At 63.3% G+C, this 57,671-nt stretch carries 49 protein-coding genes, 1 tRNA gene and 1 pseudogene (2 of these 51 cut by a window edge); 29 read left to right on the forward strand and 22 right to left on the reverse strand.

Annotated features, from left to right (window positions below; all coding sequences use genetic code 11):
• A protein-coding gene (locus DRB17_RS04055) for an MFS transporter (protein ID WP_114580909.1) crosses the window boundary here: on the forward strand, positions 1–225 show its 3' portion. 1,107 nt of this gene lie to the left of the window's left edge; 225 of the gene's 1,332 nt are visible here — the last part of the coding sequence; its start codon lies off the left edge, out of view; its stop codon occupies positions 223–225.
• Between the two features lie 11 nt (positions 226–236).
• Here the strand turns inward: DRB17_RS04055 and DRB17_RS04060 are convergent, their stop codons facing one another.
• On the reverse strand, positions 237–791 hold the full coding sequence (locus DRB17_RS04060) for a YdcF family protein (protein ID WP_114580910.1): 555 nt from the start codon (positions 789–791) through the stop codon (positions 237–239).
• A 23-nt stretch (positions 792–814) separates the two neighbouring features.
• A complete protein-coding gene (locus DRB17_RS04065) occupies positions 815–1,951 on the reverse strand; it encodes a site-2 protease family protein (RefSeq protein WP_114580911.1) in 1,137 nt (378 codons plus the stop codon).
• Positions 1,952–2,124: 173 nt separating this feature from the next.
• On the opposite strand from DRB17_RS04065, the gene DRB17_RS04070 reads away from it, so the two are divergent.
• Entirely contained in the window at positions 2,125–2,628 is a 504-nt protein-coding gene (locus DRB17_RS04070) for a GNAT family N-acetyltransferase (RefSeq protein ID WP_161958690.1), read from the forward strand.
• Between the two features lie 45 nt (positions 2,629–2,673).
• On the opposite strand, the gene DRB17_RS04075 is transcribed toward DRB17_RS04070, so the two are convergent.
• Together DRB17_RS04075 and DRB17_RS04080 are read right to left on the reverse strand one after the other, a co-directional pair.
• Positions 2,674–3,573 carry a DMT family transporter gene (locus tag DRB17_RS04075; RefSeq protein WP_161958691.1) on the reverse strand — a complete coding sequence of 300 codons (900 nt, stop codon included), beginning with the start codon at positions 3,571–3,573 and terminating at the stop codon, positions 2,674–2,676.
• The gene (locus DRB17_RS04080) at positions 3,570–4,496 is read right to left on the reverse strand and encodes an L-histidine N(alpha)-methyltransferase (RefSeq protein ID WP_161958692.1); all 927 of its coding nucleotides are present in this window, start codon (positions 4,494–4,496) and stop codon (positions 3,570–3,572) included. Before DRB17_RS04080 ends, DRB17_RS04075 begins: the two co-directional genes overlap by 4 nt.
• Before the next feature lie 412 nt (positions 4,497–4,908).
• Between DRB17_RS04080 and DRB17_RS04085 the strand changes: the two genes are divergently transcribed.
• Entirely contained in the window at positions 4,909–5,844 is a 936-nt protein-coding gene (locus DRB17_RS04085) for a LysR substrate-binding domain-containing protein (RefSeq protein ID WP_114580915.1), read from the forward strand.
• Between the two features lie 8 nt (positions 5,845–5,852).
• Here DRB17_RS04085 and DRB17_RS04090 read toward each other — a convergent pair whose 3' ends face one another.
• Positions 5,853–6,812, reverse strand: coding sequence for a LysR family transcriptional regulator (locus tag DRB17_RS04090; RefSeq protein ID WP_114580916.1), 960 nt, complete (start codon positions 6,810–6,812; stop codon positions 5,853–5,855).
• A gap of 184 nt (positions 6,813–6,996) precedes the next feature.
• Between DRB17_RS04090 and DRB17_RS04095 the strand changes: the two genes are divergently transcribed.
• From DRB17_RS04095 to DRB17_RS04175, 16 genes are all read left to right on the forward strand, one after another.
• Positions 6,997–7,872, forward strand: a complete 876-nt coding sequence (locus DRB17_RS04095) for an ABC transporter permease (RefSeq protein WP_114580917.1) — start codon at positions 6,997–6,999, stop codon at positions 7,870–7,872.
• 10 nt (positions 7,873–7,882) lie between these two features.
• Positions 7,883–8,674 carry an ABC transporter permease gene (locus DRB17_RS04100; RefSeq protein WP_114580918.1) on the forward strand — a complete coding sequence of 264 codons (792 nt, stop codon included), beginning with the start codon at positions 7,883–7,885 and terminating at the stop codon, positions 8,672–8,674.
• Between the two features lie 54 nt (positions 8,675–8,728).
• Positions 8,729–9,883, forward strand: a complete 1,155-nt coding sequence (locus tag DRB17_RS04105; RefSeq protein WP_114581158.1) for an ABC transporter substrate-binding protein — start codon at positions 8,729–8,731, stop codon at positions 9,881–9,883.
• A gap of 93 nt (positions 9,884–9,976) precedes the next feature.
• Positions 9,977–11,098, forward strand: a complete 1,122-nt coding sequence (locus tag DRB17_RS04110) for an ABC transporter ATP-binding protein (protein WP_206607775.1) — start codon at positions 9,977–9,979, stop codon at positions 11,096–11,098.
• On the forward strand, positions 11,095–12,468 hold the full coding sequence (locus tag DRB17_RS04115) for an aminotransferase family protein (protein WP_114580919.1): 1,374 nt from the start codon (positions 11,095–11,097) through the stop codon (positions 12,466–12,468). The genes DRB17_RS04110 and DRB17_RS04115 overlap by 4 nt, the downstream gene beginning before the upstream one ends.
• Before the next feature lie 118 nt (positions 12,469–12,586).
• Positions 12,587–13,459, forward strand: coding sequence for a 3,5-dioxohexanoate:acetyl-CoA acetone transferase (gene kce / locus DRB17_RS04120; RefSeq protein ID WP_241503748.1), 873 nt, complete (start codon positions 12,587–12,589; stop codon positions 13,457–13,459).
• 31 nt (positions 13,460–13,490) lie between these two features.
• Positions 13,491–14,528 carry a histone deacetylase family protein gene (locus tag DRB17_RS04125; protein WP_114580921.1) on the forward strand — a complete coding sequence of 346 codons (1,038 nt, stop codon included), beginning with the start codon at positions 13,491–13,493 and terminating at the stop codon, positions 14,526–14,528.
• 34 nt (positions 14,529–14,562) lie between these two features.
• Complete coding sequence (locus tag DRB17_RS04130) at positions 14,563–15,597, forward strand: histone deacetylase family protein (protein WP_114580922.1); 1,035 nt, start codon at positions 14,563–14,565, stop codon at positions 15,595–15,597.
• Positions 15,598–15,748: 151 nt separating this feature from the next.
• On the forward strand, positions 15,749–16,363 hold the full coding sequence (locus DRB17_RS04135) for a DUF1326 domain-containing protein (RefSeq protein WP_114580923.1): 615 nt from the start codon (positions 15,749–15,751) through the stop codon (positions 16,361–16,363).
• A gap of 27 nt (positions 16,364–16,390) precedes the next feature.
• Positions 16,391–17,158 (forward strand): DUF2182 domain-containing protein, encoded by a 768-nt coding sequence (locus DRB17_RS04140; RefSeq protein ID WP_114580924.1) that lies wholly within the window; start codon positions 16,391–16,393, stop codon positions 17,156–17,158.
• Positions 17,159–17,589: 431 nt separating this feature from the next.
• On the forward strand, positions 17,590–18,417 hold the full coding sequence (locus tag DRB17_RS04150; protein ID WP_114580926.1) for a phosphate ABC transporter substrate-binding protein: 828 nt from the start codon (positions 17,590–17,592) through the stop codon (positions 18,415–18,417).
• The gene (pstC, locus tag DRB17_RS04155; protein ID WP_114580927.1) at positions 18,395–19,279 is read left to right on the forward strand and encodes a phosphate ABC transporter permease subunit PstC; all 885 of its coding nucleotides are present in this window, start codon (positions 18,395–18,397) and stop codon (positions 19,277–19,279) included. Before DRB17_RS04150 ends, pstC begins: the two co-directional genes overlap by 23 nt.
• Positions 19,272–20,162 (forward strand): phosphate ABC transporter permease PstA, encoded by an 891-nt coding sequence (gene pstA / locus DRB17_RS04160; RefSeq protein ID WP_114580928.1) that lies wholly within the window; start codon positions 19,272–19,274, stop codon positions 20,160–20,162. The genes pstC and pstA overlap by 8 nt, the downstream gene beginning before the upstream one ends.
• Positions 20,105–21,001, forward strand: coding sequence for a phosphate ABC transporter ATP-binding protein (locus DRB17_RS04165; protein ID WP_206607776.1), 897 nt, complete (start codon positions 20,105–20,107; stop codon positions 20,999–21,001). The genes pstA and DRB17_RS04165 overlap by 58 nt, the downstream gene beginning before the upstream one ends.
• Positions 21,002–21,465: 464 nt before the next feature.
• Positions 21,466–22,815: a sigma-54 interaction domain-containing protein gene (locus DRB17_RS04170; RefSeq protein WP_114580929.1), complete on the forward strand. Its 1,350-nt coding sequence runs from the start codon at positions 21,466–21,468 to the stop codon at positions 22,813–22,815.
• 37 nt (positions 22,816–22,852) lie between these two features.
• Positions 22,853–24,226 carry a transporter gene (locus DRB17_RS04175; protein ID WP_114580930.1) on the forward strand — a complete coding sequence of 458 codons (1,374 nt, stop codon included), beginning with the start codon at positions 22,853–22,855 and terminating at the stop codon, positions 24,224–24,226.
• A gap of 60 nt (positions 24,227–24,286) precedes the next feature.
• On the opposite strand, the gene DRB17_RS04180 is transcribed toward DRB17_RS04175, so the two are convergent.
• The 6 genes from DRB17_RS04180 to DRB17_RS04205 form a co-directional block, all read right to left on the reverse strand.
• Complete coding sequence (locus tag DRB17_RS04180) at positions 24,287–24,610, reverse strand: hypothetical protein (RefSeq protein ID WP_114580931.1); 324 nt, start codon at positions 24,608–24,610, stop codon at positions 24,287–24,289.
• Complete coding sequence (locus DRB17_RS04185; protein ID WP_114580932.1) at positions 24,611–25,372, reverse strand: hypothetical protein; 762 nt, start codon at positions 25,370–25,372, stop codon at positions 24,611–24,613.
• Between the two features lie 13 nt (positions 25,373–25,385).
• Positions 25,386–26,090 carry a C39 family peptidase gene (locus tag DRB17_RS04190; protein WP_114580933.1) on the reverse strand — a complete coding sequence of 235 codons (705 nt, stop codon included), beginning with the start codon at positions 26,088–26,090 and terminating at the stop codon, positions 25,386–25,388.
• Positions 26,091–26,101: 11 nt separating this feature from the next.
• Positions 26,102–26,428 (reverse strand): hypothetical protein, encoded by a 327-nt coding sequence (locus tag DRB17_RS04195; protein WP_114580934.1) that lies wholly within the window; start codon positions 26,426–26,428, stop codon positions 26,102–26,104.
• A gap of 123 nt (positions 26,429–26,551) precedes the next feature.
• Positions 26,552–27,805 carry a hypothetical protein gene (locus DRB17_RS04200; protein ID WP_114580935.1) on the reverse strand — a complete coding sequence of 418 codons (1,254 nt, stop codon included), beginning with the start codon at positions 27,803–27,805 and terminating at the stop codon, positions 26,552–26,554.
• Positions 27,806–28,153: 348 nt separating this feature from the next.
• A complete protein-coding gene (locus tag DRB17_RS04205; RefSeq protein ID WP_147274798.1) occupies positions 28,154–28,486 on the reverse strand; it encodes a hypothetical protein in 333 nt (110 codons plus the stop codon).
• A gap of 203 nt (positions 28,487–28,689) precedes the next feature.
• Here DRB17_RS04205 and hisS point away from each other — a divergent pair, with 203 nt between their 5' ends.
• Entirely contained in the window at positions 28,690–30,048 is a 1,359-nt protein-coding gene (hisS, locus tag DRB17_RS04210; protein WP_114580937.1) for a histidine--tRNA ligase, read from the forward strand.
• A 15-nt stretch (positions 30,049–30,063) separates the two neighbouring features.
• On the opposite strand, the gene DRB17_RS04215 is transcribed toward hisS, so the two are convergent.
• The 4 genes from DRB17_RS04215 to DRB17_RS04230 form a co-directional block, all read right to left on the reverse strand.
• Positions 30,064–32,076, reverse strand: coding sequence for a hydantoinase/oxoprolinase N-terminal domain-containing protein (locus DRB17_RS04215; RefSeq protein ID WP_114580938.1), 2,013 nt, complete (start codon positions 32,074–32,076; stop codon positions 30,064–30,066).
• Positions 32,077–32,481: 405 nt separating this feature from the next.
• Complete coding sequence (locus tag DRB17_RS04220) at positions 32,482–34,110, reverse strand: trimethylamine N-oxide permease (RefSeq protein WP_114580939.1); 1,629 nt, start codon at positions 34,108–34,110, stop codon at positions 32,482–32,484.
• A 261-nt stretch (positions 34,111–34,371) separates the two neighbouring features.
• Complete coding sequence (locus DRB17_RS04225) at positions 34,372–35,409, reverse strand: alpha/beta fold hydrolase (RefSeq protein ID WP_206607777.1); 1,038 nt, start codon at positions 35,407–35,409, stop codon at positions 34,372–34,374.
• Between the two features lie 32 nt (positions 35,410–35,441).
• Complete coding sequence (locus DRB17_RS04230) at positions 35,442–36,428, reverse strand: glutaminase (RefSeq protein ID WP_161958693.1); 987 nt, start codon at positions 36,426–36,428, stop codon at positions 35,442–35,444.
• Positions 36,429–36,798: 370 nt separating this feature from the next.
• Here DRB17_RS04230 and DRB17_RS04235 point away from each other — a divergent pair, with 370 nt between their 5' ends.
• Positions 36,799–37,455 (forward strand): TetR/AcrR family transcriptional regulator, encoded by a 657-nt coding sequence (locus DRB17_RS04235; protein ID WP_114580942.1) that lies wholly within the window; start codon positions 36,799–36,801, stop codon positions 37,453–37,455.
• A 69-nt stretch (positions 37,456–37,524) separates the two neighbouring features.
• Here DRB17_RS04235 and glnT read toward each other — a convergent pair whose 3' ends face one another.
• On the reverse strand, positions 37,525–38,895 hold the full coding sequence (gene glnT, locus DRB17_RS04240) for a type III glutamate--ammonia ligase (protein ID WP_114580943.1): 1,371 nt from the start codon (positions 38,893–38,895) through the stop codon (positions 37,525–37,527).
• A 346-nt stretch (positions 38,896–39,241) separates the two neighbouring features.
• Here glnT and DRB17_RS04245 point away from each other — a divergent pair, with 346 nt between their 5' ends.
• The 4 genes from DRB17_RS04245 (at position 39,242) to DRB17_RS04260 (ending at position 43,240) form a co-directional block, all read left to right on the forward strand.
• The gene (locus DRB17_RS04245) at positions 39,242–40,072 is read left to right on the forward strand and encodes a hypothetical protein (RefSeq protein ID WP_114580944.1); all 831 of its coding nucleotides are present in this window, start codon (positions 39,242–39,244) and stop codon (positions 40,070–40,072) included.
• A gap of 10 nt (positions 40,073–40,082) precedes the next feature.
• Complete coding sequence (locus DRB17_RS04250) at positions 40,083–41,399, forward strand: trimethylamine methyltransferase family protein (RefSeq protein ID WP_114580945.1); 1,317 nt, start codon at positions 40,083–40,085, stop codon at positions 41,397–41,399.
• A 204-nt stretch (positions 41,400–41,603) separates the two neighbouring features.
• A tRNA-Leu gene (locus tag DRB17_RS04255) sits at positions 41,604–41,675 on the forward strand.
• Positions 41,676–42,091: 416 nt separating this feature from the next.
• Complete coding sequence (locus tag DRB17_RS04260; RefSeq protein ID WP_114580946.1) at positions 42,092–43,240, forward strand: MFS transporter; 1,149 nt, start codon at positions 42,092–42,094, stop codon at positions 43,238–43,240.
• 107 nt (positions 43,241–43,347) lie between these two features.
• Here the strand turns inward: DRB17_RS04260 and DRB17_RS04265 are convergent, their stop codons facing one another.
• From DRB17_RS04265 to DRB17_RS04290, 6 genes are read right to left on the reverse strand one after another with little or no spacing between them, the layout of a single operon-like run.
• Positions 43,348–44,658, reverse strand: a complete 1,311-nt coding sequence (locus DRB17_RS04265; protein WP_114580947.1) for a pyridoxal phosphate-dependent aminotransferase — start codon at positions 44,656–44,658, stop codon at positions 43,348–43,350.
• Between the two features lie 4 nt (positions 44,659–44,662).
• Positions 44,663–45,652 carry a class I SAM-dependent methyltransferase gene (locus DRB17_RS04270; RefSeq protein WP_114580948.1) on the reverse strand — a complete coding sequence of 330 codons (990 nt, stop codon included), beginning with the start codon at positions 45,650–45,652 and terminating at the stop codon, positions 44,663–44,665.
• A 2-nt stretch (positions 45,653–45,654) separates the two neighbouring features.
• A complete protein-coding gene (locus tag DRB17_RS04275; protein ID WP_114580949.1) occupies positions 45,655–46,695 on the reverse strand; it encodes a class I SAM-dependent methyltransferase in 1,041 nt (346 codons plus the stop codon).
• Positions 46,692–47,954 carry an ATP-grasp domain-containing protein gene (locus DRB17_RS04280; RefSeq protein ID WP_114580950.1) on the reverse strand — a complete coding sequence of 421 codons (1,263 nt, stop codon included), beginning with the start codon at positions 47,952–47,954 and terminating at the stop codon, positions 46,692–46,694. The genes DRB17_RS04275 and DRB17_RS04280 overlap by 4 nt, the downstream gene beginning before the upstream one ends.
• Before the next feature lies 1 nt (position 47,955).
• Complete coding sequence (locus tag DRB17_RS04285; protein WP_114580951.1) at positions 47,956–48,933, reverse strand: formylglycine-generating enzyme family protein; 978 nt, start codon at positions 48,931–48,933, stop codon at positions 47,956–47,958.
• 52 nt (positions 48,934–48,985) lie between these two features.
• Entirely contained in the window at positions 48,986–49,564 is a 579-nt protein-coding gene (locus DRB17_RS04290; RefSeq protein WP_114580952.1) for an NADPH-dependent FMN reductase, read from the reverse strand.
• 518 nt (positions 49,565–50,082) lie between these two features.
• Here DRB17_RS04290 and DRB17_RS20930 point away from each other — a divergent pair.
• The 4 genes and pseudogenes from DRB17_RS20930 to DRB17_RS04310 form a co-directional block, all read left to right on the forward strand.
• A pseudogene (locus DRB17_RS20930) lies at positions 50,083–50,553 on the forward strand (transposase); the annotation flags it as partial.
• 86 nt (positions 50,554–50,639) lie between these two features.
• Complete coding sequence (locus tag DRB17_RS20935) at positions 50,640–50,816, forward strand: integrase catalytic domain-containing protein (RefSeq protein WP_421778488.1); 177 nt, start codon at positions 50,640–50,642, stop codon at positions 50,814–50,816.
• Between the two features lie 571 nt (positions 50,817–51,387).
• Positions 51,388–53,598, forward strand: a complete 2,211-nt coding sequence (locus DRB17_RS04305) for a CHASE2 domain-containing protein (RefSeq protein WP_161958695.1) — start codon at positions 51,388–51,390, stop codon at positions 53,596–53,598.
• Between the two features lie 226 nt (positions 53,599–53,824).
• Positions 53,825–57,671, forward strand: partial view of a DUF4011 domain-containing protein gene (locus tag DRB17_RS04310; protein WP_114580956.1) — the 5' portion only. Its footprint extends 1,592 nt past the window's final position; the window shows 3,847 of its 5,439 coding nt (coding positions 1–3,847); the start codon lies at positions 53,825–53,827; its stop codon lies off the right edge, out of view.

The raw sequence follows: 57,671 nt of genomic DNA on the forward strand, positions 1-57,671 counted from the left end.
GTCGGCAACCTGGCCGGCGGGCGACTGAAAGTGGCGACGGAAACCTTCGAGTGGACGTATATCCTGGTCACCGGGGTCGCGCTGCTCCTGTTCCTCCTGACGCTGCCATTGCCCGACGAGCGCCGCGCCGCGCCGCCAGCGGAGGACGAGGCCTCACCCGATGCCGCTGACGCCTGCGCCGAGGCGGCAGAGTGCCCGCAAGTCGATCCCGTTCCCGCGCAGTAAGCCGCCGGCCATCAACGTTGCGCACGCAGCCATCCGCGCAGCGCGTAGTAGGTGGTGGCCGCGGTTTCCCGAAGCCAGAGCAGGGGGTTGCCGCCGCCATCCGGCAGGGGGGCGGGGTCCGCCTCGATCCCCTGCGCGCGGAAAACGAGCCGCGCGCGGGGCATGTGAAAGCCGTCGGTGACAAGCAGAACACGGCGCCAGCCGTGGCGGCGGAGTATCCGCTTCGTATACACGGCGTTCTCCAGCGTCGAACAGGCCTCCGGTTCCAGGACGATGGAGTCGTCGGCCACGCGCGCCTCCCCGGCGATCCGCGCCATCGCGGCCGCCTCGCTCTCGCCGTGCTCGTTACAGGCGCCGCCTGTCAGGATGATACGAGGCGCCCGTCCGTCGGCGTACAGCCGCACGCCATGGCGGACACGCCGGTCCAGCGCGGCGGATGGGCTGCCGTCGCGCCGCAGCGCCGCGCCCAGGACGACGATGGCATCATAAGCAGGCGCGGCTTGCGCTTGTCCGTCGGCCTCATCGGCCTTCCAATCGTTCGCCCGGCTGCCGCCGCCCTTCGGCATGGTTTGCTCCGTTCAGCCGCCGCTCAGGCAGGCGCCTCCAGTTCCTGACGCAGTTGCAGGTATTGCAGGAGGTCGCGCAACGCCAGGACGCCGTGCAGGCGCTCGCCATCGGCCACCATCAGCCAGCCGGTTTCGCTCTGCTGCAGACGCTCCAGGGCCTTCTCGGCGCCAGCATCTGGGGCGATGACATTATCGTCACCGGCGGCGACCATGACGTCCCCGACGCGGGTCCGTTCCCACACGTCCGCATCGACCTGCTTGATCTGGTTGGTACCGACATAGCCCAGCAGCCGGCCCTCGCGCACGACCGGGAAGCGGTGGTGGTGTTGAGGGTAGACGACCTCGTCCACCAAGCGGCGCAGCGTCATGTCCGGGTCCGCCACCACAGGATCTTCCGTCATCACCTCGCGCACCGACATCCCGTGCAGGGCGAAGCGATTGAGAAGCTGCTGGTAGGTCGCACCGGCGTTGCCTTGCACGAAGAGACCGATCAGGAACCACCACATGCCGCCGACGAAGTTGCCCAGCAGGATCGCCTGGGCGATGCCGGCGGCCATCAGCAGCATGCCAAGCCCCTGGCCCAGACGGCTGGCCACCTTCGTCGCGCTGCGCAGGTCCTTGCCCCAGTACCACAGCGCCGCGCGCAGCGCCCGCCCGCCATCCATCGGAAAAGCCGGCAGCAGGTTGAATACCGCGAGCGCCAGATTGACGATGGCCAGATAGCGCGGCACGCCCACCCAGTGCTCGGGCGTTCCCACCCCCGCCACCAGAAGTGCCAGCACATAGAAACCAGCGGCGAGGACGAGGCTGGCGATGGGCCCGGCGATGGCCATCAGGAACTCGCTGACGGCGGTGCGCGGCTCTTCCCGCATCTCGGCGGCGCCGCCGAACAGGAACAGCGTAATGCCCTGAATCTCAAGCCCGTAGGCCCGCGCGACCACCGAATGCGACAGCTCATGGAACAGCAAGGAGGCAAACAGCCCGATCGTGCCGACGAGCGCCAGGGTCCAGTAGAGGCCCTGCGGCAAACCCTCATAGAACGACGGGAAGAAGCCGCTTGCCAGCGACCACAGGATGAGCAGCGCCAGGAACACCCAGCTTATATCGGCCCGGATCTCGAAGCCGAGTATTCGCCCGAGCACCATGCGTCGTCCGAACATCGCAGTCTCCCGCTTGGCGGACCACATTAACCCTGTTGGGCGCCCGCCCGCTCACATGACTCATGTGGAAACGCTGCCGCCGGAATGCAGGCTCCACGGATTCCGGCAACACCAGACGGCAAAAGCGAAATGCCGGCTGGACGCGCGCATGCGTTCGCTTGTATGCACCGACCATGAACGATGTCATCGACACTCCGGTCACCGTCCGCCGGGCCGAACCCGCCGATGCCGCCACCCTGGCCGCCATGCTGGCCGAGCTTGCCACATCCGAGGGCAAGACGGTGCCGCCAGCAAGCGAGGCGCAGCTTGCCGAATGGCTGGGCGGCGACGATCCGCCGTTCCACGCGCTGATCGCCGGGCGCGGCGGGGCCGACCTGGGCTATCTGGTTTTCTACCGCACCTTTTCGCTGTTCAAGGCGACGCCTGTGCTGCTCGTCGAGAACATCTATGTCCGCCATACCGCCCGTGGCCTTGGCGTCGGGCGCAAGCTGCTGACGGCGGCCGCCGGCGAGGCGGCGGCTCGCGGCTGGCGGCGCCTGGAACTCAACGTGCGCGCGGAAAACGACTCCGCCGCCGGCTTCTACCGCCGCCTCGGCTTCACCAAGCCGGGCGAGGAAGTCCGCCGCCTGGAGGACGAGGCGTTGGAGGCACTGGCTGAAGCCGGCGGCGACGCCTGAGCGGCCCCGAATCACTGTTTGGTTACAAACGCTTTTTTTGTCGCCCTAGTGATGGCGCATGCTTGTTTTGCATACAGACTGGAACGTCATTAGAGCCGCTCCCGCCAGCACGACCAGGGCACCTATATACCCCAACATGGTCAGCATTTCCCCGAGATAAAAAAATGAAAATACGGCACTCCAAACCGGCTCCAGGATATATATGAATGAAACCATAACAGGTGCCGTCCAGCGTATCATGTACAAGGAAATAACTGTCGGGATAACGAGTGTGCCGAAGCCAATGTATGAAATAGTCATAATATAATTTGAGGACATTGAATTATAATCGGCACCACCATAATATATTGATAAAATAATTCCGAAAAAACCTAGATAAAAACATTGTATTATAGCGATGTTTTTTGCCGACTCTCGGTCCAGCGCTAGCCATCTACATGTAAAAATATAGGACGTATAACAAATCGTTGAAAGTAAGGCGATGATATCGCCCCACCAATGACCTCCAACTTTTGAAGATTCCCATATCATCAAAATCACCCCAATGATCGAAAGTACACCTGCAATCATTTGTGGTTGTGTTGCGCCGCGCCGCAGGACGGCGCAGGAAATAACTAGCGCGATCACGCCCGTTAACGCCGGAAAGACGCCGGTATTGGTCGCAGTGGTCAGGTTAAGGGCCATGGCACTCGCAATATATGCGGCAGCGAGTGGCACTACGCCTATCGCGGCGGTGATGAACGTTGCCACTCGGATATTGCGTGACCCCGGCAGAAGGACTGCACTGGCAATTAGAAATGTCGCCATGGACGTCCCGATCATACCAATCGGATGAGCGGAATCGAGCGCCCCTTTCGTAACGGGGTAGAACGACCCCCATAACACCGGATTAATCGCAAAAACGAGATTCGCCCCCAAAGGCGAAGGCCTCGACACTCCGCTCATGCCCCGCGACCCGCCGCGCCCACGCGCCGGAACAGAAACACGCCATATGCCGGGTCTTGCGAGCACCATTGCCCGGCGATTTCAAAGCCGCGCCTCCGAAATAATTCTTCGAGCCCACCCTTTGGGAACTTCCGCATGATTTCGGTCCGAATCGTCTCCCCGCGACGAATATCGACTGAAAAATCAAGCTCTCGCAGTTTGATGCACTGCCCCTCCAGTGCCAACACGTGACTTTCCATCCGTTGGCAACTCGCATTATAGAATGACTGATGGTCAAACTCATCGACTCGTATATTTCCATCGAATCGCCAATTAAGATGAGAAAGCGTGTTCAAATTCGTAAGAGCAGCCACGCAATTGCCGTCATTGTACGCCGCTTCTAATTGAGATTTTTCCTTTTCCAAATCGACCCCAACAAGGAACACATCGCGACTTCCCATTTTTTGGGACATCGCGCTCAGGAGCAAAGAAATTTCTTCGTCGGTCATGTTACCGATCGTGCTCCCTAAAAACAGAAACAGACGCGTATCTGATGTATCGGGTAACGATGATATCCCTTGGAGAAATGTCCCAATTTTTCCACGAATTTGCCAATTCGGAAACATTTCAAGGATCTCATTCCCGGCGTTTTTTATCATCATATGATTTATGTCATTTGGTATATAGATGCCTTCGCCAAATGCATTTTGATGTGACTGAATCAATATTTTAGTCTTTAAAGAACTTCCACTCCCAAGTTCGACAATCTGATCCGCGGATGACAGTTGTACGATTTCGTCGGCATGGTTTCGGAGAATCTGCTCCTCTGTGCGGGTCAGATAATATTCGGGCTGCTTGCACTGCAACTCAAAAAGTATTGAGCCCGCATTATCGTAATAATATTTACTAGGAATTGATTTCAGTTCGCCGCCCAGCCCTTCCACCACATCTCTTCCATCGAAAAAGGTCGATTCGTCATCGCCAACCTGTTAAATTTTTATATTATCATGAGGGTCTTTATGATCGTTTTGCGCGGATGTGATATCGTTAGACTGAGGATGTTGCGTTGGCATCATCTTTAATCCTCCAAAAACGAAATATCGGTGACGCTCAAAACACAACACAATTGCCATCATAGAGCCTAGTAAAAAAATCTTACACTTCCTGAAAATATTTTTTATCCCCGTATAAATTACCAGATAAAGAATTTTATATTATAGATGCACGACGACGAAACGTACTATTATATGCGCAGGGAACTCTTACGCCGCGCTAAAATCATATTTACCTTGTCGGCCAAGGCCGCTTCCTGGCATCATAATTTTTACTCGTAATTATCTTGGTTGGAACTGCGGTATGGTAAGAACATGGCCCATTAGCCTTCCCTCCCTACGAACCCTGCAAGCCTTCGAAGCTGCGGCACGTTGGCGAAGCTTCTCCGAAGCCGCCAAGGAACTGAATGTCACGCATGCCGCCATCAGCCATCATGTCAGGTCTATCGAGAGGCAGTACGACGTGACGCTTTTTTCGAGGGCAAATGGAGGGCTTGAGATCACGGACACAGGAATGCAATTGTACGGCGATATTTGTGAATCGTTCGAGAAAATTGCCCTTGCCGCGCATAAACTTGGCAACCCGGACATCCACAAACGTTTGACTTTCTGTGTTGATCCGGATTTTGCCGAGTTATGGCTGGCGCCTCGATTGGGTCGATTTGTGTTTCAGAATCCAAGTATTGAATTCGACATAGATACCGCGAGGAATTGTCCGGACATTGAGGAAAGCCGATATGATGGCGCTATATATTACGGCGCTCCCGAATATTCAGGACATAAAATTGATATCCTGCGAACGATTAGGGCATTTCCTGTCTGCCACTCGCGCCGGAGATATGAAAGCCCCGGAATTCGCGAGCCGGACGACTTGACGCATTCAACCCTGATTCACGAGAAGACCACGGACTGGTGGCGGCGCTGGCTTGAAGCGGCAGGTGCAACCCGTGTCGATTCGCAACGAGGCCATGTGCTCCCGACGACCACCTTGTGTTTCAATGCTGCTATCGCGACCGATGGCCTGGCAATCGGCGACGACTTGCTCGCCGCAAAATATCTGGCAGATGAAGTTCTGTGGCGCCCCTTCGACCTATCGCTCCCCTGCCCCGACTCATACTGCCTGATGCTGTCGAAACCTGCGTCCGGAAAACCGGAAGTGGCCGCCTTCAGAAGTTGGCTTATCAGAGAGGCGGCGGCCGAGCAACGCGAGTCGGGTTGTGCACTCCACATGCCCTTGTAGAGAGAACATCACGCCCCATACGTCCTGTCTTCCAGCGGCGTTTCCGCGATGCGGCGGCGCAGCGTGGCGAGGAATTCCTGCTCCGCGCGGTTGAGCTGTGTCGTCGGATTGGAAACGACGTAGATATCCACCGCCGGCGCATGGCTGTAAGGCGGCAGCCGCCACAGAAGGCCATCGCGCACGTCCCGCTCGACCACGTGGATCGGCAGCACGCCGATGCCCAGCCCCGCGGCGATCATCCGCCGCACCTCCTCCAAATGGGAGGAGGTTGCGACGATCCGGTCGTCGATCTCCGCCTGGGCGCGCAGCAGGGCCACGGGCCGCAGCGCGTCGGCCATCCGGTCGGTCTTGAACGAGACGAAGCACTCCTCCCGCAGATCCGACAGCTCCAGGTTCCGCTTCCGAAAAAGCCGGTGCGCGGGACCGCAGAAGAAGCCGAAATGCTCGCGAAACAGCAGCTCGTATTGCAACTTTGGATGCTGCTTGGCGACAAGGCAGATGCCGAAGCTGGCGGATTTTTGCAGCACCGCGTTCACCACCTCGGCGCTGGTGGACACCTCCACCGTGTAGCCGATCCTAGGATGCCGGGCGTGCAACTCGGCCAGCGCCTCGTCGTAAAGCGGGCAAACGACGTGGCTGGCCATCCAGATCGTGACGTGGCCCCGGATCTCCTCCTGCACGTCGCGCAACACGACGGAGAGACGCGAGACGTTGCCGTAGATCTCCACGCATTCCCGGTACAGCCGCTCGCCCGTCTCGGTGACGCGGAACACGCCGGGTCCGCGCTCGATCAGGCGGCGGCCAAGCTGTCCCTCCAGGCGCTTCAGGGCGTTGGACACGCTGGGCTGCTTGAGCAGCAGGCGGTCGGCGGCCCGCGTAATGCCGCCCTCCTGCACGATTACCATGAATGTGCGCAGCAGGTTCCAGTCCAATTCGCGCGGCAAGCGATCCAGGCTGGCGTCGGGCATGCGGCCTCATAGTTGTATGCTATGCGATGTATTCTGCTTATCTATTTGCGTAATGTCCACGTCATATCCTTAAACTTGTGAAGGTGATCGGCCCGGGAAAGAAGGCCGGCATCGCTGGCGACGCCGGGCGAGGCTGTGTGGCAAGCCGGGCGCACCGGAACGGGGAGCAACCGGGAGAGCGGTTATGGCGGCCGTCGCGGCCGAAGAGCGCGATCTGCGCCCTTGGATACTGCTGTCACCTGCGCTGACGACGATTACGCTGCTGCTGGCGATTCCGACGTGTTTCGTCGTGGTGTACTCGTTCTGGCTGCGCACGGCGGCGGGCGGCGAGCAGGTGGGCTTCTACCTCGACAACTGGATCGAGGTGCTGACCGACCAGTTCTACCGGGATATTCTTTTCCAGACCTTCCGCATCGCCGCGATCACGACCGTGCTGTGCGCGCTGATGGGCTATCTGCCGGCCTATTTCATCGCCTTCAGCAAAATGCGCAACAAGGCGTTCCTGCTGTTGCTGCTGATGCTGCCATTCTGGGTCAGCTACATCATCCGCACGATGTCGTGGATCAACATCCTGGGCGTGTCGGGTGCGGTGAACTACGTGCTGACGTCGCTCGGCATCGTCTCCGAGCCGATCCAGATGCTCTACAACGAGACCACGGTGGTGTTGGGTCTGATCCACTTCCTGCTGCCGTTCATGGTGTTGAACATCTACGTCAGCCTGGAGGGTATCGACCCGAACCTGGTCGACGCCGCGCGCAGCCTGGGCTCGACGCCGTTCCAGGCGTTCCGCGAGGTGACGCTGCCGCTGTCGCTGCCGGGCCTCGCCGCGGGCGGGCTGCTGTGCTTCGTGCTGGGCGGCGGCACCTACATCACGCCGCTGATACTGGGCGGACCGACGGACGCGATGTTCGCCAACCTGATCTACGAGGCGATCATCATTCAGCTCAACTGGCCGCTTGGATCGGCCCTGTCGATCGTACTTCTGGTCGTGCTGGGTGCGGTGGTGCTGCTGTACAATCGTTTCCTCGGCCTTGGTCAGATCCGTAAGGGCTTCGGGTGAGGGCGCGGCGATGCTAAGCGGTTGGTCCCTGATCCGCCTGGGTACGGTGCTGGTTTACCTCTTTATGTTCGCGCCGGTCGCGGTCGTGATCCTGCTGTCGTTCAATTCCAGCCAGTTCGGCGCCTTCCCGATGGAGGGGCTGAGCTTCCGCTGGTTCGTCGAGCTGGCAAACAACGACGCCATCGTGCGCGCCTTCAAGACCTCGATCCTGCTGGGCATCCTCACAAGCGTCATCTCCACCACGCTGGGCGTGATGGCCAGCCTGGCGATGGTGCGCTACGAGTTCCCCGGCAAGAACCTGCTGAACACCGCGCTGATCGCGCCGATCCTGATTCCGGAGGTGGTGCTGGCGGTCTCGCTGCTGCTGTTTTTGCAGTTCCTGTCGATGCCCAAGAACTTCCTGCTGTTGCTGCTGGGACACGTGATCTTCACCCTGCCCTTCGTGGTGCTGGTGGTGCAGGCACGCCTCGTCGGCATCAAGAAGGAGTACGAGGAGGCGGCGCTGTCGCTGGGCGCGGGACCGATCCAGACCTTCTTCGCCGTCACCCTGCCGCTGTTGATGCCGGCGGTGCTGGCGGGAATGTTGTTCGCGTTCACGATTTCGTTCGACGACATCACCGGCACGCTATTCTGGAAGCCGCCGGGCGTGGAGACCGTGCCCACCCAGATCTTCGCGATGCTGCGCATCTCGATCAGCCCGGAGATCAATGCGCTGGGCGCGGTGATGATCATCATCACGGTGGTGCTGCCGCTGTCCGGCGCCGCGCTGGCCCGCCGCCTGGCCCGGCGCAGCGCGGAGTGAACGACGACGAAGGCCAGGCCACGATAAACGGATGAGGAGGCTGACGTGACCAAGATGGACCAGACGAAGCGCTACGAGCGGTTGCTCGAACGCTACAAGGCGGGCGATATCGACCGCCGCACCTTCCTGTCCCTGATCGGCGCCTCGGCGGTCGTCGCCGGCGTGACCGGCGGCCCGGTAAGCGCGCTGCGCCGGCAGGCCCTGGCGGCCAAGCCGGACTCCGTGCGCTTCGACGGCTGGGGCGGCGTGGTTTCCGAGGCGTTCCGCAAGTACGCCTTCGAGCCTTACGAGGAAGCTACCGGGATCGAGGTGATCGACGGCACCTTCGGCGGCGCCGACGAGTACCTGAACCGCGTCAAGACGGCCCAGCCGGGCGAGTTCAACATCGCCCACCTGTCGGGCGTGTTCGACTACGTCCGCTACCACAACCTGGGCTACTCGACGACGCTCAACGAGGACAACATCCCGAACCTCCAGAACGTCATGACGGCGTTGCAGGAGCCGTTCCGCAAGGTCACCGGCGGCAGGCTGTCGGCGGCGCCCTACGACTACGGCACCACGGGTCTCGCCTATAACCGCGATCACATCAGCGACGAGGAGATGCGCGAGAAGGGCGCCAACATCCTGATCGACGAGACCTACAAGGATAAGATCGGCGGCTGGAGCGACTGGCGCACCCGCATCTGGTACGCCGCGCTGGCGACCGGGCAGAACCCGAACGGCATCGAGGACATGGAAGCCGTCTGGGACGCCGTCCGCGCCCACCGCGACCTCGCGCTCAAGTACTGGCAGTCGGGTGCCGAGTTGATGAGCCTGCTGGCCGAGGGCGAGATCTACGTCACCGAGGGCTGGTCCGGGCGCATCGCCGCGCTGCAGGAGCAGGGCCACAACATCGGCTACTACGATCCGCCGGGCGGCTTCGGCTGGCAGGAGTGCCTCTTCGTCATCAAGGGCTCGCCGATGGAGGCCTGCGAGGAGCTTCTGAACTTCATGCTGGAGAAGGAGGTCGCGATCGCCGTGGCCGAAGGCCAGAAGTACCCGCCGGCGCTCAACCCGCAGAAGGTCGACCTGCCGGAATCGATCACCAAGCTGCCGGCCTTCGACCCGACCGGCACGCTCTCGGGCCTCAACTTCGCCGATCCGGAATACTGGAACGGCAACGAAGCCGAGTGGTCCAAGAAGTTCGCGCGCGTCCAGCGGGGCTACTGACCTTCAGACTGTGGACGCGCCGAGGGGGGCCGGCGGTTATCGGGGGGTCCCGCCGGCCCCTATCTCTCCTGAAGACAATGGGAGGTCACGCCCGTGGCCCAGCAGGCCAACGCCGTCGAGCTTCACAACACCGTCAAGCGTTTCGGCGAATTCACCGCCGTCCATAGCATGTCGCTGAACGTGACGGACGGCTCGTTCGTCACCTTCGTCGGGCCGTCGGGCTGCGGCAAGACCACGACGCTCAGGATGATCGCCGGTCTGGAGAACGCGACCGCGGGCGACATCCTGATCCGCGGCCAGCGGGTGAACGATATCCCGATCCACAAGCGCAACCTGGGCCTCGTGTTCCAGAACTATGCGCTGTTCCCGCACAAGACGATCTTCGAGAACGTGGCCTTCGGCCTGAAGTACCGCAACGTCGACAAGCAGACGATTGCCAGGCGCGTGCGCGAGGCCCTGCAACTCGTCCAGCTTCCGCATGTCGAGGACCGCCTGCCCCGCCAGCTTTCCGGCGGCCAGCAGCAGCGCATCGCGCTGGCCCGCGCCATCGTGATCCAGCCCGACGTGCTGCTTCTGGACGAGCCGCTGTCGGCGCTGGACGCCAACCTGCGCGAGGAGATGCGCGTCGAGTTGAAGCGCATCCAGCGCGAGCTTGGCATCGCCACCATCTTCGTCACCCACGACCAGGCCGAGGCGCTGGCCATGTCGGACCGGGTGGTCGTGATGTCCAACGGCTTCATCGAGCAGGAGGGCACGCCGGAAGAGGTCTATAACGAGCCGGCCTCGGAATTCGTCGCCAACTTCCTCGGCATCTCCAACCTGATGTCCGGCTCGGTGGAGGACGCGAGCGCCGATACGGTGAAAATCGCCGTCGAGGGCGGCCCGCATCTTCTTGCCCACCCGCGCGAGGGCCGCGGTAAGCACAAGGGCGACCGCGCGCGCCTGGCCGTGCGCGCCGAGAAGGTCTTCCTGGCCGAGCAGCACGCGGCGGACGACGACAGCGTGATCATCGACGGCACCATCGACGCCGTCGACTACCAGGGTCAGGCTGCCCGCTATTTCGTCACGGCCGGGAACCTGTCCTGGCAGGCGGTCAACCCGATCGACCGCCACCCCTTCCACGAGGGCCAGGCAGTGAAGCTGCGCATCCGGGCGCAGGACGTGGTGCTGCTGGACCCGGCGCGCTCCGGCAACGGCGCGGAGCAGGCCGGATGACCGCGACCGCGCCGAAATCCGCGACGGGCAAGCCCCGTCCCTCCCACCTGTTCTACCAGGGCCGGCAGCGCCGCCCGCTGATCGACCGCGCCGAGGGCATCTACATGTGGGATGTCCACGGGCGCCGGTATCTGGACGGCTCGTCGGGCGCGATGGTGACCAACCTGGGGCACAGCAATCCGCGCGTTCTGGCCGCCATGCGCGAGCAGATGGACAAGGCGACCTTCGCCTACCGCCTGCACTTCGAGAACGAGCCGGCGGAAGCACTGGCCGCCGAGGTGGCGCGGGAGATGCCAGGCGACCTGGACCGGGTGTTCTTCGTCTCCGGCGGCTCCGAGGCGACGGAATCCTGCCTCAAGATGGCGCGCAACTGGGCGCTTGCCACCGGCCAGCCGAAGCGCTGGAAGATCATCTCGCGCTATCCGTCCTATCACGGCTCCACCATGGGGGCGCTGGGGGTGACCGGCTACGACCCGCTGACCGAGCCCTACGCGCCGATGATGGTGGAGATGCCGAAGATCCCGGCGCCCACCTGCTATCTGGACCGCGACAACCATTCGATGGAAGAGCGCGGGCGGCGCTATGCCGACATGCTGACCGAGCGGATCGAGCGCGAGGGGCCGGAAAGCGTGCTGGCCTTCATCATGGAGCCGGTGGGCGGCGCCTCGACCGGCGCGCTGGTGGCCCCGGACAGCTACTACGGCCGCGTCCGCGAGATCTGCGATCGTTACGGCATCCTGCTGATCTACGACGAGGTGATGAGCGGCGCGGGGCGCACCGGCCGCTTCCTGGGCGCCGACCACTGGGGCATCGTGCCCGACCTCGTCGCGCTGTCGAAGGGCTTCGCCTCCGGCTACGCGCCGCTGGGCGCGATGGTGGCGCCGCCGCGCCTGGTCGAGCCGGTGCTGGATGCCGGCGGCTTCCCGCACGGCCACACCTACGCCGGCAATCCGCTGGCCTGCGCCGCCGGGCGCGCCGTCCTGCGAGAGATCCTGGAAAACGACCTGATCGCCAACGCGGCCGCGCGCGGCGACAGCCTGCTGACCCGCCTGGAGGGCCTGAAGGCGCGCTTCCCCTTCATCGGCGACGTGCGCGGCAAGGGCCTGCTGACCGCCATCGAGCTGGTGGCCGACGCGGAGACCATGCAGGTGCTGCCGCCCGAGTTGAACGCCTATGCCCGCGTCGTCGAGTTGGCCTACGAGCGCGGGCTGATCGTCTATTCGCGGCGCACGCGCGGCGGCCGCGAGGGCGACCACATCATGGTCTGCCCGCCGCTGATCGTCACCGAGGAACAACTGGACGAGCTGTTCGAGAGCTTCACCGACGCGCTGGCCGCCTTCGCCCGCGAGGCCGGCCTGCCCGGCGGCTAGGCTCGCGCCCGCCCGTCCGGAACCGATATACGCCAAAGACAGAAGGGACGACGCTACCGTGGCCCGCAACAAGGTCATTGTCACCTGTGCCGTGACCGGCTCCATCCATACGCCGACGATGAGCGACCACCTGCCGGTGACGCCGGACGAGATCGCCGAGCAGTCGATCGCCGCCGCCGAGGCCGGCGCCGCCATCCTTCACCTGCACGCGCGCGACCCGAAGGACGGCCGCCCGACGCCGGACCCCGACGTCTTCATGCAGTTCCTGCCACGCATCAAGCAGGCGACAGACGCCGTCGTGAACATCACCACCGGCGGCAGCCAGAACATGACGCTGGACCAGCGCATCGCCGCCGCCAAGGCGGCCGAGCCGGAGATGTGCTCGCTCAACATGGGCTCGATCAACTTCGGCCTGTTTCCGGTGGCCGACAAGTTCGACACCTGGAAGCACGACTGGGAGCGCGACTACCTGGAAGGCTCGCGCGGGATGATCTTCCAGAACACCTTCGCCGACATCGAACGCGTCCTCGCGGAGGTCGGCGAGGCCCACGACACCCGCTTCGAGTTCGAGTGCTACGACGTCGGCCACATCCACACGCTGGCGCACTTCCTGGATCGCGGGCTGGTGCGCACGCCCCTGTTCGTGCAGTTCGTCCTGGGCGTGCTGGGCGGCATCGGGGCGGACATCGAGAACCTGATGCACATGAAGCAGACCGCCGACCGGCTGCTGGGCGACGCCTACACCTTCTCCGTCCTGGGCGCCGGGCGCATGCAGATGCGCTTGGCCAGCATGGGCGCGATGCTGGGCGGCAACGTGCGGGTCGGGCTGGAGGACAGCCTCTACATCTCGCGCGGAAAGCTGGCCACCAGCAATGCCGAGCAGGTGACGAAGATCCGCCGCATCCTGGACGAGCTGTCGCTGGAAACGGCAACACCGGCGGAGGCGCGGTCGATGCTGGGCCTCAAGGGCGGCGACCGTGTAGCGTTCTAGGAACCCGGCCGGAAGGGAGCGCCGTGGAGGCATGCAGGTCGTCCACAACCCCGAGCACCGCCGGCACGACCCGCGCCACTTCGTGGTGAACGGCCGCGTGCAGCCGAACCCGGAGGTGGCGGCGCGGGTGGACGCGCTGCTTTCCGCCGCCCAGGAGGCGGGTCACGAGGCGATGACGCCGCCGGATTACGGCCTTGGTCCCGCCGCCGCCGTCCACACGCCGGAATACCTGCAGTTCCTGGAACACGCGGCCGAGCGCTGGCAGCGCATCGAGGGCGCGAGCGAGGAGGTCGTCCCGAACATCCACCCCCAGGGCCGCTGGCGGACGGGCTATCCCGCCTCCGTCGTCGGGCAAGCGGGACGGCACATGGCGGACACCGCCTGCCCCATCGGCGCAGGCACCTGGCGGGCGCTGCTGGGCAACATCAACTGCACCGCCCACGCGGCCCAACTGGTGATGGACGGCGCGCCCGCCGCCTATGCCCTGTGCCGGCCGGGTGGGCACCACGCCTTCGCCGACATGGCCGGGGGCTTCTGCTACCTGAACGATTCGGCGATGGCGGCACAGCGGCTGCGGCGGCGCTTCCGGCGGGTCTGCGTGCTGGACGTCGATGTCCATCACGGCAACGGCACGCAGGCCATTTTCTACCGCCGGCGCGACGTGCTGACGGTTTCGCTGCACGCCGATCCGGTGCGCTTCTACCCTTTCTTCTGGGGTCACGCGGACGAGCGCGGCGAGGGCGAGGGCACGGGCTGCAACCTGAACGTCCCCCTCCCCCGCGGCACCGCCGACGCGGATTACCTGGCTGCGCTGGACCGGGCGCTGACGCGTGTCAGCGCCTTTGCCCCCGGCGCGCTGGTGGTGACGCTCGGCCTCGACGCCTACGAGGGCGATCAACTGAAAGGGCTTTCCCTCACCACCGAGGGCTTCGCCGCGATGGCGGCGCGGATCGGCGCGTTGCGGCTGCCGACGGTCCTGGTGCAGGCGGGCGGCTACCTCTCCGAGGCGCTTGGCCGCAACCTCGCCAGCTTCCTCGCCGGCCTGGAGCGCGGGCAGGCCCGGCCATGACACAACCAAGCCAGTAATTCCGGAGCAATACCCGATGCAGGTCGTCTATACCGAGGACCACCGCCAGCACCATCCCCGCCACTTCCTGGTGAACGGCGCGCAGCACGAAAGCCCCGAGGTGCCCGAGCGCGCCGATCGCCTGCTTGCCGCCGCCAGGGCCGGCGGGCACGGGATCGTCGGGCGCCAGCACTTCGGCCGGGGGCCGGTCGCGGACATCCATACGCCGGAATACCTGCAGTTCCTGGAGCACATCGTGACCCGCTGGCGCCGCATCGAGGGAGCGAGCGAGGAGGTGATCCCGAACATCCACCCCCAGGGCCGCTGGCAGACCGGCTATCCGGCCTCCGCGGTCGGCCAGGCCGGCTGGCACCAGGCGGACACCGCCTGCCCGATCTCCGAGGGCACCTGGGAGGCCGCGCTCGCCAGCGCGGACGTCGCCGTCACCGGGGCCGAGATCGTACGGCAGGGCGCGCGCGCCGCCTATACGCTGTGCCGGCCGCCGGGGCACCACGCCTATCCGGACATGGCCGGCGGCTTCTGCTTCCTGAACAACAGCGCCATCGCCGCCCAGTGGCTTCGCCGCACGCATTCGCGCGTCGCCATCCTCGACATCGATGTCCATCACGGCAACGGCACGCAGGGCGTGTTCTACAGCCGGCCCGACGTGCTGACGGTCTCCCTACACGCCGATCCCGTGCGCTTCTATCCCTTCTTCTGGGGCCACGCGAACGAGCGCGGCGAGGGCGACGGCACCGGCTACAACCTGAACGTCCCGCTGCCGCGCGGCACCGACACCGCCGGCTACCTGCAGGCCATGGACCGCGCCTTCCAGCGCATCCGCGCCTTCGCCCCCACCGCCCTCGTCGTCGCCCTGGGCCTCGACCCGCACGAGGACGACCCGCTGAAGGGCCTTTCCATCACTACCGAGGGCTTCGCCGAGATCGCCGCGCGCATCGCCGGCCTGAAGCTGCCCACTCTGCTGGTCCAGGAAGGCGGCTATCTCTCCGATGCCCTGGGCGACAACCTGAAAAGCTTCCTTTCCGGGTTCGAGGCCGCGGCGGGGAGCTAGGCGCGACGGGGATGGCCCAGCAGGAATCACGATATTTGCAAGTTCTGTTCTGACTTGGAGCTGGGAGGGGCTCTTGGGAGAAATATCTGAACGACGGTTGGCTGCCTTCAGTCAATAGTGTAGCTTTGAAGAAGTTGACGGGGAGGCAAAAATGGCTGGTTGGCATATCGAAGGACAGTATATGGAGACATGTAATTGCGAATTCATATGCCCGTGTATTGGAACGAACCTGACGGGACAGCCCACCGAGGGTGACTGCAAGGCTGCGATAGCCATGCGGGTCGATAGGGGCGAGAAGGACGGCGTTTCCTTGGATGGAGTGGCGTTCATTGTGCTGATGCATTCGCCTGGTCCCATGGCCGACGGTAACATCAAAGTGGGGCTGGTCATTGACGAGAAGGCGAGTGGCGCCCAGACGGACGCCATTGCTCAGATCGCTTCCGGCGCGGAAGGCGGCCCGATGGAAGCGTTGGCGCCCCTCGTTGGCGAATTTGCCGGGATCGAGAAGCAAGCGATCACGTTTGAGACGGACGGGCTGAACCGAGCGGTCAAGGCCGGCGATCTCATCGACCAGGCCTTGAGCGGTGTGCCGAGTGTCTCCAAGGAAGGTGAACCGGTATATCTGGAGAACACCTGCCACCCCGTCTCGTCGAAACTGGCCCTGGCTAACGCCACCCATAGCCGGTTCCATGCCTTCGGCATCGACTGGGACGATGCCAGCGGCAATCGGAACGGTCATTTTTCGCCGTTTTCCTGGGATGGGTAGCGCCGGCGCGGACCAGACAAGGGCTCGATGACGGGGACGGCATCCCCGCTGATCGAGTCCGCTTTGAAGCGCGACCGTGTCATCGTTTTGGCCCTGCTTGTGGCAATTACAGCGATTGCATGGGCCTATCTGATCGACATGGCGATGGGCCAAGCCATGGGCGGGATGCGCGCGGTTTCGTGGGATCTTGGTTATTTCGCCGCGATGTTCGCCATGTGGGCGATCATGATGACGGGTATGATGGTGCCGAGCGCGGCCCCGCTGATCCTGCTCTACGCTGCCATCGAGCGAAAGCGGCACCCCGGCGAACGGCCCTACGCCGGCACAATGCAATTCACACTTGGCTATCTCGTCACCTGGACCGGATTCAGCCTTTTCGCGACGCTTGCCCAGTGGGGCCTGAGCGAAGCGGCCCTGCTCTCGCCCATGATGGTCGGGACCAGTCCGGTTCTCGGCGCCGCTCTCTTCATCGCGGCCGGCGTGTACCAACTCACACCGCTCAAGAACACCTGCCTGAAGCACTGCCGCTCACCCATCGCCTTTCTTCTTCACAGGCGGCGCACTGGCCGGTTCGGGCCGCTGCTCATGGGCCTGGATCACGGGGCGTTCTGCGTCGGCTGCTGCTGGTTTCTGATGGCTCTGCTCTTCACTCTCGGCGTTATGAATCTGCTGTGGGTCGTCGCGATTACGGTATTCGTGCTGCTGGAGAAAGTGGTTCCGCAACGAACGCTTCTCGTCCGGGTGAGCAGCGCTCTAATGATCGGCAGTGGTGTGCTTCTTCTGGCTACGTCGTGAAGGCCTGAAAACGAGGCAGCCTTGTCACAAAGTCGCCCCCAAGTCACAGCCGCCCTCACGAGGCGGTCCTTTACGGTAAGCCAGCTGTAAGTGGCACGTCGGCTACACCATCATCTACGGGCACGGCGGCACCATCGACTTCGTCCTCGACGCCCCGGCCTTCAAGAAACCGGTATAGGGGGAGGCGATGCGCCAGCAAACGCGCGCCAGCCTGGACGAGCGCCTGCCCTATCTGCATCGCCCGGCTTCGGGACCGCAGCGAGCACTTCAACAACCTGTGCTTGAAATACATACGAAATATAATCTCAAGATAAGATATTTCGACAACATTAGAACTGTGATTGCTCTCCCCACATAGGTGTGACACCTTCCGGTTATATGCACGCATCACGTGCAGTCAAAACGCATAACGAACAGCCGGGGGTTTTTCGATGCTGGGGTACAGGATCAAGTTGGCGGCGGTCGCGCTGCCGCTTCTTGCGCTTACCGTGTCCGCAATCCAGGCGAAAGCCGATGAAACGCGCCTGCTTTTGACGGGATCGAGCACCATTGCGCCGATCGCCGAGGAGATCGCGCACCTCTATGAAGAGAAAAACCAGGATGTGCGCATCGACATCCAGACGGGCGGCTCCACCAAGGGGGTCATCGATCAGCGGCGCGGCCTGAACGACATCGCCATGGTCTCCAGGCGCCTGAAGCCGTCCGAGAGCGACCTGACCGCGCACACCTTCGCCCTGGATGGGCTTGCCATGATCGTCCACGAGGACAACGCCGTGGAGGACCTGTCGAGCGACGACATCCGCGCCATCTACACCCGCAAAAAGACCGACTGGTCCGATTTCGGCGACGACGGCGGCGAGATCATCATCATCAACAAGTCCGAGGGACGCGCCACGCTCGATCTGTTCCTCGACCACTTCGGCCTGATCCCGCCGGACATCAAGCCGCACATGGTGATCGGCGAGAACGAGCAGGGCATCAAGGCCGTGGCCGGAAACCGCAGCGCCATCGGCTATGTCGCCATCAGCACGGCCTTCTACGACGCCGAGCACGGCGTGGCGATCAAGCTGGTCGGCCTCGACGGTGTGCTCGCCACGGTGGAGAACGTGGCCAACGGCTCCTACCCCGCCATCCGGCAGCTGAATCTCGTCACGGCCGGCGAGGTAAGCAAGACAACGCAGGCGTTCCTGGACTTCGCGCAGTCCGAGGCGGTCCACGAGATCCTCGATACCTTCCATGTCGTGGCCCCAAGCCGCTGAGCGCAGGGCAGGCCAAGGCGCGGCGGACCGCTGGCTCGCCGCGCTGCTCTGGGCCGCCGCCTTGTTCTCAAGCGGGATCGTCTTCGTCATCGTCTCGACGGTCGCGGTGGAGGCGATCCCCTTTCTGCGCGAGATCGGCCTGACGCGGCTGGTCAGCGACGAGGGCTGGTATCCGACCTACGGCCGCTTCCAGATGACGGCGATGCTGATCGGCTCGCTCGTCGTCGCCGCCGGCGCCTGCGTGCTGGCGCTGCCGGCGGGGGTGGTGTCGGCAGTGTACCTGGCGTTCTACGCAGGGCGATGGTCCGGGCGGATCTATCAGCGGCTCTTGGAGATCCTGGCGGGCATTCCCTCGGTCGTCCTGGGCTTCTGGGGTCTCACCACGGTCGTGCCGCTGATCGCCAAGGTCGAGCAACCGGGCACCAGCCTGCTCGCCGCCAGCTTCGTGCTGACCCTGATGATCCTGCCGACGGTCGCGCTGATCGCCTTCGCGCGCATCGCCGCGGTGCCGGACGCCTACTACCGTGGCGCCATCGGACTGGGCTTCAGCCGCTGGCAGGCGATCCGCCAGGTGGTGCTGCCGGCCGCCCGGCCCGGAATCGCCACCGGCTGCATCCTGGCGTTCGCCCGGGCACTGGGCGAGACGATGGCGGTGGTCATGGTGGCCGGCAACATCGTCCAGGTTCCCACGAGCGTCTTTCAGCCGGTGCGCACCCTTTCGGCCAACATCGCGCTGGAGGTCGGCTATGCCATGGACGTCCACCGCTCCAGCCTGTTCGCCAGCGCGACGATCCTGGTCCTTGCCGTCCTGGTGATCTTCGCCGTCGGCCGCTGGGTGGCGCGGGAGGACGCCCATGTCTGAGGCATCGCAGCCGCTGCTGGCTCATCGCTCGGCCCTGCGGCGCGTCGACTGGTCGGCGCCGGCGGTCTGCGCCATTCCCGTGGCGGTGGTCGCGGTGATGGCGTGGATGCTTGGCGAGATCGCCTGGCTGGGGGCGGACAAGCTGTCCTGGACGTTCCTGACGGAAGCGCCGCGCAACGCCGGGCGCGAGGGCGGCATCGGCCCGATCATCGCCTCCACCGGCCTGATCGTGGGGATCTGTCTGGCAACGGCGCTGCCGCTGGCCGTCGCGACATCGGTGCTGATCGCCGAATACCTGCCGGCGCATTCGCGCACGGTGCGGGTGATGCGCACGCTGCTGGACGTGCTGGCGGCGGTGCCCTCCATCGTCTTCGGCGTGTTCGGCTATGCCTTCTTCGCGCTGGCGCTGGGCTTCGGCTTCTCGATCCTTTCGGGCGGCCTGACGTTGGCGACGATGATCCTGCCGATCCTGATCGGCAGCATCGAGCAAAGCCTGCGCGCTGTTCCGCTCGACATGCGCATCGCGGGCGCCGGGCTTGGCATGACGCGCCCGGCGGTGATCGCCCGCGTCCTGCTGCCGCTGGCCAGCCCCGGCATTCTCGCCGGGACGCTGCTGGGCCTGGGGCGCGCGCTGGCGGAGACGGCGGCGCTGGTGTTCACCAGCGGCTATGTCGCGCGGATGCCGGAATCGCTGCTGGATTCCGGGCGCACGCTGTCGATCCACGTCTTCGACCTCTCGATGAACGTGCCGGGCGGCAGCGGACCGGCGGCCGGGACCACGCTGCTTCTCGTCCTTCTTCTCCTGGTTCTCAACGGAGCACTATTATGGCTGATAGCCATCTGGCGTCGGCGGACAGGCATGAGCTTCACCTTGACGCCCTAGACCGCCATCCCGACGTTGCGGACGCGGCAACGAGCCCCGCGAACGGCAATGGTCCGGCGGCACAACGCCAAGGCGAGCCCGTCTGGCAGGTGCGCGACCTGAACGTCACCTACGCCGGCATGGCGGCGCTGTCGGGTATCGACATGGATATCCATGACGGCGGCGTCACGGCGATCATCGGCCCGTCCGGCTGCGGCAAGAGCACCTTCCTGTTCTGCCTCAACCGGCTGTCCGACCTGATTCCCGGCTGCCGGGTGGATGGGCGCGTGATGCTGCATTCGCACGATATCTTCAGCCCCGGGACGGACCTGACCGCGCTGCGCCGGCACGTCGGCATCATCTTCCAGAAGCCGAACCCCTTCCCCACGACCATCTGGCGCAACCTGGAAATGCCGCTGAAACAGAGCGGCATCCGCGACAAGGCGGAAATCGCGGCGCGGATCGAGGAGTGCCTGACCGCCGTCGGCCTGTGGAACGAGGTGCGCGACCGCCTGCGCCGGCCCGCCCTGGGCCTCTCCGGCGGACAGCAGCAGCGTCTGTGTATCGCCCGCGCCCTGACCCTGCGGCCCGAGGCGCTGTTGATGGACGAGCCGTGCAGCGCCCTCGACCCCATCGCCACCGGCGTCATCGAGGAGCTGATCGGCGAGTTCAGGGGCAAGTACACCACCGTCGTGGTCACCCACAACCTGGGCCAGGCCCGGCGAATCGGCACCGACGTCGCCTTCTTCTGGAACGAGGGCCGGGGCGGCCGCATCATCGAGCGCGGCCCGGTCGAGAAGGTCTTCGACGCGCCCGAGGACGATTTGACGCGGCTTTATGTGGAAGGACGGATTGCCTGACGGGCAAAACCATTCGTCGTGCGCCGACAGGCCCAAATGGCGGTGATATTCGATCTATTGGCATTATCGCCAAAGCGTTTCGCCATATGAGCGGGTAAAGCCAGACAATTCGGTATTGCTCAAGCTTGGTGGAACTTCAAACTTTGGCTGCCATTAAATTCAGGAGATGTATCTTTTAAGGCCATACGGTCGAAAATAAATATTCAGTATACCCTTCCGGTTTCACCACATCGAAAACTATAGGGTGACAAGCGTTCTTCGGTGGAATTTCCACCTGCGGGTTTTGCGTGGCAATCTGGTGGCAACAGACCGTCAGGAGCGCGGAACGGGCGATGCGAGGCAACACCCCCCATAGCGAAACGCACCGCAGAACCGCCACACCCGCAGCCTCAACCCGATCCCGCCACCATCCCCTCGCTATGACACACGCGACGATTGCCCTGGTGGGTCGGGAGCTTTCGGCAATGCCGCTTTCGTTCGAGCGCAGCCACGCGGAGGCCTGCAACGTGGTGCGTGCGGCCAGCCTGTCCGAGCTGCCGGGCCGCTTGCGCCCGGACGTGTCCGCCGTCGCCGTTGACGCCGGTAACCGCAGGCGCGGCCTGGTCGAGGTGCTGCAGCGCACCGCCGCCGCCTTTCCCGCCGCGAAGATGCTGGTGGTGCTCGACGCCGAGAGCTTCCACGACGACCGTGTCGCGGCCGCCTTCCCGCCCGGACGGGTGCAGAGCGTCCTCGTTCACCCCATCGATTCGGCGGAGTTGACCGAGGCGCTGGACCGGCTGCTGCTGCTGGCCGACTTCGAGGGCCGGGCGGAACAGGCGCGCGGCGAGTCCGGCGCCGAGCGCGAGCCCTACATGGTGGGCGAGAGCCGGCGCATGCACGAAACCTTCGACTGCATCCGCCGGGTCGCGCGCACGGACGCGCCCGTTTTGATCACCGGCGAAAGCGGGACTGGCAAGGAATTGGCCGCGCGCGCCATCCACGAGATCTCCGACTTCTGCGGCGGGCCGTTCGTCGCCATCAACTGCGGCGGCATCCCGACCGACCTGATCGCCTCGGAATTGTTCGGCTACGAGAAGGGCGCGTTCACCGGCGCCACGCAGCGCAAGCCGGGCCGCGTGGAGACCGCGCAGGACGGCACGCTGTTCCTGGATGAGATCGGCGACCTGCCGATGCCGGTGCAGTCCCATCTGCTGCGTTTCCTGCAGGAAGGCACGCTGGAGCGCGTGGGCGGCGTCTCCACGCTCCACGTGCGCACCCGCATCGTCGCTGGGACCAATGTCGATTTGAAGGAGGCCGTCCGCCAAGACCGGTTTCGCGAGGACCTGTTCTACCGCCTGAACGTCTTCCAGGTGGAGATGCCGCCGCTGCGCGAACGCGGCGAGGACGTCGTGATCCTGGCCAACTACTTCCTGCGCCGCTTCGCCGGCGATGGCGACGGTGAGCGGATAGAGTTCTCGCCCTCTGCCGTGCGCATGCTGAAGGCGCACACCTGGCCTGGCAATGTGCGCGAACTGATCAGCGCGGTGCGCCGGGGCGTCGTCATGTGCCGACATGGTCGCATCACGGCCCGCGATCTCGGCCTCGACGGACAGGACGCGCACGACGAGGACACGCCCTCCACCCTGGCCGAGGCGCGCGAGCGGGCCGAGCGCGCGGCTATTGCCAAAGCATTGCGCAGAAACCGCAGCCGCGTCGGCAAAGCGGCTGAAACACTTGGCGTTTCCCGCATTACTCTGTACAAACTTATGAAGAAGTATAATATGGCAAATCCTGGTGAACATTCATGTTCGCCGGACGGGGGTCACGAAGTTTAAGTAGAAATCCAGTCCACGCAATTGGAAGACGGTCGGGATGAATTCAGCTCTTCGGCGCACCCGCGCGAACGCGCGCGTTTCTCGTGAGTCATCCACCCATCGTTCCGGATACCCCGCGCGCCTCGTTGCCGCGGTCAGCACGCTCGCCATCGCCTGCACGCTGTCGCAGGGTGCCGCCGCGGAGGACACGGCCGAGGTTATCGAAAAGCTGCGCCAACGCATCCAGCAGCAGGAGCAGCAGCTTCGCCGGCAGAAGCAGATGCTGCTGCGCCAGGAACAGGAACTGGAGTATCAGCGCGAGCAGCTCGACTCGCTGACGCTCGACAGCGCACGGGCGCGTGGGACGACATCGGCGGACGGTTCGGAGGGCACGGAAACGGCGGCGCAGGCGGACACACGCCAGCGCACGGCCCAGGCCGAACCGGCCGAGACCGCGCCCACCCAGCGACCGGAAGCCGAGGAGCGCCAGTTCCGGGAGGGCGAGTTGACCCTGATCCGCGATCGCGGCGGCGTGCTGACCCCCCAGGGCACCTTCGTCCTGGAGCCGGAGCTGGAATTCGCGACCTCGTCCAGCAACCGCTTCTTCTTCCAGGGCGTGGAAGTCGTCGAGGCCGTGCTTTTCGGCATCATCGAGGCGTCGGAAACCCAGCGCGAGCGCGTCACGGCGGCGCTTGGCGGCCGCTATGGCGTCACCGACCGCTTCGAAGTGGACGTACGCGTTCCCTACATCTACCGCAACGACCGCATCGAATCGACGGGCGTCAACGATCCGACGTTCAGCAGCGTGCGCGACATCGAGGGCGATGGCCTGGGCGACCTGGAATTCGGCGCCCACTACCAGCTCAACAGCGGGCGGGAGGACTGGCCGCTGTTTGTCGGCAACTTGCGTGTCGGCGCGCCGACCGGCGAGGGTCCGTTCGACGTGGACCGCGACGAAAACGGCCTGGAGAGCGAGTTGCCCACGGGCTCGGGCTTCTGGTCGGTGGAACCCAGCATCACCGCCATCGTACCGACCGACCCGGCGGTGGTCTTCGGCAACATCGGCTATGCCTGGAACATCAGCCGCGATGTCGACGAGCGCATCCCGAACGCGCAGGACGACGTGGACGGCGTGACCGAGATCGGCGAGGTCGATGTCGGCGACTCCATCAACGCCAGCTTCGGCGTCGGCGTCGGCCTGAACGACCGGCTCAGCTTCAGCCTGGGCTACGAGCACAGCTACGTGCTTGCCACCGACACCGAGGTGGACGGCCAAGTGCAGGAATCCGACGAGGTGCACGTCGCCTCGTTCCTGTTCGGCGGCAACTACGCCCTTAGCCCCCGCACGGCCATCGACCTGCGCGTCGCCGCCGGCCTGACCGAAGAGGCGGAAGACGCCCGGGTGACGCTGCGCGTGCCGATCACGTTCTAGGGTGCGTTGCCCCCGGCGGCGAAAGCCAGGGAACCCGCATCGTGCGCCGCCCGAAGAAAGCTATCGGAAGGTGACCGATACCGATGTCCTGAAGGTGCCGTCGCGCTGTCGGGGTTGGGGCGGCTTGGGCGGCAGCGGGTGCTTCATGTCGTCCCATAGGACGGAGCCGACCTGGATACTCCCATAATCCGGCGTCGCGCCCGAAAAGCGGGATCCGCGCGCGCCGCTGAGAACCTCGTCGGCCACGGGCGCGTCGAATGGATCGGCAGCCGCAACCCTGGGCGCCGTCCCCTCGCCCGCAGTCGCTTGCAGGCAAGGCAGCGCGGCCACCGCGAAAACCGTGGCCAGCAACCGCTTCGCCGATATGCCGACACCTGTCCGCATTTACGACCCGCGCAGAGAGCGTGCGTTGCGAACTGCGTCCGCAGCCAGCCGGCTGGCCCGGAACGAGCCGATCAGGTCGCGGAAGTTCTCGATACTCAGGTTAATCTGCACACGCTGGGAAATCGAGACATTGTTCAGCCGGTTCAACACGATGGAGCGTGGCAGCCCGTTCGTCCCGTGGCTGACGGTCAGCCCCGGTATCGACAGCGTTCCCGTCACCGGCGTCGCGCTCGCATTCGACGATGGCGCGGGCGCGGCGGACGGTTGCGTGGCCGCCTGTGCCGAGGATGAGCCGGACGACGACCCCGAGGACGTCGGCCTTGAGGTCCGTGAAACCGTCGCCGGGCCCGTCGAACTTCCGGCCGTGGCGGCGTTCCGGGCGCTGGCGGTGGTGGACGCCGTGGATGCGGCTTGGCGCTCCGGCTGCGTGCCGGTGTCCCCGGCACCGGCCGCCTGCGAGGCGCCGTTCAGCGGCGACAGCCCCTCCGCAATCGTGTCGCCGATCTGGCGGACGCGATTCAGACCCTCGATGACGAAGCTGGAGGTGAGCGTCATCTTGTCGTTCAGGCCGGTGCGCACGCTCACGCCGATGTTCATCTCGAAGGCGCCGACCTTGAAACCGCCCCGTACCCGGTCGAGCTCGGCCCGGGCCAGGGGTTCCACGGGGCCGAAGGGGTCGTCGACGCCGGCACCGGCCTGAAGCGGCATGAGGCCGCAGACCGTGGCAAGGGCGGCAGCGGCAACGACGGACAAGCGCGGCATGGCTCGATCCTCGCTAATAGACCCGGCCGGCCCGGAACAGGCTGGCCGAGAACGTTGCAAGCGACGTGCGGCTCAACGCGGTCCCGAAAGGTGCCCGCGCCTGGACCGCCCAGGTTTCCGGTCTGTTGAAGGTGTCCCGCGCCTCGGCGACCCGTGACTTGATGACGAAGGCGATGCCGTTCCACATCGCCTTGAATTCGTCGCGGTCGATCGGCCGGATACCGCGGGCGGGGTCGCCGACCAGCACCTCTCTTTCCGAGACGCCCTTGACGATGACGAAGTGCTTGTAGCCGTCGGTGTCGATCAGCGCGATCGCCGGCAGGCCCGCCTTTTGGAGGCGGTCCAGGGACACCTTGTAGCCGTCGGAAGGCAGGCCGATCTCCGCCAGGTAGCGCTTCATGTCGAGCAGCGAGAAGCCCAGGCGTTCGATGCGCTCCTGGTCGCCCGTCTCGTACATGGTGTTGAAAACCTCGATCTCCGTCGTCGGCCTGTCGTAGTGAAATGTCAGCAGCGAGGCCAGCGCCGCCGACCCGCACGAGAAGTCATACTTTTGCAGGAATACCGTGCGGAAACGCGCCTCCCTGATCGACTCTACCGGCACGTTGAACGCGCCGCCGAACGACCCGCCGACGCCACGCACCGTAACCTCCCCCGCGACGGCCGGCGCCGCCGCGATCAGGGACAACATCGTGGCCAGGACCAGAGCGCCGCGCGTCATCCCCCGTCTCCCTACTTCAGGAAAATGTTCATCTGGTAGATCGTCTGGAAGTTGGAGTTCAGACCGGTGTTGAAATTCAAGGTGCTGAACCCGCTGACATCCTTGACGTCGATGTTGTCGATCAGGCCGGTGGTCACGTTGGAGGCCCTGTTGTCGCGGATGTCGCTCAACGCCTCGGCCACATTGATCCCGACATCGTTGATGCCGCCGCGAACGCCGGAAAGCTCACCCAATTCCACCTTGTTCTCGAAGATCTCCTCGCCCGCCTCCAGATCACCGTCGCCGGCGTGCGAGAGCGATGGATACACCGACACGGCAGCGGCGGCGAGTACGCACATCCAAGCGATCCTGCGATAACTCGTCGACATGGGACCGATCCCCGATCATGGCGAAAACGGCCGGCGCCGGCGGGCGCGCGACGGGAAAACCCGCCCGGCCCGCCGGCCCCGCTGCGCATCGCCTTAGTTGTTGATGCGCGAGTTGATCGACACCGAGTTGCTCATCGAGCCGATGCCGGTATTCTGGTTAATCTGGTTAATACCGCGAGAATTCTGGACCGACGTCCCGCGAATATTACCGGTGTTGACCGAGCCGTCTTCCGGAACGGTCTCGACGAACTGAACGCTCGACACCGAGGAGCTGAGCTGCGTCTGGTTCAAGGCGACGCTGCCCATGATATCGACGTCGAAGCCGTCGTTGTCCTGCGAGCCGGTGACGACGTTGCTGCCGTCGCCGTTCGCCTGGTTCGCGTCACGACCGGCATTCTGGCCGCCGTCGGCCGCCTGGTTCACGTTGCCGCCGGCAACCACGCCCGAATCCTGGGCGGCGTCGCCACCGGCCACCTGGGCGTCGTCGGTGGCGGAAAACAGGTCGTTGCCCGCCATCTGGCCGCGGCCGCTGGCTGCGTTGCCGCCGGCAACCGTGGCGCCCTCGCTGGCGGTGATCGCCGTGCTGTTGTTGGCCGCCTGATTGGCGCCCTCACCAGCGATGTAGTTCTCATCGTCGGAGTTGTCGTCGGTGTTGAACGAGTTGTCGATGTCGTCGCGGCCGTCGTCGTCGTCGGCCGAGTTGTCATCGATCGTTGTGTTGCCGGAATCGGCCGTATTGCCGATGCCGCCGACATCCTCAATGTCGGTGCCGTCGTCGTCGCTGTTGTCGTCGGTATTGCCGATGCCGCCGGCGTTATCCTTAATATCTACGCCGTCGTCATCGGAGTTATCATCGGTATTGAAAGCGTTGTCCGCATCCAGACCATCGTCGTCCGAGTTGTCGTCGGTGTTAAACGAGTTGTCGGCATCGGTGCCATCGTCGTCGGAGTTGTCGTCCGTCGTCGTGTTGCCGGAATCGGCAATGTCGGTATTGCCGATACCGCCGGCATTGTCCTTGACGTCGATGCCGTCGTCGTCGCTGTTGTCGTCGGTCGTCGAACTGTCGTTGCCGACGTTCGTCTGGTTGCCGACGTTGTCCTGGTCGTTGGCATCGTTGTCCTGATCGTTGCCGGCGGTCGTGCTGTCCTCGATGTTGCCGTCGCCGACGTTCGAGTCCTCGGCGTTGCCGTCACCGACCGTGGAATCGTTCTGACCGGCAGCGCTGCCGTCACCGGAAGCGTCCGCCACGTTTTCCTGCGTGGGCTCGGCATCCTGAGCGAATGCATACGGTGCGCCGGCCATGAGCGCGGCCACCGAAACCGCGGCAAGCAGATTTCGCTTGAGCATCCTCAACTCCTCCCGTGGGATTGTCTCCGCATTGTCCAGGCGCGACGGATGATCCCACCCCGCCGCAATGCCCGTTGCAGCAAGCGGCGTGCCAATCCTTCGAAAGCCAGTGATTGCGCGCCTTCCGCGGGTCAGTCCTGGCCGCGAGAGACAGGGAAAGACGGATTCGAGGGAAGCCGGACGGGATATTTGTTTCGCAAGGTTAACACTTGGGAGTCGACTTCCGCCCCGGGACAGGAGCTTTTTCCAGTCTTGTGAGGATGTTAGTCGCGCATCGGCCGCTATTAAGTATGGTTAACAATTTCTAGATTGGGCGTTAAGCATCGGGCTGACCCAGCGCCAGCGAGGCTAGAACGCACCACCCCGGATCGTGATGTTGGGCGTCAGGAAATCGACCATCGGCGCCAGTCCGATATCGGCGTTCATGTCCGCCGCCGGGCGACTGCCGGTCGGGTTGCCGATTGGCATCCGCCCGGTGTTCTCCATCAACTCGCGCTGTTCGGGAAGCACGCGGCCAAGGCCGCTCAGCGTTCCGCCGGTCCCGGTTGCCGTGGCCTCCAGATCGGCGCCCTGAACCGGGGCCCCCAGCATGCTGTCCAGCTCGGACTCCGCCTGTCCCGGCGTCGTCATGAAGGCAAGTACGGCCGCCACCATCGCCAGTGTCGCCGTTCGTCCAAGCACCGCTCCACCCTCCATCGTCCACAACCTGCCGACAGCGACGCAATTCCCGTGCCAGCCGGCTTCGGGCGTGCGGGAACGGCGCCGGTTTGCAGCGCCGCGTGCAACCTTTATAACGAGCGCACGCAGGCGGCCGCCCGCGCGAGCACAGGTAGCGGCCACCACCACGACGCCCAAGGCATCCAGCGATAGAGACCGCACACCGCATGAGCGCCAAGAAAACCATAAAACCCCGCGCGATCAGCGGCTTTCCGGAATGGCTGCCGGAGATCCGCATCGTCGAACAGCAGTGGATGAACGAGATCCGCCGGATCTTCGAAAGCTATGGGTTCTGCAGCATCGACCCACCGTCGGTGGAGGATATCGACGTCCTGACCTCCAAGGGCGGCGACACCGACAAGGAGATCTACGCGCTGCGCCGCTTGCAGGCCGAGGACGGCGGCGACGAGGCACGCGTGGCCCTGCACTACGACCTGACCGTGCCGCTGGCGCGCTATGTGGCACAGCACTTCAACGACCTGGCCTTCCCGTTCAAGCGCTATCAGATCCAGCGCGCCTGGCGCGGCGAGCGCCCGCAGGAGGGGCGATTCCGCGAGTTCTACCAGTGCGACATCGACGTGGTGGACGTCGACAACGTCGCCCTCGACTTCGACGCGGAGCTGCCGGCCGTCATCCTGGAGGTGCTGGCGAGCCTGGGGCTCGACCGGGTGTCGATGCACATCAACAACCGCAAGATCCTGCAGGGCTTCTACGAAGGTCTGGGAATCGAGAACGTGGTCGAGACCATCCGCGTCGTCGACAAGATGGACAAGATCGGCCCCGAGGGCGTGGCGAAGATGCTGGTGGACGACGCCGGCATCGACGCCGCCACGGCGCAGCGCTGCGTCGAGCTTGCCTCGATTCGCAGCACCGACACCTCCTTCGCCGAGCGCGTGCGCGCCCTGGACGTCAAGTCCGAGCTACTGGACGAGGGTCTGGACGAGTTGACCTTCGTGCTGGAACACCTTGCCAGCGTGACGCAGGAGCAGGCGGTCGCCGACCTCGCCATCGCGCGCGGCTTCGACTACTACACCGGCACCGTCTACGAGGGGAAGCTGATCGACTATCCGGATTATCCCTCGATCCTGTCGGGCGGGCGTTACGACGATCTGGTCGGCAGCTTCCTGCGCCGTCGGCTGCCGGGTGTGGGCCTGTCCATCGGCCTGACGCGGATCTTCGCCAAGCTGGTGAAGGAAGGCCAGATCCAGCCGGGTCCGAAGTGCCCCACCGACGTGCTGGTGGTGCAGCTTCCGGGCGTGGACCGGGCGGTCGCCCGCGACACCGGCCGGCACTTGCGCCGGCGCGGCTTCAACGTCGAGGTCTATCACGAGGCCAAGAAGGTCGGCGCGCAGATGAAGTACGCCGACCGCAAGGGCATTCCCTACGTCTGCTTCCCGCCCGGCGAGCCCGGCGCGCTGCCCGAGTTCAAGGACATGCAAAGCGGCGAGCAGACCAGCGTCAGCCTCGATGCGTGGTCACCTTCGGGCAGCGGCGGGACGTTCAAGGCCCGCACCGTTTCGGCCTGAGCGGCCTAAAACAGCCTAGGCCGCCGCGGCGGTGCGCGGGCGGCCGACGGCGACGCCCGTCACGTGGCACTCGACGAAGATGTCGCTGCCGTCGGAGGCCGTGGCGGTGAGGTCCGAACGCTCGACCGTGATGTCGACGGCCCCGGCCCCGGCGGCCAGCGCCAGCCGCTCCGCCTCCGCGTGCGCGGCGCGGTGGGCGGCGGCGACCGCGTGCTCAAGCTCCTCGAAGTCGGCCACGCCGTCGAACAGATGGGCGCGGTATTTCTCGCCGGTGGGCTGCGTGATCAGGACCGGGGCGCGCTGCATGATGCCGCCGGCGACCGCGCCCACCGCGTTGCAGACGCCGGCATGCGGCGGCACGTCCAACTCGGTGTTCACCCGCCGCGCAACGCCGGGAAAATAGGCCGCGGCCGCCGCGCCGACAGCCACCAGCGGGCGGCTCAGGCGCAGCGTCACATCGACAAGCTGCCCGGCCGCGCTGCCACCTCGCGCGGCCCTGTCCAGCAACTCGCCGCCCATCTCCTGCGCGTTCCGCTCCGCCGCCAGCGCGGCGGTGGACAGCGCCCGCGCGCCTTGGCGCACGAACTGCTCCACGACCAGTTCCGCGACGGCCGTCTCGTCGCCATCGAACCGCCGGTCGCCGAAGGCCGCAAGCTTCCGCCGCCACAGGCTGGCGCCCAGGGCCGCGCCCTCGTGGCTCCACTGCGACTGCCGGCCCAGGATGTGGGCGGCGTCGCTGGGCGTGAAGCCGGCGCGGACGACGACGCCGCGATCCAGCAGGCGCTCCAGGCTGCGGCGCTCAAGGTAGCGGTCCTCGATCCCCTCCAGGTTCAGCGGCCCGTCCGCAAGGCTGTCCAGCAGCGCCCGCTCCCCGCGCGACAGCGCGGCGCCGCCCGAACCGGGCCGGCGCGCCTGCAGCGCGAAGCAGCCGGCGTTGCCGGAGGGGACGCCCGACTGCACCTGCCCGCGCAGGATGTCGAGGACATGCGGATACTGGTGGGCCAGCAGGCTGAGCGGCACGGCACGGCGCGGGCCCAGGCGCAGGCCGGTATCGTGCGGGCCAGGCTCCGCCTCGATCGTCACCGCGCTGTCGCCGCCCAGGCCGACCGCGTGGACGTCCACCGCCTCGACCATGGTGCGCCAGCCGCCGACCGTGGCGCCCCGTGCGGCAAGCCGGGGCCGGCCATCGGAGATGTAGGCGATGTCGGTGGTCGTGCCGCCGATATCGGCGACGAAGGCTTCGCTCCGCCCGGTCAGGTGGAAGGCGCCGACGACGCTGGCGGCCGGGCCGGATAGTACCGTTTCCACCGGGCGCAGCATGGCGGCCTCCGCCGACACCATCGAACCATCGCCCTTCACGACCATCAGCGGCGCGGAAATATGCCGGGCTTCGAGTTGCGAGCGCACGGCCAGGATCAGTTCGTGCAGCATCGGGATCAGCCGCGCGTTCAACAGCGTCGTCAGCGCCCGGCGCGGCGCGTCCAGCGCGCTCGACAGCTCGTGCGAGCAGGTGACCGGCAGGCCCGTCAGCTCCCGCGCAAGGTCGCGCACCGCGATCTCGTGCGACGGGTTCCGGGTGGCGAAGTAGCCGGCGACGGCAATGGCGGCCACACGCGGCGCATGCTCCAGAATGGCCCGCCGCGCCGCGTCGAGGTCCAGCCCGGCCTGCTCTTCGCCCGTCGCGTCGTGGCCGCCGGCGATATAGGCCACGGGGTCGTCCGAAATGGCCTGGCCCAGGCCGGATTTCTCCAGCGTTTCCGGCCCCTGGCCGATCAGGATCAGGCACACGGCGCCGCCGTGGCTTTCCACCACCGCGTTGGTGGCCAGGGTCGTGGAGAGCGAGACGAAGCCGATGGCCGGCGCTTCGCCCTCGGGCAGCACGTCGTCGAGCGCGCCCTCGATGCCGCGCGCCAGATCGTGCTTCGTCGTCAGCGCCTTGCCGGCGCGCAGGACGTGCCTGTCGGCGTCGTCGTACAGCACCGCGTCGGTGTAAGTGCCGCCGGTGTCTATACCAAGCAGAGTCGCCACCCGCTGCCCTCCGAAGATGTTGCGCGCGTCACCTCAAGCCGCCCGACGCGCGGACAGGCCCCACGAATGGTTTGTAGTTGACGCCCGCAAGGCCGCAAGTGCGCGATGCCGACGTTCACTAACCCATTCGCGCCATGACCGTGGGGCCGGAAGAAGTCGCGTTCCGCCCGGCACCCGCTCGTATTTTATGCCCGTGGAGGCTGCCCGGATCGAGATGCTCTCAGTGAGACGTGGCGGGCGCCTGTCGGGTCTTCGGTGTCCAGCGAGGAAAGGGGGAGTCTGGCGGCACGATCGGCCGCATTATCGGGAATCGCGTGACCGGGCGGGCAATCGACAATGCATGTCGGATCGTCCCGCCCGGCCATCGTTGGATCAATGCGATGGTTCCTCGAAAAAGTCAGGAACTCAGTACACCGCGATCGTGTGGAAGAATATCACCACCGCGACGGCCGCGCCGAGCGTCAGGTAAGGCAACATGCCACACCGCTTTTCGATTGTCGTGCCGTCTTCTCCATGGGCGAGCATCATGTCCTTGTACATCTGCTCCGGGAATACGCCGCCATCGGTAATGTAATGGCGGAACGCGAAGACGGGGATGATCGCCGCGGCGACGAGCAAGCCCACGGTCAACGTGCCGGCACCCCAGATGTTCGCGCCCATGCCAAGGAAGGCAAGGTTGACGAAGCCCAGGATGGCCCCCATGCCAAGCAGCCAGTTCGGGCACCGGAAGGGGCGTTTGGCCTTCGGGCTGTCGATGCGGTGCATCCAGCCGGACTGAAGGTTGAGGAAGATGAAGACGATGTAGTTCACATTTGCCAGGGCCAGAAGGAACACATAGTCCGACATCATCAACAGCAGCATGTTGAAGCCGAGGTCGGTCCACATCGCCGCCACCGGCGCGCCGTTGTGGTTGACCTTCGACAAGTATTTCGGCAGCCAGCCGTCGATCGACCCCTGGTAGAGGGTGCGGGAAGACCCGGCCATCGCGGTCATGACCACCAGCAGGAGAGCCAGAATCAGCATCACGACGATGACGTTGCCAAGCACGGGGCCCGCCCCGACCATGCTGGCCATTACCTTGCCGACGCCGTCGCCGTTGTAGATGCCCGGTGCAAGCATGCCCTCCAGGCCAAGGAAGCCCTGGAAAGCGATGGGCACCAGCGAGAACACGACGAGACAAAGCAGTCCCGCGTAGCCGATGGCCCGCACCGTGTCCCGCCCGGGGTTCCGGAACTCGCGCGTGTAACAAACGGCGGTTTCGAAGGCGTAGGTGGACCAAGCCGCGATGAAGAGGCCGCCGACGAAGACCGTCCAGCCTGCCATATCCCAGGAGCCGGCAACCGGATTGCCCTCATTGTTATAGGAAAGCGGGACGAACGGCGTGAAATGGTCGCGGGGCAGATCGCCTGTGACGATGGGAATGATGCCAATCAGCAGCAGCGGTACCAACGCCGAGATGGCAACGAACATCTGGGCCTTGGCGGCGCGAAGCACGCCCCGGTGCTGGATGGCGAACACGGCCAGCACCAGAATCCAGCCAAGAACGAACGTCGAGTTGATCCGCAGGGACAGGTTGTCCTTGACGAACCCGAGGTCCAGAACGGTTATTTCCCACGTATTGATAAGCGAATCGGCGGGAAACAGCAGATTCAGGATGTAGCCGGCGGACAACCCGGTCCCGATCGCCAGCACCGGCGACCAGGAGAACCAATTAGACCAGACGGAGATCGGACCAAGCAGCTTGCCGTAACGCACCCAGGCAATTGCGCCGTATACTGACGCGCCACCGGATTTATGAGGAAAGATGCCCGCAATTTCGGCATATGTAAAACACTGGATAAACCCGAAACATGTAGAGATTATCCACACTAAAGGGGAAATATTTCCAACGGTTGCTGCAATTGCACCGACAGAGAAAAGTACAAGCGCCGGCGTGCCGGCGGCAAACCAAAATGCGTGAGTCCAGTCGATATCTCTTCTCAGAGTTCCCACTTTTCCAGGAGAGACGCCGCCCTCGACAGCTTGTGCCTCCATATCATTTGCCTCCTCAGTTGAACGTTTTTTGCCTCCGGCTTTTTAATTGAAAGAGTGCCGGATGAGCCCAGTGGTATGCGGTCCGGTTTTGGATATCGCGGACTGTGACAAGGCATACCATCGTATAATGCATAATTAATTAATCTGTCAATTAGTTTCAGCAGCGATTAAGGCCAAATTGGCGTGAATCACATCCCTTTTCGCAGTTGGGTGTCGGATTACCGCGGGCTGCCCCGCCGTCGTGCAGGCGCGACGCTTGTTCTAGCGGTTCAAGAGGTCCGCGATCGCCTTATCGAGGAACCCCATGAAGTCCGGCGCGGCCGCGCTCGGCGTGGCCGCGCAGTGTCCCCACGTGGATTCGAACGGGCGGAATTCGGCGCCCGGTATCAGGGCCGCCTCGTACCGGCTGTCTTCGTTCGTGAAATAGAGGTCGCTCGATGACGGCATCACGAGCGATTTCGCCTGAATGGACTGCATTGCCAAGCGGAAATCACCCTGGAATCGGGCATTCGCGCTGACGTCCGCATGCTGCCAAGTCCAAAGCTTGCACAACAGATCGTTCGCATCCCATTCCAGATGGTCCCGCTCCCAGGCGGCGAGCAGATCTTCAATGGAGTCGTGTCCAAGCTGTCTATACGTCTCGTCGCGAAAGAATGCCTGCGAATAGGCCCAGCCGGCGTAGACGCGGCCGAACGCCTTCAAACCGTTGACAGGTGGTTCCAGATACGCGCCGCGGTTCCAGGTTCGATCGGCCGTCAATGCCGCCTTGACGCCTTCGAGAAAGACGAAGTTATGCGCCGAGCACTTCGCTGTCGCGCAGAAGGGAAGGACGCGCTCGACCATGTCCGGATGTTGCACCGCCCATTCATAGGCCTGGCAGCCGCCCATCGACCAACCGATGACCAGTGCGATTTTCTCGACGCCGAAGACCTTTTCCAGGAGATCGCGCTGGAGGCGTACGTTGTCGTGAACCGTGACGTTCGGAAACGATGCGCCAGCCTGCGCGCCCAAGGCGTTGCTTGGGGACGAAGAGTCGCCATTGCCGATCAGGCACGGGACAACGATGCAGAAATCCCGAGGGTCCAACGTCCGCCCTTCTCCGAAATAGGGCTCGTTGCTCGTGATGCGCCCGGTGTAATAGGTCGGGAACAGAATGAGGTTGTCCCGGTTGCGGTTCAGTTTCCCGTAGGTCTTGTAGGCCAGCCTGGCCTCGTGAAGGCGGTCACCGGATTGAAGTTCAAAATCGGTTACTGCATGTGTCGTCATTGCGTTGCCGTTTCCCTTGAATGCGCTGCTCAAGCGTTGGCCGGACAATCGGGACGTTCGATTTCTCAGTAGACGGACGCGCGGATTTGTTTGACGAGGTGCTGGAGGATGCGCTGTCCGACGACGGAGTTTCCGTGCGGGTCGAGTTCGGGGGACCAGGCGCAGATGGTCATGCGCTGGGGGACGATGGCGAGGATGCCGCCGCCGACGCCGCTTTTGGCGGGGATGCCGACCTTGAAGGCGAATTCGCCGGCGCCGTTGTACATGCCGCAGGTGGCGAGCACGGCGTTGATCTCGCGGGTCTGGTCGGCGCTGACGATGCGCTGGCCGGTGATCGGGGAGACGCCGTCGCAGGCCAGGAACAGCGCGCTTTGGGCGAGTTCCAGGCAGCTCATGGCGATGGCGCAGTGGGCATAGTACACCGACAGCACGTCCTCGACGCGGTTGTCGAGGTTGCCGTAGTCCTTGAGCAGGTAGCCCAGGGCGGCGTTGCGGTGGCCGACCTCGGCTTCGCCGCGGGCGATGCGCGGGTCGGAGAAGATGTCGTCGGTGTCGATCAGCCGCCGGAGCAGGTCCTGCAGGATCCGCCGCGGGGCGGAGCTGTGCGAGACGATCAGGTCGGTGATCGCCAGCGCGCCGGCATTGATGAAGGGATTGCTCGGGATGCCCAGGTTCGCCTCGACCTCGCTGACGGAGTTGAACTTCCGCATGCAGGGGTCGCGCCCGACCCGCGCCCAGACCGCCTCGCCGGCCAGCCGCAGCGCCAGCGCCAGGGTGAAGAGCTTGGAGATGCTTTGAATGGAAAACTGCTGCCCGGCCTCGCCGGCCTGGTAGAGCGTCCCATCCTGGCAGGCGATCGCCACACCGTACTGTCGGGGCGGAACCTCCCGCAGGCCGGGAATGTAGTCCGCAACTGCGCCCTCGCCGTAGCCCGCGTACGCGATGTCGGGGATATCGGACAAGAGCGCTTCGATGCGCTCTCCCGCACCGACCTCGTCCGGGGCACGCGAACCGCGGTTGAAAGCGCCATGATCGTTGCCTATCTGCCGCAATTGCGCCTCCGTCTTGAAACTGGCCTGGATACGGGACTTGAAGAAATTAATTAATCAATTAGTTACCTTGTATAACGGTAGTCTGTTTTGCGCATTCAGGAAAGCGAATTCTGAATGTCCAACAACGGGGCTGGCAACGAGCAGCCTCCACACCAGGAGGTTTGGATGGCCAACATGCGCTATGTAGGCGTTGGATAGAGGCTCATCTCTCCGAGAAAGCCTCGAAAGTTGCGTCAGCTCAATTGCGCCTTCCTAGTGTGGTACGCTGGTTAGCGAGCAAGAGGGCATGTATAGCGGCCCCGGTGTTTGACAACGAGATGCGGCCCGTGACGGGAAAATGCTCACGGCCTGCATCCAGAAGTGAGGGAATATGCGTAAGGCAGGTCGGCCATCAGCGGAAGAAGCAACTGTTGACCGTTCTGAGATGTTGAAAAAGAGTGCACTGGATCTGCTTTCCAGTCGCAGCTTTGGCGCGGTAACAATCAAGGATATCGGTCGCGAGGCGGGCGTAACGACCGCTATGATTTATTATTATTTTGAAGATAAGGATGATCTTCTGCGGGCAGCAATCGAATATGCCATAGACACCGCTTTCGAGCGTTTCGCTTCGCTGAGCGAGAATATCGAGCACCCGGCGGCTCTCATTCGAGAGTGGCTCCGCACGCATGTCGACATGGTCGATTCCTTCAGCAAGATGATGAAGATAAACCTGGACTACAATGCCGAAGGAAAACGCTCGCAGCGTGTCGATGATGCGATCCGCCGATTCTACGATACAGAAGCGAAAGTGCTGACGAATTGCGTTAAACGCGGCGTCGATCTGGGAATATTCAACCCTGTCGACCCGGAGCAGATCCGGGTTGTCGTCTCGACCTTCCTCGATGGTGCCATGGTTCGCTCACGGATTCTCAGCGATTACGACCTCGAGGGCTCGGTGCGGATATTCGAAACCCTGCTGTGGGAGAAGCTCGGCTACGACGGCAGCGCCGAAAGGCGAGCGGATACGGAAAAGAGCTCGCAGAGGTGATTTCTTGTCATGGAATCGGTAAACTCGCGGGCCGGCCTCCAGTTGACCGGCCCGCGGAAACAGCGCCGGTCAGAAGAAGTGCAAATACCGCTGCTTTTCCCAGTCCGACACGTGGTTGAGGTAACTCAGCCATTCGTCGCGCTTATAAGATAGCCAAGCGTCGAACATCTTCTCGCCGAACACCTTTTTCCCAAGGGGGTCCGCTTCAAACGCGTCGAGGGCCTCACCCAGCGTCCGCGGCAACATGGTCACGCCGAGACGTTCGAGTTCCTCGTTTGACTTCTCGTACATGTTTTCAACGTGCGGCGCCCCGGGATCGAGATCTTCCTTAATACCCTCCAGGCCGGCGGCAAACGTGAGCGCCGCGCCGAGGTAGGGATTGCACATCGGATCGGCCGCCCGCAGCTCTACGCGCCCGCCGCTGCTTGGAACGCGAACCGTATTGGTACGGTTGTTGTCGCCGTAGCACTGGAAGACGGGCGCCCATGTAAAACCGGAGTTGCTTCCCTTGAGGATCAGGCGCTTATAGCTGTTCACCGTCGGCGCGACGACCGCCGATATGGCCGGCAAATGCCGCAGGATACCGGCAATGAACTTGTAGCCGACCTCCGCGAGTCCACAATTCCGCGGATCCCCCTCCGGGCCCGGGACACACAGATTGGCGCCGCTGTCGAGGTCGTACAGCGACATATTGAAGTGTGCGCCGCTGCCGGCAAAGTCCCCGAAGGGTTTCGGCATGAAGGTCGCGAAGGCGCCATGCTTTCTTGCGATCTCGTCCGCAAGGCGCCGGAAGAAGACGAACCTGTCGGCCATCGTCAAGCCGTCCGCGAACGCGAAGTCGATCTCGAACTGACCGATCCCATCCTCGTGATCGAAGGAATAGACGTCCCAATTGAGCGAGTTCATCGCGTCGACGAGATCGCCCAGCCAAGGGAGGTTCTCCAGCACCCTGGGAATGTCGTAGGCGGGCTTGGTCAGGTTTTCGCGTTTGCTGACGGGAACATATCCGCCGTCCTCGCCCTCGCGGAAAACGAAGAACTCGGCCTCGATACCCAGATTCAGGCCATACCCCATCTCCGCGGCATCGGCGAGGACGCGCTTGAAGATGTTGCGGCTGCACGGTTCGAAGGGCTTCCCCTCGCACCAGAGGTCGCTTGCGAACCAGGCCACCTCCGGCTGCCAGGGTTGGATCATGCAGGAGTTCGGGTCGGGATGCGCGGCGACTTCCTCATCGCTGATGACCTGCGGAACGCCGTCGAGCGCCGCGCCCGTGCACAACTCCGAGCCCGACATCATCCGCTCGAAGTGTTCGATCGGCACAACCTTGCACTTCGACGCGCCATGCATGTCGACATAGCTTGGCAGAAGATACTTCACGCCCTGACGGTCCAGCTTGTCCTTCAAGCCTTCCGAGTCGGCCGTCGATACCCGCATATCCATGTATTTTGCCTCCCACGAACTGTTTGCCAACCCGCGTTGGCCCGCACACCGACACAACGCGACTGCATCGGCTTATAATTAATTGATTAATTAATTACACAGCAGGCGTTGGTTGTCAACACCGTGGTCTTGTCAGGCGATCCCAATGTGGTTCTCCGCGCCTCACCGCTAAGGATCGGCCCCCAGCAGCGGCCGTGCGGCAGCGATGCCCAGCTTGTCCGCCAGCTGCGGCAGGTGCGGCGAGAGATACGATCAATACGATTGTTTTTCTGAATGCTCTTCCGTAATCGGTGCACGCATCTTACTGTGCGTTGCACCCATCGACGCGCGCACGGACAGGTGAGCCATGAGCGAACAGAGCACCGGCCCCGCGGCAGACGAAGCGCAGGACAAGGAAAGCATCGGCGGCTGGATATCCGACGCCGGTCGCGGCTTCGACAATGCCCGGGACTTCAGCGAGATCACGGATTTCACGGCGCTGGACCTGAACCCGGCACACAAGGCCTACTTCCGCAAGTACCTTGACGAGTACTTCCAGGGTCCGTTCATCTTTGGCTGGGGGACCGAGGACATCCTCGAAAACATCCACCGCGCGGGCGAGGTCGGGCGCTGGCTCGACCTTGGCGCGGGGACGTCGTCGCTGTTGTGGTCGATCCCGATGCGGGGAATCGCCTCCGTCGCCTGCTGCGATCTGGTGCCGGAGGCGCTGGCCGTCCTCGACGATTTCGTCAAAGGGGACGAGATTCCCCGTTGTTACGCTGACGTTATGGAGATGTACGGCGTCTCGGAGCGGGACCTGCGCGCCAAGCGCGATCTCTTCGGCCGTTATCTGGTGTTCGATACTTTCCGACCTTGGCCCGTCGCGCTGGGCGGGGAGACCTTCGATTTCATGACGGCGGTCGGCAACTTCGGCCTGTCGCCCACGGCCGACGGCTACAAGGCCTGCTTCACGAAGCTGTCGGCGCACCTTGCCCGCGGCGGGACGGTGGTCGGCGCCGACTGGACGCGCAGCCGTGCGTTCATCGAGGAAGAGGGCCACGACAACAGCTATGTCTGCCCCGAACTGACGCGCGAGGCCGCGGCGCAGGCCGGCTTCGCCGTCAACTTCTGCGAGGCCCGCGCGATCAAGGACGACCCGCTTTATGATTCCATCGTCGTCTGGTCGGTGACGCGCTAAGGAACCGCGCATGGAAGAGATTCTACGCCAGCAGCCGACCTTCGACCCCCTTTCGCACGAACAGGCCGCCACAATCGAGGCGCAGGCCGAACGCATCCTCGACGAGGTCGGCTTCGAGATCCGCGAACAGCCGGACCTGCGGGAACTGTTCCGCGCCGCCGGCGCCACCATCCGCGACGAACGCGTCCATATCCCGCCCGGCCTTGCCCGGGACATCGTCCGGGAAAGCGCGCCGCGCCGCTTCGCGCAGCGGGCGCGCAACCCGCAAAGGTCGGTGAGCTACGGCGCCGGCGCCACCAACTTCGCCCCGGCGTACGGCCCGCCGTTCGTGCACGACCTGCACGGCCGGCGGCGCTATGCGCGGCTGGAGGACTTCCGCAACTTCGCGAAGCTGTCCCAGACCAGCGACGGGCTGGATTTCACCGGCGGCATCTACTGCGAGCCCTCGGACACCGCCTCGCTGACGCGCCATCTGGACATGATGATGGCGCTGCTGACGCTGACGGATAAGCCGCTGAAGGGCTTCATCCGCACACCGACCCAGGTGGCCGACAGCCTGGAGATGACGCGCATCGCCTTCGGCGAAGAGGTCTTCAACAGCGAGTGCTGCCTGCTCAACCTTTTCAATATCGAGTCGCCGCTGATCCTGGCCGGGCCGATCGCCGAGGGCCTGCGCCTGACCGCCGAGGCGAATCAGGCCGTGCTGATCTCCTCCTACTCGATGATGGGGATGACCAGCCCGGTCACCATGGGCGGCGCGCTTGCCCTGATGCTGGCCGAGATCACCGCCGGCGCGGCGCTGACGCAGCTTGTCCGGCGGGGCGCGCCGGTAATCTGCGGCATCTATGCCGTGCCGTTCTCGATGACCGCGATGCGGCCCGTTTTCGGCGCCATCGAAAGCCATTTCGCCATGATGGCGGGCGCCCAGCTTGCCCGGCGCCTCGGCCTGCCCTTTCGCGCCGACGGGGCCGTCACCTCGGCCAAGCTGCCCGACGCGCAGGCAGCGCAGGACGCCGCGCTGGGATTCCAGGCCGCAATCTATTCCGGCAGCGACTTCGTCTTGCATTCCGCCGGCTGGCTGGAAGCGGGGCTGGCGATCTCCTACGAGAAGTTCCTGGCCGACTGCCGCATCCTCTCCCGCGTGCGCCGCGAGTTGGCGTCTCTGCGCACAAACTTCTCGCCCGCACCACCAGAGGACGACACAGACGACCTGCCCGACTGCCGGGCCGTGCTGGATGCTTACGAGCGTCCGCCGATGGACAGCGACGTCGAGGAAAAGCTTTCAAGCTTTGTCGCCGACCGCAAGCGCCTGTACATCGCGGCCTGAGCGGGGAGTGCGCCAAGACTGGCGTTTTTGAAGAAATGAGATGTTGATGGTCAGCAGGTGTTCAGAGCCTATACAGGCCCCTCCAAACCCCCTTCGAAAGCGCCCTGTCACACTCCGGGCACACTGAAACTGTGACAAACGGTTTGTAGTGTGACAGCCATCCAGGCATCCTCACTCGCAACAGCCGGATACATATGGGTTTTTGGGCAGGAGGTTGGTGCAAGCGCCTCGTTCACACCGAGGAGGTCCCTGGTTCAATCCCAGGCGCGCCCACCACAACAAAATCGACAATCCAGTTCCCACCCGCAGACATCCCGCAAGCCCGGCCGCTCCGTGGCACCGGCATGAAGAACTTGCGGTACGGCAGCCACCCGCACGCGCAACGACAAGTGGCAGGCGCGAAGCCGACGCACGGCCAGCAGGGCGCCGGCTGAACCTCTCATAAGAAGACCGATGCGCAGCGGTGGACCCGGCAGATGGAGGCTGAGGCGCACTGGCCGAACACACACCCGGCCGATCCGATCGCGCCCGCCGACCGGGCCGAATGTGCCCGGTACGCGATTGGCCCAGAACGTGAAAACGGCATCGCCGTCCGCGCGCGGCAGATTCCGAGACACGGTTTCACAGTCTCTGCTATATAGGCGAAACTGCCGTGCCTTACTCGACCCATGCACGAATCATGATGGTATGCCATGCCGGTCATTTCATATTTCATCCTGTCGAACCTCATATCTTCGATCTCGATAGGCGTTGTTCTGGTCATCGTTCCGTGGACGCTGGTCTCATTCGTTGGCAGCCAGGCTTTAATCTATATCAATATTATTTCACTGGGATTTTTGCTGATATTCCGGAAGCAAATTTATATGTTATTGAATACGGTTCCGGCCAGGAATGTGATGGCCGCGAATATGGTTATCACTTCGACAGCGCTTTCGCTCCTTCTCTTCTTTCCAGGAAACAAATTATTATTTATACCGATGATGTTCATAAGCCAATTTTACATTTATTTCTATTATGTGTCGCGAGGAATTTTAACAAAAGAACTCGTTACGGATGCCAATTATGGCAAATACAACGGAATCCTGGAGATCGAGAACCAGGCGTCAGCCTTTATTGCGGGCGGCCTGGCCGCCTACCTGGTCGGCCAGGACCAGGAAAGGCTCAACGAAATTATTGCGCTTTCGATGAGTGGCCTTATGACGTCCGCGCTCGTGCTGGTCACCAAGGTCAAATCGGCACAAACGGAGGATTTACCCGTCAACGACGCGGCTATGACGCATTCCTTTCAGATCAAACTTTCATTCATCGCCATCGGCGCAAGCGCCACCTTCATATGCGTGAAGCTTCTCGACGTCATAAATCCGATCTATGTTGTCGATGTTCTTCAAAGGTCGCCGGAAGTTCTCGCTATCTCCGGCATTTTCTATACAATCGGCGCCATATGCGCTGGTCTTCTTGGAGCCACCCAAGTCGTCAAAGCCCGCGAATTTGACGTGATAATTTTGTCGCTGGCGGGGTTTTTGTCTTTTTGTCTTATTTTTACGCTTTACCCGCGCATCGAGCTGTTTTACGCAAGCTGGTGCGCGTGGGGGCTCTTTAACGGGCTAAGTCGAATCGCGTGGCAGACGATCGCCATGAACGTTCTTGACAAAGCGGCTCTGTCCAAATTCTTCGCCGGCGTGACGATGATGATCGACATCATTCGCATTAACCTTCTTTTGATATACTCACTGGCAATCAAATATTTCAGTCCCGAGCTATCCTTCCTATATCTGTCGGCCATCTGCATAATTGGAACGTCTCTGTGTTTGGCGGGACAAAAAAAGACGGTGCGCTCCTGACGCTTCACATTTCGTAAGGGTTGGTGGTCCGGGCCGTTTTCCCGTCCGGTCGAACGGCGCAACTTTTCAGGCGTGCTGCCGCGATGGTAACACAGGCCTGCGCCCGATCAGGCAACTCCGTAGTACTGGCATATCCGATCCAACCCCGCCTCGAACTCCACCGGGTCGAGAGACAGACCCAACCGCACAGCATATGTCTCTTTATCGCGCCGCGTCGCGCGGAAACAACGCTCGGTCAGAACCGCCACACCATAGTCATTACAGAGACGGTCCTGATCCGCCTCCTCCCGTTCGGCCCTCATGCCGTCCATCTCCAGCAACAAGTTAAAGCCGCCATCCAGCACCAGGGGCTTCACCGCGCGCGACCCGACGACTTGTTCGACGCGGTCGCGATTCGAATGAATCCGCCGCTTTAAATGTTCCTGGTCGTCAATGTATGCGTCTATGTCGCCCGGAATATCGGAATCCGCGAACGGGTCGCCGTAGGATGACGGGTATTCGAGAAATAGCGCTTCCTTGTAGATCCGCACCAAACGTTCAAAGTATTCGCTCCATTTCGGTTCGATCGCATAACACAGCGTGGCGACCCGCGCAAAAGCGATCGTCGGCGTCGAGAACACGATGGGATTGAGCATTCTGTACCGGATTTCCCGCTCAATCCGGCCATGATAATCCGGCGAACACAAAAGAAATCCGGCGCGCAGGCCGGCCAGGCTGTCGGATTTCGATAATGAATCAAAAACGAATACATCGCCATCAACCACGCCCTGATAGAATGCGGCAAGCAAAGCTGAATCATAATCCCACATCATCAAACATACTCTGTCACAGAACACCACCGCCCCGATATCCCGCGCGGCTTTGACAATCCGGGAATACGCCTCCGGCGTCATCAAACAGCCTGCCGGGTTATGGGGTAAGATGAGCACGACTACGCTCGGCCTGACGTCCGCTAGGTCGGCCAGGATCTCATCGACCGTCGGAATCAACCTCTCATCATTGACGCACTCCTTGTACGTCAGGCCCATTCCGGTGAAGAGTTCGTAATAGTATGGGAAACAAAGGCCGACCGCCAAACAGCGATCACCTTCACGAATTCGACCCTCCCGGAAAAGCACGGACGCGACCACATGCGACGCATCCGCCGTCCCGGCCGCGAAAATGGCCGAAACCGGTTCCTCGCTCCCCGCGAACTGCTGCTCGACGGAAGCCACGATATCCGTCAAAATTTTTCCTCCCGACGAGCGCCCGTAGTTCCGATAGGTTAGCGCCGTATCCAGTTCATGCTTCAACCTGCTGACCAACGTCGGGCTTGCTTCCGCCCAATTGACGCCCGCCGACATATGAATCGGCTTTTGGGATCGCGCTTGCCCGAATAAGCTAAAGGACTGATACATATTATCGAATGGGTTCGACATTCATCTATTCCTTAAATCCGAATTGTGCGACCGACGGAATCTCGTGGGGGATGAATACCGTTTCGACACGGCTCAGGCCGTGGCGTCGCATGAGCGCCTCGACCTCTTGATTGGATTCCAGATACCCGCCCTCCGTATTGAGCAGCATCTTCAACGAGAAAAAATGGTTGTTCAGGGGCGAGCGGATATCTTCGTCATCAAGGTAGTACTTGCCACACACCAGCCAGCCGCCCGGACGCAGTGATTCGACGGCGTTGACAATGATTTTTTCTTTCTCTGTATACGAATAACTATGCAGCATATCATTAATCATGACAAGATCGTAGTTATGTCCCGCGACTTTCTCCCTAGCATCGCCCTCCACCAACGTAAGTCGTTCAGCAATGTTCGTCCGTAATCTTTTGTTTAAATACGCGATTGCCGCGGGCAAATCCATTAAAGTGGCGTAAGCCTCAGGGTATTTGCCGAGTAAAAGCTCCGAATACAGCCCATGCCCGCCACCGATGTCCAACGCGGAGTGAACCGCGCCAACCTTGTCTGCCACCACCTCGATATAAAGCGGCGCATGCTTGGCATTGGACAGTTTGACCATGTCGAGATAGGGTTCTATCTCTTCGGTCGCAAATGTCCGGTTCTCTCTATACTCGCCGTCTTTGTTGACGATTTTTTCCGACAGCCGCATCCACTCCTTCAACTCATCCAGGTAATTCAATATCCCCGATTGCGCGTCCTGCCCCCCCAATGATCTGATGAGTGGCGACCCGATCCGCCCGTCCGGCTCGATTTCAAGAATCCGCATCTCACAAAGGCAATTCACCAGGATATGCGCCGCCCGCTTGTCCAAGTTAATGGCCGTCGCGAGGTCCTGGACAGAAACCGGGTCCGCGCGATCCTCGAAATAGCCCCAAATCCCGAGTTCGATCGCCGCGAACAACACGCAGGATTGCCGGTACGCCGTCGCAATTGCCTCAATCTTTCCCTGTTCGGTTTCCATCCCTACCCCCTCGGCTTTTGAAAGATCATCAAAGTCCGGTTCAAGCGGACGATGTCGACAACCTCGATCCCCCTGGCGACGAGCCAGTCAACAATGACTTTATCGGATTCGAGGAATGCTTCTTCAAACTTCATGTGCATTCGGACCGAGAAGAGCGGGAACCGGCCCGGCCCCGTCCCTTCGGGGTTGAGCGGAAATTTCGTCACCACCAAAAACCCGCCGGCCTTCAAAGCCGACAGCGCATTTTCCAGAATCCGGTATTTCTCGTCTTCACGGAACAATTCCAGAAGTTCATTCATCAAGACGACGTCATATTGCGCCGCCACTTCAAAATCCCGCGCATCTCCCGGTATGTGTCTGACGCGTCCGCCGGTCAGCGCGTTCGCGTTGACTTCTTCGGATATGGAGAACCCGGTGCGGATATCTAGAATGTCGACACGCTCAACGGGTGTCAGCTCGCACAGTCGCTTTGCGTAGTAGCCCTCCCCGCCGCCGATATCCAACACGTTAAACCGTGGCTGAACATGAGGAACGATGTGCGGCAGTATCTGCTCCGCGTCGATCCGGTTCAGGAGGCCGAGTCCCTCGAATTTCTTGATACCCCCGTCGAACAACTCACGACTGTATTCGAGATCTCTTTCGCTGTCGCCGCGCATGATGCCAGCCATCCGGGACCAGACCTCGACTTCCTTCTTCAGCGCGACGATGTTGTAACGAATGTCATGTCCCGAGTTCGGCGTAAAAAGACGAGCAATGTCCGGGCGTACTTTATAATATCCGGCTGCCTCCTCCACCATGCCAAGCGCGGACAGGGCATTTACAATAACGCTGGCGCCCACCTCACTGACATTTAGTCTCTTTGATATATCCGCGACCGACTCAAGGTCGCTCACCACATCGAAATATCCAAGTTCCGCCGCGGCGATGATGACCAGCGACTGTCGGAATGCCGTCAATTTTGGGAAGACATCATTCCATGCTGGCTGCAAATTCGTATCCTCGCGGCGTCGCTGCTCTCCCTGGAGCGCTCCCCCGTCATTCATGTTCCGGCCTCCACGTGCAACGCGCACTTGTCCAGGATGCTCTCGTACGCTTCGGTTAATTCCTGATAATCGCGGGACCACAATAGAACGGCACCGGCATAAGAATTAATTCCATCGTTTTCGGTGATATTCTTATCTATTTCGACATTCCAGTAAGTTTCGATTTGACAAGACACCGGCGGCACGGTGATTTCCCTGAGTTTGCCGCCCCTTGGCGGAAGGGGGATAATCACCCAGCCAACGTAGTTCATGAAAAGCGCCCGCGGACGCCATCTCGGGTTCACCTGGGCCAAAATATGCGATTCATTCATGCGGACGTTCGAACTCCGCGTGAAATAGGGCGATGATGCTATACCGGCGCCCGCGGGCCTGTAGGCGATCTCCAGGAAAACAATCTCGTCTTCCCTGACAAAGACCTCCAAGCAAGTAACGCCGCTCATCCCACGCATGAAATGACGATTAATTCTTTCCGCAACGGCCTTGACGCGCCGCGTCGTCGTGTCCTCCGATCTCACAGTACGGAGACCCACATTGTGTCCGTGGTAAATTTCGGACCAGGGACGGGAGCTGACACTCACTTGGCAAAATTCGGATACGCCGTCGCATACAATCGAATCGCACTGATACACGGTGCCGTCTATAAATTCGTCGATCTCGAACGTGAGATCGCGCCTCATACACGTGCTTGCCCAGGACTCGAGCTCTTCCAGAGAGTTGATTTTTTTGCTCTCCATGGCGCCATAGAGATCGATCGGCTTTGCGAAACAGGGCAAACCGACGCGATCGACAACATCGGTCGTATACGATTGTCGGTTCTCCAGAAATCGGTCACGGTCAAATAGCACGTACCGCGGTGTCGCGACGCCGGCGAGTGAAGCCTCCCTTTTCATCTTGTCTTTATCAACGAAACGGGAGAAGTCTCGATCGACCAAGCCAAGCTCCAACTTGATTTTTCCAGTCATATCGACCGCGCTTTCCGAAAGCGTGATAATCTCGAATGGTCTGGAACTATTGCCGACGACGCGTCTTATAATCCGACGTACCGACTCCACGTTGATATCCGACGTCGTCTTGAACCGGTGCGGCACCAACGCGGCCGCGGATCGCGCACGACACCCGTTGGAAAACGTGACCCTTTCAGTCGTGATCAAATGGATATGGCAATCCGCATGGGATGTCAGAAACGCCTCGTCGAGCCGCAGTGGGACATCCTCCCGCGTATAGATCAGAAATACGATGAAGCGGTCGCCGACAGGCATCTTAATCCTCGCAGAGCCTGAAGCCGACCGGATAGAGGCATGAATCAAAGTATCCGTGTCGACGCTTGCATCGCGCCAAGTCTTTGAACCGCGTAAAGCCGCCGCCACGCGTCATCCGGTATTCCGGGTCGCGCCTTGCAATATCATCACTGACAAACCTTCCACCCGGATACGGTGCGTAAATATCCGCCACGAGTTCTTCGACGTTACCCGCGGCATCGGCCAAGCCATACGGGGAATTGCCCTCAGGAAACATGCCCACCGGCGTTGTCGACACGAGGCACAACTCGGCGGTATTGCAGACTTGGTCGAGGGGCTCATCACCCCAGGGAAACTCCCGATTACGTGCCGCGCCTGCCGCGAACTCCCACTCCGCCTCCGTTGGCAGTCGAAAGTTCCTGCCGGTTTTTCCGGACAGCCAATTCGCATAGTCATCCGCAATGTCCGGCGTCACGGAATAAACGGGATGATTCGCATGGTGTTCCGGGTAACGCCCGAGATGCCACGATGTGGGAACGAATTGGGATTTCGTATCGAGAAGGTACAAACGAAATTCTTCATTCGTAACGAGATATTTTGCAATTTTAAATGGCGCCACACGTGCTGAAAAGCTGGGCGTTTCTTTTTCCACCCACGCGGCCAGGACACCAAATTTTCGATACCTTTCGACGGTACCCTGAACCGCACGCGGGTCCGAGCCCATTGTGAAGGTGCCGCCAGGCACGTACAGCATCAATGGGTCGTCGCACGTTATTCTAGGATCGCCAATCAGAGCTAAAATATTCCCTGCGGCAAAACGCTCTTGCAGCGGCGCGGCTGTGTCCTCGACGTGGGCCGCGAGCGTCTCCCGGTCGGTCCGAATGTGCTTTGCGTAACAGCGGCAGTTAATTTCGAATGTGGTCTCGGCATAATGTTTCGGCCGCGCCATCGCCTCCCTGTAGTTCATTTGATTGATACGCGCACCATCAATCTCTTCCATTTTTTAAACCTTCCGCGATGACAATGATGACCTCGCCCCGGGCGCCGAAAACTCACGACATTTCAAGAGAATCATGTAGATGACATGTCGCATCGGCGAACGCGATGAACCGGTCGACAATGTTTGTGAGCCTTTCTTTAATTTGCTCACTGACCATTCCCTGCCCAACCAAGTCGTCTTTTGTTACCAGAACGGAATCGGGAAAAACGAGCGAATGCCGCTCGAAAATCAGGTTCTGCATCAGCGACCCGATTGCGAGATGGCTCCGATTGGACCCGGCTGACGTCAAAAGCAAAACCGGCTTCCAGGCGATTCCTTCACCTAGTGCTTCAACTAGGACGTTATAGGGCGAACCGGCGTCGTAATAGTAGACCGGCCCGCATACGACTAATGCCCGGGCGCGAGACACACTCTCCCGTAGCGCTACCCATTCCGCCGGGAGCGTCTCCTCCATGTCTTTTCGCACCCAGATTGGTGGAAGGTCGAGAATATCAAATGTCTCGATTCTTTTTTTATTTTCGGACAGATAGGCGTTTACAAGTTGCGATGTGACCCGACTGACCGAGACGGTGTTGGGAGATGCGCACACAACGGTAATTGGACCCGCCTTGACGTCAGTTGGTCCATGCATACTCGCGACTCCTTCGTATACGAACGCGGCGCGATCCTAATCGACTGGCCGGCGATAGCGATGTTGACGGACGAACAATGGCGAAGCGGGATCCACCGATCTTTCGCGGCACCTCTGGATGCGCGACGCCCGAAGCCCCCGAAGAGCCCCGGTATGAGGAAGAAAATGCGCAACCTCCCACGTCACGGTCGAGCCCCCTTTGATGCGTGGATCGGTGACCCATTTCGACAGGTTAGGCGAACGGACGCCGTTTCCGTGTCGTCGGTGGCACGAAAGAAACGCCCGCAAAAGTAGTACAAGCCTATTTCAATACGACTTTTTTGTCAATATCGCTGCCGGCAATTGCGATGGCAACCGATGCAGGTGAACAGGACGACCTGGCCCGGCCTTCGCGATGCGCTCGATTCCGGGTTCTGCCAGCGCGGTCGAGCGCGGCGCTTTTGACCTTTTCCCCGAAAAGCGATCCACCGGGCGGGGGAGTTTCCCGTGGCATCCCAGCAACAGGGGGGGAACTCATCATGAAGCGCAGCAGGTTCAAGGAAGAGCAGATCATCGCCATTCTGAAGGAGGCGAAGGCCGGGGAGATGCCGGCGAACGCGGTTTGCCGGAAACATGACATCAGCGAACAGACCTCCTACCGCTGGAAATCCGAGTTCGGCGGCGGGGAGGTGTCCGACGCCAAGCGGCTGAAGGCGATAGAGGAGGAGAACCGGCGCCTGAAGACGCTGGTCGCCGACCTGACGCTGGACGACGCCGCGCTAAAGGGTCTTCTGATAAATGTATGGTCCGCCCCGCGGTGACGAGCGCCCGGCCCCGATGCGACGTTGCGGGCCCGTCTGCGAGAGCTGGCGGGGCAGCGCAAGCGCTATGGCTATCTGCACCTGCATGTCCTGCTGCGGCGAGAAGACCTCGTCGTCAACGCCAAGCGCACCTGCCGCCTCTACAAGGAGGAAGGCTTGGCCGTCCGAACCAAGAAGCGCCGCCGTCTGCCAGGGCGCGAGCGCGTGCTTCTGGCGGCGCCGGAACGCCGGAACGCCGGAACCAGCGGTGGTCCCTGGATTTCGTCAGCGACGGCCTGTGCTCCGGCCGCCGCTTGCGTGTCCTCAACATCGTCGACGACTACAGCCGGGAGAGTCCTGGGCAGCTCGTCGATGTGTCGATCTCCGGCGACCGTCTGGCGCGCTTCCTCGACCAGCTGGCCGACTTCCACGGCCTGCCCGCGGAGATCGTCGTGGACAACGGCCCGGCTTGAACCGCTGTGGGGTGCCCGTGCGCCACGTGTTCCCACCGAGGAATTTGACGATATCCTGGGAAAAGATACTGACTTGGCTCCCAATCCCGGGCTGGGGATAAGGCCTGATTCTTCGAGTTGGTCGGCGTATATCGAAATTGCGCGCGGCCCTGTTATCAGGTGTCCGCTTCCCGAAAGGCAGCGACTGGCGAGGGGGAGCCAATGGCTCCCCCTTCGCCGTTTGGCGATAACATGCCCAAAATCGATGTAGGATGTAGCTGGCAAGTGCGCGCATAGAGCGTCAGTCAGACAAGTCCATCGGCGAAAATTGAAGCTGTGGCATAGCTCTTGTCGACGGGCCATACGGGGCTCGTCTACAGATGATCAAATTTTGACAATTATCACTCGCCCTCCATCAGATAGACTCGCCGGATACCGAAATTAAACTTCCGACGTTGTAAGATTTTCACCGAACGCGTTACCGTGTTCGTGGGGTTTCGCGGAAACCGGTGGGGCTTGTTTTGAACAATAATGCGAATGCTTGCCACGTCCGCTGCGCGGCGACACTGCTGATCGCCTGGGGGCTTCGGCCTTGACGCGGTGGCTCAAGATCCTCTTGCCGCTGCTCGTGATCCTGCTGGCGGTCGGGGTGCGCGCAGTCGATCCTGTGGCGCTGCAGGAACTGCGCTTCAAGGTGTTCGACGCCTATCAGCGCTTTTCCCCGCGCCCCTACCCGGACACCCCGGTCGTCGTCATCGACATCGACAACCCCAGCCTGGACCGCCAGGGCCAGTGGCCGTGGCCGCGCACGCTGCTGGGCGAGTTGACGGGCAAGCTGCAGCAGGCCGGTGCGGCGGCTATCGCCTTCGATATCATCTTCGCCGAACCCGATCGCACGTCTCCCGATCAGGTCATGGAAAGCTGGCCGCAGACATCGAGAACGGCGGCCCTGCGCCGGTTGGCCAGCGAGGACGGCCTGCCGAACCACGACCGCATTTTCGCCGATTCGCTCGCCGCCGGGCGCACCGTCACCGGCTTCGCTCTCGACAACGGCGCCACCAACAGCGCGCCGCCGGTCAAGGCGGGTTTCGCCGCCTCTGGTCCCGACCCGAAGCGCTTCGTGCCGCGCTTCGACGGCGCCGTCTCGAATATCGCGGTCCTCAGTAAGGCGGCCAGCGGGAACGGCAGCCTGAACGTCATTCCCGAAAGCGACGGTGTGGTGCGGCGGATTCCGCTGTTCGTCACCGACGGCGAATCGCTCTACCCCAGCCTGGCGGCGGAAGCGCTGCGCGTGGCGCAGGGGGCCAGCACCTATCTGGTGAAATCCGCCGGTGCGGGCGGGGCTGCCTCGCTTGGCAGCGAGAGCGGCATCACCGCCGTGAAGATTGGCCGCGCCGTGCTGCCGACCGATCCCAGCGGCAGGATCTGGCTTTACGACAGTGGCCACAGACCCGAGCGCACGATCTCCGCCTGGAAGGTCCTGTCGGGGGAGGCGGATCCGGCGCGCCTGCGTGGCGCCATTGCCATCGTCGGCTCCAGCGCGGCGGGGCTGAAGGACCAGCACGCCACGCCGCTGAGTCCGGGCATCGCGGGCGTGACGCTGCACGCGCAGATGCTGGAGCAGGTGCTGACCGGCAGCTTCCTGGGCCGGCCGGACTGGGCGAACGGCGCGGAGACCCTTGCGGTCTTGCTGATCGGCCTGCTGGTGTTCGCCCCATTCCTGCTGCCGCGCCTGCCGATGCTATGGTCGGCGGGGTTCGGCGCCATTGTCGTGGCCGGCGTGGTGGTCGTCTCCTGGCAGGCGTTCGCCATCTGGCAGTGGCTGTTCGATCCGATGTATCCGGCGATGACGGGGGTGGCGGTTTACGTGGCCGCCTCGCTGCCCCGCTACCTGGAGGTGGAGGGTGAGAAGCGGCGCATCCGCGCGGCCTTCGCGCAGTACATGGCGCCTTCGCTGGTGGAGCAGCTTGCCGGCAACCCGAAGCGCCTGCGCCTGGGCGGGGAGACGCGCGACCTGACCCTGCTGTTCTGCGACATCCGCGGCTTCACCAGCCTGGCGGAGAAGATGGACGCCGACGAGGTGACGCGCTTGCTTAACCGCTTCCTGACGCCGATGTCAGACGCGATCATGGAAACCGGCGGCACCATCGACAAGTACATGGGCGACGCCATCATGGCGTTCTGGAACGCGCCGCTGGACGATCCCGACCACGCCGCCCACGCCTGCCGGGCGGCGCAGGAGATGCGCCGCCGCCTCGTCGACCTCAACGCCGGCATCGCGCGCGACAGCGCGGCAGACGGCAAGGAGCCGGTGGAGATCCGCATCGGCATCGGCCTCAACAGCGGGCCATGCAGCGTCGGCAACATGGGCTCCAACCGGCGTTTCGACTATTCCGCGCTTGGCGACAACGTGAACCTTGCCTCGCGCCTGGAAGGGCAGTGCAAGACCTACGGCGTCGAGGTGGTCATCAGCGAGACGACCTGCGCCGGCGCGGAGGATGTCACGGCGGTGGAACTCGACCTGATCCGCGTGAAGGGGCGCCGCGATCCGGTGCGGATCTACACGGTTCTGGCCGCGCCCGACGTGCCGGAGGATCTCACGGCCAAGCACGCCGAAATGCTCGCCGCCTACCGCGCGCAGGACTGGGACCGGGCGGAAGCGCTCATCGCCGAGTGCCGGACGCTGATGCCGGACGGGGAGCTGAGCGGGGTTTACGACCTCTACACCGCGCGCGTCGCCGAGCTGCGCGCGGACCCGCCGGGCGACGACTGGGACGGCGTGTTCGAGGCCACGACAAAGTGAGGGTGGGTGCCTGGGCAAGGCTCGTGTCACGACCCACCGCGCTTCCCGACTCCCCCGTAAATTGAAGTAAAAATTTCGGAATACTTCGTCGCTTCGACTGATTCGAATTTAAAAACTATATAAAATTGCCGGATTAATACATCGCCAACCTTTATGCCCTTAGCCTTCCTTGCGACCGTCACACCACACCAATTCCGCTGCCGAGGAATGCAAGGGCCTGAAAGCCTTGGATAAACCAAGCACGCTGCACCGAGCCGTCGAGGAGCTTGAAGCCATCGTCGCGCGCGGGGAGGATAACCCGGCGGCACTTGCCAGCGTCTGCCGCGAACTGTCGTCGCCCGCCACGCCGCGAGCGCGGCACCTGCTTCAGCGTGCCAGCGACATGCTGGAGCAGGCGCGCAGTGCCGAGCGCAAGCGCGGACGCTTCGGCCTGCGCAAGCTGACCCGGAAAACCTCAAGCGAGCCCGCCCCGCCGCCGCCCGAAGCGCCGAGGGACCCGCTTGAAGCAGCCTTCGAGGCGCGGCGCCTGCGGCTGCTGAAGCTTGAGAATGACCATCCGCTGCTGAACTTCCGGCATTCGGAGCGCGCGGCCACGCACCTTCGGCTGATCCACCACGCGCCCGACGTGCTGATGTCCGCCCTGCGCGGCGGGGCGGCGCTTCGTTTCGAGCCGCTGCCGGTGAGCGAGGGCCGGCCCGAGGACGAATCGGACGATGACTTCCTGCTCACCCTGGCCGAAACCCGAGCGAGCGACCCCGCCTACCTCAAGGAGGCCGCGCGGCTGGATAGCGAGGCCGGCGGTCCGGATGAGGAATGGCGGCTGGAGTGCGAACTGCGCGACCGCGTCCGACGCTCGATGGGCCTGCCGGACTGCCCCTCGCCGACGCCGAAGTCGCTGACCGCCTATGCCGAGGCGCAGGGCCTGCTGCCGCGCTACGAGTTGCCGGAGTCCGCGAACGCCGAGGCCGACGGCGGGACGCCGGAAACGGCCCGGACGCTGTTGTTCCCGGACAGCCTGGAGCACAGGATCTTCACCCTGACAGCGGTCGAGGAAAGGATGCGCGCCGAGCATGGCGCCAGCACGCTTTTCGCCGCTTTCGGCTTCCTGGAATGGCGGGAGAGCGAGCGCGCCTATCGCAAGATGCTGGCCCCGCTGCTGCTTTATCCGGTGCGCGTCGAGCGCCGGGACGTGGCGGATGGTGGCGGCGACGTGCTGCGGGGAACCGGCGCGCCGACACGCGTGAACCCAATCCTGCGCGACCGTCTGGCGCACGATTTCGGTATAGAGCTTCCGTCTTTCACGTCCGACGACACGCCGGAGGCCTATCTGGCAAGGATGAACGAGAAGGTCTGCCGGAACCGCGGCCGCTGGAAGGTCCGCCGCTTCGTGACGGTGGGCCTCTTCGACACCGGCCATTCGGCGCTGTTCAACGAGCTGGACCCGGCGCACTGGCCCGCGGCGCGGCCGCCGCACACGCACCGGGTGATCGCCGGGCTTCTGGGCGAGGGCGCCGGCACGCCCGCCACCACCGGAGAGGCCGAGACCGCCTCCCCCTCGCCGATTCCCGTCGTCGACGCCGACTCCGGCCAGGTCTCCGCCATGCGCAGGGTGCGGGCGGGCGAAAGCATCGCCGTCACCGGCGCGCCCGGCACCGGCAAGTCGCAGACCATCGCGAACCTCATCGCCGACGCCACGGCGCAGGGCAAGCGCACGCTCGTCGTCGCCAACAAAAGCGCTGCCCTCGACACCGTGAAGGCGCGGCTCGACGGGCTTGGCCTGGGCGCCTGTATCCTGCCGCTGCACGGCGCGCACAGCCGGCCTGCCGCGATTCGCCGAGCATTGGCGACGCAGGCGGAACCCGCCCCGGACGCGCCGAGCGAGCCGGAGGTTGCGGCGCTGCGGGACGAGGTCGATGAATTGGAACGCCGCCTCGTCCGCAACGCCGAGCTTCTGAGCGCGACCTTCGGCAATCTCGGCAAGACAATCGCCGAACTTTTCTGGTCGGAGATCCGAACGCGCGAGCACACCGGCCTGCCGGACTCGATCGAGCATACGGACCTGCCGGGCGCGGCGGACGTCGCGCCGGAGGGCATGACGCAAGCCAAGGCCGCGCTGCGCACGCTGGAGCAGAACGGCCGCGTCTTCATCGACGACTACGGCGGCATCGACAACCACCCCTGGCACGGCGTGGACGAGCCGTCGCTGAGCGACGGCGACCTCGACCGGCTGCGGAGCATGGTGGCGGCCTGGTGCGCGGCGCTGCGCAATCTGCACGGCACGGCCTCGGCCCTGCCCGGTCCGGCGGACACCATTCCCGCCGTTGCCGACGCCCGGCGGTTCGCGGCAGCCGTGGAGACGTTGCCCGGCCCGGAAGAGCCCGCTGACACGGCGGTCTTCGCCGCCCTGCGTGACGACGAACGGCTCAACGCCGCCGAAACCCTGCACGCCGACCTGCGCCAGCACGCGGAGCGCATCGAGACCCTGTCGGCCGATACCACGGAGCCTTACGCGCTGGACGGCCATGCCGCGGAGTTGGAGGCGGCGGCGGAAGAGGCGGCACGGCTGGACGTGGCCGCGACGCCGTGCTCGGACCTCGCCGATGTCACCGCCGACTTCCGCACCCAGGCCGAACACTGGCGGCGCATGGTGGCGGCGGCTAAGCGGCTGATGCGCCTGGCCGAGCTTCCCGGCGAGGCCACGCCGGCGCTGGTGAGTCCCCTGCTGGCCGCGGCCCGGCGCGCGCGCGACGCCGAAACGCGCACGCTGCGCCTGCGCCTGCGCGCCCTGGCCGACCCGGACGTGCAGGCGGAGCTTGCCCGGGGCCGGAAGGAGAAGGCCGCGCTGGACGCGCGCGTGGAAGAGCTGGGCACCACCTTCCACATTCCGGCCGACGCACCGGAAGAAGCAGAGAAGCTGCGCGCCCACGCCGCCGCGCTGACGCAGGAACGTTTCCTGATGAACCTCCGGCCCTCGGTGCGCCGGGCAAAGCGTCGCTACAAGGCGCTGGTGCGCGAGAAGGGCGCGCACAAGAAGGTCGAGCGCGGGCGCATGGCCGCCGACATGGAAACCGTCGCCACGCTGGTGGCCGACCTGCACGGCTTCCGCCAGGACGCGACGCTGTGCCGGATCCTGGGTGGGCATTTCGCCGGCGTCGATACCGACTTCGACGGCCTGGACGACGCCACCGCCTTCGTCTGCGCCGCCATCGAGGCCTTTCCCGGTCACACGCCGGAGCAGTACGCCACGCGGCATCTGCTGATCGAGGGCAACCTGGATACGCTGCAGGAGATCGCCAAGCTTGCCGGTGACGAGGACATCCACCGCCTCTCCGCCGCGCTGGAGGGGCTGACCAGCTATCCCAACGTGCGGCTGGACGGGTTTATCGGCAAGCTGGACACCCGCGCCGACGACATCGAGGCCCTGGAACGGCAGATCACGGCCCTTGCCATCCGCGCCCACGTGCATCCGCGCGACCTGCCTAGAACGGCCGAGCGGGTGCGGGCCTGCGAAGACGTGCGTGCGCGGATCGACGACAATGCCACGGCCCGCGAGGCGCTGGGCCCGGCCTTCCAGGGCGTGCACACCGACACCGCGATGCTGGGCGCCGCCATTGCCGCGGCGCGGACGGTCAAGACATCCGGCCTGCCGGACATCCTGGTGGAACACCTCTTCGCGGTGGACTACCCGGATCGTCTGGCCCGGTTCCGCGAGGCGGCGGGCGTCATCCGGAACAATTGCGGCGAGGTCGACAGCGCGATCGCCGACGTCGAGGCCATGCAGTGCCTGGACCTGCGCGCCTTCGTCGCGGGCGACCCGGAAACCGCGCCCTTCCCCGGACTGATCGCCCGTCTGCAGCGCGCCGAGGCGCACGGCGACGCGCTGACGGCATGGCGCGATTACCAGCACGCGCTGCGCGACGTGCGCGAGTTGGGCGCGGGCCCGGTGCTCGACGCCTACGACGCCGACAATCGCGACTACGAGGACCTCGACGCCGCCTATGAGCGTCAGCTTTTCCGCGCACTCACAACGCAGATCTACGAAACCTATCCCGAGCTGCGCGAAATGCAGGGCC

The sequence above is a fragment of the Ferruginivarius sediminum genome, from assembly GCF_003344765.1.
Classification (GTDB): domain Bacteria; phylum Pseudomonadota; class Alphaproteobacteria; order Kiloniellales; family Rhodovibrionaceae; genus Ferruginivarius; species Ferruginivarius sediminum.

Excerpts from the sequence above, each read along its gene's own strand:
- pstC (WP_114580927.1), top strand. The coding sequence starts at position 18,395 with ATGTCGTGGCCCCAAGCCGCTGAGCGCAGGGCAGGCCAAGGCGCGGCG.
- DRB17_RS04095 (WP_114580917.1), top strand. The coding sequence starts at position 6,997 with ATGGCGGCCGTCGCGGCCGAAGAGCGCGATCTGCGCCCTTGGATACTG.
- DRB17_RS04105 (WP_114581158.1), top strand. The coding sequence starts at position 8,729 with ATGGACCAGACGAAGCGCTACGAGCGGTTGCTCGAACGCTACAAGGCG.
- DRB17_RS04190 (WP_114580933.1), bottom strand. The coding sequence starts at position 26,090 with ATGACGCGCGGCGCTCTGGTCCTGGCCACGATGTTGTCCCTGATCGCG.
- DRB17_RS04280 (WP_114580950.1), bottom strand. The coding sequence starts at position 47,954 with ATGCCTGTCGGCGACCGCTTCATCGTATTTCTGATCTATACGCGGGAG.
- DRB17_RS04235 (WP_114580942.1), top strand. The coding sequence starts at position 36,799 with ATGCGTAAGGCAGGTCGGCCATCAGCGGAAGAAGCAACTGTTGACCGT.
- glnT (WP_114580943.1), bottom strand. The coding sequence starts at position 38,895 with ATGGATATGCGGGTATCGACGGCCGACTCGGAAGGCTTGAAGGACAAG.
- DRB17_RS04195 (WP_114580934.1), bottom strand. The coding sequence starts at position 26,428 with ATGTGCGTACTCGCCGCCGCTGCCGTGTCGGTGTATCCATCGCTCTCG.
- DRB17_RS04175 (WP_114580930.1), top strand. The coding sequence starts at position 22,853 with ATGAATTCAGCTCTTCGGCGCACCCGCGCGAACGCGCGCGTTTCTCGT.
- DRB17_RS04135 (WP_114580923.1), top strand. The coding sequence starts at position 15,749 with ATGGCTGGTTGGCATATCGAAGGACAGTATATGGAGACATGTAATTGC.
- DRB17_RS04060 (WP_114580910.1), bottom strand. The coding sequence starts at position 791 with ATGCCGAAGGGCGGCGGCAGCCGGGCGAACGATTGGAAGGCCGATGAG.
- DRB17_RS04150 (WP_114580926.1), top strand. The coding sequence starts at position 17,590 with ATGCTGGGGTACAGGATCAAGTTGGCGGCGGTCGCGCTGCCGCTTCTT.
- DRB17_RS04275 (WP_114580949.1), bottom strand. The coding sequence starts at position 46,695 with ATGAATGACGGGGGAGCGCTCCAGGGAGAGCAGCGACGCCGCGAGGAT.
- DRB17_RS04125 (WP_114580921.1), top strand. The coding sequence starts at position 13,491 with ATGCAGGTCGTCCACAACCCCGAGCACCGCCGGCACGACCCGCGCCAC.
- DRB17_RS04290 (WP_114580952.1), bottom strand. The coding sequence starts at position 49,564 with ATGCATGGACCAACTGACGTCAAGGCGGGTCCAATTACCGTTGTGTGC.
- DRB17_RS04065 (WP_114580911.1), bottom strand. The coding sequence starts at position 1,951 with ATGTTCGGACGACGCATGGTGCTCGGGCGAATACTCGGCTTCGAGATC.
- DRB17_RS04170 (WP_114580929.1), top strand. The coding sequence starts at position 21,466 with ATGCCGCTTTCGTTCGAGCGCAGCCACGCGGAGGCCTGCAACGTGGTG.
- DRB17_RS04270 (WP_114580948.1), bottom strand. The coding sequence starts at position 45,652 with ATGGAAACCGAACAGGGAAAGATTGAGGCAATTGCGACGGCGTACCGG.
- DRB17_RS04220 (WP_114580939.1), bottom strand. The coding sequence starts at position 34,110 with ATGGAGGCACAAGCTGTCGAGGGCGGCGTCTCTCCTGGAAAAGTGGGA.
- DRB17_RS04140 (WP_114580924.1), top strand. The coding sequence starts at position 16,391 with ATGACGGGGACGGCATCCCCGCTGATCGAGTCCGCTTTGAAGCGCGAC.
- DRB17_RS04130 (WP_114580922.1), top strand. The coding sequence starts at position 14,563 with ATGCAGGTCGTCTATACCGAGGACCACCGCCAGCACCATCCCCGCCAC.
- hisS (WP_114580937.1), top strand. The coding sequence starts at position 28,690 with ATGAGCGCCAAGAAAACCATAAAACCCCGCGCGATCAGCGGCTTTCCG.
- DRB17_RS04115 (WP_114580919.1), top strand. The coding sequence starts at position 11,095 with ATGACCGCGACCGCGCCGAAATCCGCGACGGGCAAGCCCCGTCCCTCC.
- DRB17_RS04285 (WP_114580951.1), bottom strand. The coding sequence starts at position 48,933 with ATGGAAGAGATTGATGGTGCGCGTATCAATCAAATGAACTACAGGGAG.
- DRB17_RS04180 (WP_114580931.1), bottom strand. The coding sequence starts at position 24,610 with ATGCGGACAGGTGTCGGCATATCGGCGAAGCGGTTGCTGGCCACGGTT.
- DRB17_RS04085 (WP_114580915.1), top strand. The coding sequence starts at position 4,909 with ATGGTAAGAACATGGCCCATTAGCCTTCCCTCCCTACGAACCCTGCAA.
- DRB17_RS04185 (WP_114580932.1), bottom strand. The coding sequence starts at position 25,372 with ATGCCGCGCTTGTCCGTCGTTGCCGCTGCCGCCCTTGCCACGGTCTGC.
- DRB17_RS04245 (WP_114580944.1), top strand. The coding sequence starts at position 39,242 with ATGAGCGAACAGAGCACCGGCCCCGCGGCAGACGAAGCGCAGGACAAG.
- pstA (WP_114580928.1), top strand. The coding sequence starts at position 19,272 with ATGTCTGAGGCATCGCAGCCGCTGCTGGCTCATCGCTCGGCCCTGCGG.
- DRB17_RS04090 (WP_114580916.1), bottom strand. The coding sequence starts at position 6,812 with ATGCCCGACGCCAGCCTGGATCGCTTGCCGCGCGAATTGGACTGGAAC.
- DRB17_RS04250 (WP_114580945.1), top strand. The coding sequence starts at position 40,083 with ATGGAAGAGATTCTACGCCAGCAGCCGACCTTCGACCCCCTTTCGCAC.
- DRB17_RS04200 (WP_114580935.1), bottom strand. The coding sequence starts at position 27,805 with ATGCTCAAGCGAAATCTGCTTGCCGCGGTTTCGGTGGCCGCGCTCATG.
- DRB17_RS04075 (WP_161958691.1), bottom strand. The coding sequence starts at position 3,573 with ATGAGCGGAGTGTCGAGGCCTTCGCCTTTGGGGGCGAATCTCGTTTTT.
- DRB17_RS04265 (WP_114580947.1), bottom strand. The coding sequence starts at position 44,658 with ATGTCGAACCCATTCGATAATATGTATCAGTCCTTTAGCTTATTCGGG.
- DRB17_RS04260 (WP_114580946.1), top strand. The coding sequence starts at position 42,092 with ATGCCGGTCATTTCATATTTCATCCTGTCGAACCTCATATCTTCGATC.
- DRB17_RS04070 (WP_161958690.1), top strand. The coding sequence starts at position 2,125 with ATGAACGATGTCATCGACACTCCGGTCACCGTCCGCCGGGCCGAACCC.
- kce (WP_241503748.1), top strand. The coding sequence starts at position 12,587 with ATGAGCGACCACCTGCCGGTGACGCCGGACGAGATCGCCGAGCAGTCG.
- DRB17_RS04165 (WP_206607776.1), top strand. The coding sequence starts at position 20,105 with ATGGCTGATAGCCATCTGGCGTCGGCGGACAGGCATGAGCTTCACCTT.
- DRB17_RS04100 (WP_114580918.1), top strand. The coding sequence starts at position 7,883 with ATGCTAAGCGGTTGGTCCCTGATCCGCCTGGGTACGGTGCTGGTTTAC.